At 63.5% G+C, this 55,258-nt stretch carries 60 protein-coding genes and 1 tRNA gene (1 of these 61 cut by a window edge); 38 read left to right on the top strand and 23 right to left on the bottom strand.

The features are described 5' to 3' along the window. The 13 genes from E3T39_RS03430 to E3T39_RS03370 all read left to right on the top strand — a co-directional run. Nucleotides 1-77 carry the final stretch of a thiamine pyrophosphate-dependent dehydrogenase E1 component subunit alpha gene (locus E3T39_RS03430; RefSeq protein ID WP_134513504.1) on the top strand. 1,015 nt of this gene lie to the left of the window's left edge, so the window shows 77 of its 1,092 coding nt (coding positions 1,016-1,092); the start codon falls outside the window, past its left edge; it ends in the stop codon at nucleotides 75-77. Further along, nucleotides 77-1,081, top strand: a complete 1,005-nt coding sequence (locus E3T39_RS03425; protein ID WP_134513350.1) for an alpha-ketoacid dehydrogenase subunit beta — start codon at nucleotides 77-79, stop codon at nucleotides 1,079-1,081. Before E3T39_RS03430 ends, E3T39_RS03425 begins: the two co-directional genes overlap by 1 nt. Nucleotides 1,082-1,113: 32 nt before the next feature. Further along, nucleotides 1,114-2,481: a dihydrolipoamide acetyltransferase family protein gene (locus tag E3T39_RS03420; RefSeq protein ID WP_134513349.1), complete on the top strand. Its 1,368-nt coding sequence runs from the start codon at nucleotides 1,114-1,116 to the stop codon at nucleotides 2,479-2,481. Between the two features lie 56 nt (nucleotides 2,482-2,537). Further along, the gene (locus E3T39_RS03415) at nucleotides 2,538-3,584 is read left to right on the top strand and encodes a metal ABC transporter substrate-binding protein (RefSeq protein WP_134513348.1); all 1,047 of its coding nucleotides are present in this window, start codon (nucleotides 2,538-2,540) and stop codon (nucleotides 3,582-3,584) included. Between the two features lie 28 nt (nucleotides 3,585-3,612). Then, nucleotides 3,613-4,389 carry a metal ABC transporter ATP-binding protein gene (locus tag E3T39_RS03410; protein WP_134513347.1) on the top strand — a complete coding sequence of 259 codons (777 nt, stop codon included), beginning with the start codon at nucleotides 3,613-3,615 and terminating at the stop codon, nucleotides 4,387-4,389. Further along, a complete protein-coding gene (locus E3T39_RS03405; protein ID WP_134513346.1) occupies nucleotides 4,390-5,280 on the top strand; it encodes a metal ABC transporter permease in 891 nt (296 codons plus the stop codon). It abuts the gene before it with no gap. Further along, the gene (locus tag E3T39_RS03400) at nucleotides 5,280-6,128 is read left to right on the top strand and encodes a metal ABC transporter permease (protein ID WP_134513345.1); all 849 of its coding nucleotides are present in this window, start codon (nucleotides 5,280-5,282) and stop codon (nucleotides 6,126-6,128) included. The genes E3T39_RS03405 and E3T39_RS03400 overlap by 1 nt, the downstream gene beginning before the upstream one ends. Beyond that, complete coding sequence (locus tag E3T39_RS03395; RefSeq protein WP_134513344.1) at nucleotides 6,125-6,529, top strand: Fur family transcriptional regulator; 405 nt, start codon at nucleotides 6,125-6,127, stop codon at nucleotides 6,527-6,529. The genes E3T39_RS03400 and E3T39_RS03395 overlap by 4 nt, the downstream gene beginning before the upstream one ends. Before the next feature lie 222 nt (nucleotides 6,530-6,751). Next, nucleotides 6,752-6,988: a 50S ribosomal protein L28 gene (gene rpmB, locus E3T39_RS03390; RefSeq protein WP_035835252.1), complete on the top strand. Its 237-nt coding sequence runs from the start codon at nucleotides 6,752-6,754 to the stop codon at nucleotides 6,986-6,988. Further along, a complete protein-coding gene (rpmG, locus tag E3T39_RS03385) occupies nucleotides 6,988-7,155 on the top strand; it encodes a 50S ribosomal protein L33 (RefSeq protein WP_035880539.1) in 168 nt (55 codons plus the stop codon). The genes rpmB and rpmG overlap by 1 nt, the downstream gene beginning before the upstream one ends. A 2-nt stretch (nucleotides 7,156-7,157) precedes the next feature. After that, nucleotides 7,158-7,463 (top strand): 30S ribosomal protein S14, encoded by a 306-nt coding sequence (gene rpsN, locus E3T39_RS03380; protein WP_092110538.1) that lies wholly within the window; start codon nucleotides 7,158-7,160, stop codon nucleotides 7,461-7,463. 311 nt (nucleotides 7,464-7,774) lie between these two features. Continuing rightward, entirely contained in the window at nucleotides 7,775-8,062 is a 288-nt protein-coding gene (locus E3T39_RS03375) for an HU family DNA-binding protein (protein WP_035835256.1), read from the top strand. A 131-nt stretch (nucleotides 8,063-8,193) separates the two neighbouring features. Further along, nucleotides 8,194-10,182 (top strand): bifunctional copper resistance protein CopD/cytochrome c oxidase assembly protein, encoded by a 1,989-nt coding sequence (locus tag E3T39_RS03370; RefSeq protein ID WP_134513343.1) that lies wholly within the window; start codon nucleotides 8,194-8,196, stop codon nucleotides 10,180-10,182. A gap of 6 nt (nucleotides 10,183-10,188) precedes the next feature. Here E3T39_RS03370 and E3T39_RS03365 read toward each other — a convergent pair whose 3' ends face one another. Then, nucleotides 10,189-11,271: a hypothetical protein gene (locus E3T39_RS03365; protein ID WP_134513342.1), complete on the bottom strand. Its 1,083-nt coding sequence runs from the start codon at nucleotides 11,269-11,271 to the stop codon at nucleotides 10,189-10,191. A 138-nt stretch (nucleotides 11,272-11,409) separates the two neighbouring features. On the opposite strand from E3T39_RS03365, the gene E3T39_RS03360 reads away from it, so the two are divergent. Continuing rightward, a complete protein-coding gene (locus E3T39_RS03360) occupies nucleotides 11,410-12,753 on the top strand; it encodes an ATP-dependent DNA helicase (RefSeq protein ID WP_174845086.1) in 1,344 nt (447 codons plus the stop codon). Nucleotides 12,754-12,807: 54 nt separating this feature from the next. On the opposite strand, the gene E3T39_RS03355 is transcribed toward E3T39_RS03360, so the two are convergent. From E3T39_RS03355 to E3T39_RS03340, 4 genes are all read right to left on the bottom strand, one after another. Beyond that, the gene (locus tag E3T39_RS03355) at nucleotides 12,808-13,353 is read right to left on the bottom strand and encodes a hypothetical protein (RefSeq protein WP_134513340.1); all 546 of its coding nucleotides are present in this window, start codon (nucleotides 13,351-13,353) and stop codon (nucleotides 12,808-12,810) included. Nucleotides 13,354-13,414: 61 nt separating this feature from the next. Continuing rightward, complete coding sequence (locus E3T39_RS03350; protein WP_134513339.1) at nucleotides 13,415-13,825, bottom strand: DUF4383 domain-containing protein; 411 nt, start codon at nucleotides 13,823-13,825, stop codon at nucleotides 13,415-13,417. A gap of 190 nt (nucleotides 13,826-14,015) precedes the next feature. Next, on the bottom strand, nucleotides 14,016-14,285 hold the full coding sequence (locus E3T39_RS03345; protein WP_134513503.1) for a GlsB/YeaQ/YmgE family stress response membrane protein: 270 nt from the start codon (nucleotides 14,283-14,285) through the stop codon (nucleotides 14,016-14,018). Nucleotides 14,286-14,467: 182 nt separating this feature from the next. Beyond that, on the bottom strand, nucleotides 14,468-14,755 hold the full coding sequence (locus tag E3T39_RS03340) for a hypothetical protein (RefSeq protein ID WP_134513338.1): 288 nt from the start codon (nucleotides 14,753-14,755) through the stop codon (nucleotides 14,468-14,470). 271 nt (nucleotides 14,756-15,026) lie between these two features. Here E3T39_RS03340 and E3T39_RS03335 point away from each other — a divergent pair, with 271 nt between their 5' ends. Further along, complete coding sequence (locus E3T39_RS03335; RefSeq protein ID WP_134513337.1) at nucleotides 15,027-15,500, top strand: MarR family winged helix-turn-helix transcriptional regulator; 474 nt, start codon at nucleotides 15,027-15,029, stop codon at nucleotides 15,498-15,500. Nucleotides 15,501-15,504: 4 nt separating this feature from the next. On the opposite strand, the gene E3T39_RS03330 is transcribed toward E3T39_RS03335, so the two are convergent. Then, complete coding sequence (locus tag E3T39_RS03330) at nucleotides 15,505-16,368, bottom strand: NAD-dependent epimerase/dehydratase family protein (protein ID WP_134513336.1); 864 nt, start codon at nucleotides 16,366-16,368, stop codon at nucleotides 15,505-15,507. A gap of 153 nt (nucleotides 16,369-16,521) precedes the next feature. Here E3T39_RS03330 and E3T39_RS03325 point away from each other — a divergent pair, with 153 nt between their 5' ends. Both E3T39_RS03325 and E3T39_RS03320 read left to right on the top strand, forming a co-directional pair. Further along, a complete protein-coding gene (locus tag E3T39_RS03325) occupies nucleotides 16,522-17,787 on the top strand; it encodes an alkaline phosphatase PhoX (protein ID WP_134513335.1) in 1,266 nt (421 codons plus the stop codon). Nucleotides 17,788-17,898: 111 nt separating this feature from the next. Beyond that, nucleotides 17,899-18,420 carry a DinB family protein gene (locus E3T39_RS03320; protein ID WP_134513334.1) on the top strand — a complete coding sequence of 174 codons (522 nt, stop codon included), beginning with the start codon at nucleotides 17,899-17,901 and terminating at the stop codon, nucleotides 18,418-18,420. A 40-nt stretch (nucleotides 18,421-18,460) separates the two neighbouring features. Here E3T39_RS03320 and E3T39_RS03315 read toward each other — a convergent pair. After that, a tRNA-Gly gene (locus E3T39_RS03315) sits at nucleotides 18,461-18,531 on the bottom strand. Nucleotides 18,532-18,602: 71 nt separating this feature from the next. On the opposite strand from E3T39_RS03315, the gene dcd reads away from it, so the two are divergent. Together dcd and E3T39_RS03305 are read left to right on the top strand one after the other, a co-directional pair. After that, entirely contained in the window at nucleotides 18,603-19,184 is a 582-nt protein-coding gene (dcd, locus tag E3T39_RS03310; RefSeq protein WP_134513333.1) for a dCTP deaminase, read from the top strand. Between the two features lie 76 nt (nucleotides 19,185-19,260). Continuing rightward, nucleotides 19,261-19,782 carry a hypothetical protein gene (locus E3T39_RS03305; protein ID WP_134513332.1) on the top strand — a complete coding sequence of 174 codons (522 nt, stop codon included), beginning with the start codon at nucleotides 19,261-19,263 and terminating at the stop codon, nucleotides 19,780-19,782. 35 nt (nucleotides 19,783-19,817) lie between these two features. On the opposite strand, the gene E3T39_RS03300 is transcribed toward E3T39_RS03305, so the two are convergent. Next, nucleotides 19,818-20,618, bottom strand: a complete 801-nt coding sequence (locus E3T39_RS03300) for an isocitrate lyase/PEP mutase family protein (protein ID WP_134513331.1) — start codon at nucleotides 20,616-20,618, stop codon at nucleotides 19,818-19,820. Nucleotides 20,619-20,823: 205 nt separating this feature from the next. Beyond that, on the bottom strand, nucleotides 20,824-22,134 hold the full coding sequence (locus tag E3T39_RS03295) for an MFS transporter (RefSeq protein ID WP_134513330.1): 1,311 nt from the start codon (nucleotides 22,132-22,134) through the stop codon (nucleotides 20,824-20,826). Between the two features lie 204 nt (nucleotides 22,135-22,338). Here E3T39_RS03295 and dnaK point away from each other — a divergent pair, with 204 nt between their 5' ends. The 5 genes from dnaK (at nucleotide 22,339) to E3T39_RS03270 (ending at nucleotide 27,555) form a co-directional block, all read left to right on the top strand. After that, nucleotides 22,339-24,213 carry a molecular chaperone DnaK gene (gene dnaK, locus E3T39_RS03290; protein WP_134513329.1) on the top strand — a complete coding sequence of 625 codons (1,875 nt, stop codon included), beginning with the start codon at nucleotides 22,339-22,341 and terminating at the stop codon, nucleotides 24,211-24,213. Between the two features lie 9 nt (nucleotides 24,214-24,222). Continuing rightward, entirely contained in the window at nucleotides 24,223-24,849 is a 627-nt protein-coding gene (locus tag E3T39_RS03285) for a nucleotide exchange factor GrpE (protein WP_134513328.1), read from the top strand. Next, a complete protein-coding gene (locus E3T39_RS03280; RefSeq protein WP_134513327.1) occupies nucleotides 24,842-25,843 on the top strand; it encodes a DnaJ C-terminal domain-containing protein in 1,002 nt (333 codons plus the stop codon). The genes E3T39_RS03285 and E3T39_RS03280 overlap by 8 nt, the downstream gene beginning before the upstream one ends. 2 nt (nucleotides 25,844-25,845) lie before the next feature. Further along, nucleotides 25,846-26,259, top strand: coding sequence for a heat shock protein transcriptional repressor HspR (locus E3T39_RS03275; protein WP_104191711.1), 414 nt, complete (start codon nucleotides 25,846-25,848; stop codon nucleotides 26,257-26,259). Nucleotides 26,260-26,430: 171 nt separating this feature from the next. Then, nucleotides 26,431-27,555 carry a class I SAM-dependent methyltransferase gene (locus E3T39_RS03270; protein WP_241979509.1) on the top strand — a complete coding sequence of 375 codons (1,125 nt, stop codon included), beginning with the start codon at nucleotides 26,431-26,433 and terminating at the stop codon, nucleotides 27,553-27,555. Nucleotides 27,556-27,571: 16 nt separating this feature from the next. Here the strand turns inward: E3T39_RS03270 and E3T39_RS03265 are convergent, their stop codons facing one another. The 4 genes from E3T39_RS03265 to E3T39_RS03250 all read right to left on the bottom strand — a co-directional run bounded on the left by E3T39_RS03265 (nucleotide 27,572) and on the right by E3T39_RS03250 (nucleotide 33,685). After that, nucleotides 27,572-28,165, bottom strand: coding sequence for a histidine phosphatase family protein (locus E3T39_RS03265; protein ID WP_134513325.1), 594 nt, complete (start codon nucleotides 28,163-28,165; stop codon nucleotides 27,572-27,574). Further along, entirely contained in the window at nucleotides 28,162-29,484 is a 1,323-nt protein-coding gene (locus E3T39_RS03260) for a glycosyltransferase 87 family protein (RefSeq protein ID WP_134513324.1), read from the bottom strand. The genes E3T39_RS03265 and E3T39_RS03260 overlap by 4 nt, the downstream gene beginning before the upstream one ends. Nucleotides 29,485-29,560: 76 nt before the next feature. After that, nucleotides 29,561-33,028 carry a DEAD/DEAH box helicase gene (locus E3T39_RS03255; RefSeq protein ID WP_134513323.1) on the bottom strand — a complete coding sequence of 1,156 codons (3,468 nt, stop codon included), beginning with the start codon at nucleotides 33,026-33,028 and terminating at the stop codon, nucleotides 29,561-29,563. Between the two features lie 168 nt (nucleotides 33,029-33,196). After that, nucleotides 33,197-33,685, bottom strand: a complete 489-nt coding sequence (locus E3T39_RS03250; RefSeq protein ID WP_134513322.1) for an Lrp/AsnC family transcriptional regulator — start codon at nucleotides 33,683-33,685, stop codon at nucleotides 33,197-33,199. 203 nt (nucleotides 33,686-33,888) lie between these two features. Between E3T39_RS03250 and E3T39_RS03245 the strand changes: the two genes are divergently transcribed. From E3T39_RS03245 to E3T39_RS03230, 4 genes are read left to right on the top strand one after another with little or no spacing between them, the layout of a single operon-like run. Next, nucleotides 33,889-34,962: a thiamine pyrophosphate-dependent enzyme gene (locus E3T39_RS03245; protein ID WP_134513321.1), complete on the top strand. Its 1,074-nt coding sequence runs from the start codon at nucleotides 33,889-33,891 to the stop codon at nucleotides 34,960-34,962. Beyond that, nucleotides 34,955-35,980 (top strand): alpha-ketoacid dehydrogenase subunit beta, encoded by a 1,026-nt coding sequence (locus E3T39_RS03240; protein ID WP_134513320.1) that lies wholly within the window; start codon nucleotides 34,955-34,957, stop codon nucleotides 35,978-35,980. The genes E3T39_RS03245 and E3T39_RS03240 overlap by 8 nt, the downstream gene beginning before the upstream one ends. Continuing rightward, nucleotides 35,973-36,302, top strand: coding sequence for a biotin/lipoyl-containing protein (locus tag E3T39_RS03235; RefSeq protein WP_134513319.1), 330 nt, complete (start codon nucleotides 35,973-35,975; stop codon nucleotides 36,300-36,302). Before E3T39_RS03240 ends, E3T39_RS03235 begins: the two co-directional genes overlap by 8 nt. Continuing rightward, on the top strand, nucleotides 36,292-37,071 hold the full coding sequence (locus E3T39_RS03230) for an alpha/beta fold hydrolase (RefSeq protein WP_134513318.1): 780 nt from the start codon (nucleotides 36,292-36,294) through the stop codon (nucleotides 37,069-37,071). Before E3T39_RS03235 ends, E3T39_RS03230 begins: the two co-directional genes overlap by 11 nt. Nucleotides 37,072-37,494: 423 nt before the next feature. Here the strand turns inward: E3T39_RS03230 and E3T39_RS03220 are convergent, their stop codons facing one another. Then, nucleotides 37,495-38,031: a cupin domain-containing protein gene (locus E3T39_RS03220; RefSeq protein ID WP_198416079.1), complete on the bottom strand. Its 537-nt coding sequence runs from the start codon at nucleotides 38,029-38,031 to the stop codon at nucleotides 37,495-37,497. Between the two features lie 437 nt (nucleotides 38,032-38,468). On the opposite strand from E3T39_RS03220, the gene E3T39_RS03215 reads away from it, so the two are divergent. Further along, nucleotides 38,469-38,939: a GNAT family N-acetyltransferase gene (locus tag E3T39_RS03215; RefSeq protein ID WP_134513317.1), complete on the top strand. Its 471-nt coding sequence runs from the start codon at nucleotides 38,469-38,471 to the stop codon at nucleotides 38,937-38,939. Nucleotides 38,940-39,148: 209 nt separating this feature from the next. Here E3T39_RS03215 and E3T39_RS03210 read toward each other — a convergent pair whose 3' ends face one another. Further along, a complete protein-coding gene (locus E3T39_RS03210) occupies nucleotides 39,149-39,769 on the bottom strand; it encodes a GNAT family N-acetyltransferase (RefSeq protein WP_134513316.1) in 621 nt (206 codons plus the stop codon). Continuing rightward, entirely contained in the window at nucleotides 39,766-40,242 is a 477-nt protein-coding gene (locus tag E3T39_RS03205) for a GNAT family N-acetyltransferase (RefSeq protein ID WP_241979489.1), read from the bottom strand. Before E3T39_RS03205 ends, E3T39_RS03210 begins: the two co-directional genes overlap by 4 nt. A 444-nt stretch (nucleotides 40,243-40,686) precedes the next feature. Between E3T39_RS03205 and E3T39_RS03200 the strand changes: the two genes are divergently transcribed. Both E3T39_RS03200 and E3T39_RS16355 read left to right on the top strand, forming a co-directional pair. Then, entirely contained in the window at nucleotides 40,687-41,391 is a 705-nt protein-coding gene (locus E3T39_RS03200; RefSeq protein WP_134513314.1) for an aspartate/glutamate racemase family protein, read from the top strand. Between the two features lie 278 nt (nucleotides 41,392-41,669). Next, nucleotides 41,670-41,891, top strand: coding sequence for a GNAT family N-acetyltransferase (locus tag E3T39_RS16355; protein ID WP_338145256.1), 222 nt, complete (start codon nucleotides 41,670-41,672; stop codon nucleotides 41,889-41,891). 86 nt (nucleotides 41,892-41,977) lie between these two features. Here the strand turns inward: E3T39_RS16355 and E3T39_RS03190 are convergent, their stop codons facing one another. The 3 genes from E3T39_RS03190 to murJ form a co-directional block, all read right to left on the bottom strand. After that, nucleotides 41,978-42,289 (bottom strand): winged helix-turn-helix domain-containing protein, encoded by a 312-nt coding sequence (locus E3T39_RS03190; RefSeq protein ID WP_134513313.1) that lies wholly within the window; start codon nucleotides 42,287-42,289, stop codon nucleotides 41,978-41,980. Beyond that, nucleotides 42,290-43,045, bottom strand: coding sequence for a hypothetical protein (locus E3T39_RS03185; protein WP_134513312.1), 756 nt, complete (start codon nucleotides 43,043-43,045; stop codon nucleotides 42,290-42,292). Nucleotides 43,046-43,429: 384 nt separating this feature from the next. Then, on the bottom strand, nucleotides 43,430-44,980 hold the full coding sequence (murJ, locus tag E3T39_RS03180) for a murein biosynthesis integral membrane protein MurJ (protein WP_134513311.1): 1,551 nt from the start codon (nucleotides 44,978-44,980) through the stop codon (nucleotides 43,430-43,432). Nucleotides 44,981-45,623: 643 nt separating this feature from the next. Here murJ and E3T39_RS03175 point away from each other — a divergent pair. Next, nucleotides 45,624-46,142, top strand: a complete 519-nt coding sequence (locus E3T39_RS03175) for a hypothetical protein (protein WP_134513310.1) — start codon at nucleotides 45,624-45,626, stop codon at nucleotides 46,140-46,142. Nucleotides 46,143-46,403: 261 nt separating this feature from the next. Here the strand turns inward: E3T39_RS03175 and E3T39_RS03170 are convergent, their stop codons facing one another. From E3T39_RS03170 to E3T39_RS03160, 3 genes are all read right to left on the bottom strand, one after another. After that, entirely contained in the window at nucleotides 46,404-46,667 is a 264-nt protein-coding gene (locus tag E3T39_RS03170; RefSeq protein WP_134513309.1) for a DUF1272 domain-containing protein, read from the bottom strand. A 231-nt stretch (nucleotides 46,668-46,898) separates the two neighbouring features. Further along, nucleotides 46,899-47,531, bottom strand: a complete 633-nt coding sequence (locus tag E3T39_RS03165; RefSeq protein ID WP_134513308.1) for a Type 1 glutamine amidotransferase-like domain-containing protein — start codon at nucleotides 47,529-47,531, stop codon at nucleotides 46,899-46,901. Nucleotides 47,532-47,780: 249 nt separating this feature from the next. Then, complete coding sequence (locus tag E3T39_RS03160; RefSeq protein WP_338145255.1) at nucleotides 47,781-48,161, bottom strand: GNAT family N-acetyltransferase; 381 nt, start codon at nucleotides 48,159-48,161, stop codon at nucleotides 47,781-47,783. Between the two features lie 514 nt (nucleotides 48,162-48,675). On the opposite strand from E3T39_RS03160, the gene E3T39_RS03155 reads away from it, so the two are divergent. From E3T39_RS03155 to E3T39_RS16350, 3 genes are all read left to right on the top strand, one after another. Continuing rightward, on the top strand, nucleotides 48,676-49,032 hold the full coding sequence (locus E3T39_RS03155; protein WP_134513307.1) for a YciI family protein: 357 nt from the start codon (nucleotides 48,676-48,678) through the stop codon (nucleotides 49,030-49,032). Nucleotides 49,033-49,124: 92 nt separating this feature from the next. Beyond that, nucleotides 49,125-50,345: an RNA polymerase sigma factor gene (locus E3T39_RS03150; RefSeq protein ID WP_134513306.1), complete on the top strand. Its 1,221-nt coding sequence runs from the start codon at nucleotides 49,125-49,127 to the stop codon at nucleotides 50,343-50,345. A gap of 421 nt (nucleotides 50,346-50,766) precedes the next feature. Then, nucleotides 50,767-51,384, top strand: a complete 618-nt coding sequence (locus E3T39_RS16350) for a hypothetical protein (protein ID WP_241979487.1) — start codon at nucleotides 50,767-50,769, stop codon at nucleotides 51,382-51,384. 391 nt (nucleotides 51,385-51,775) lie between these two features. On the opposite strand, the gene E3T39_RS03140 is transcribed toward E3T39_RS16350, so the two are convergent. After that, nucleotides 51,776-52,858 (bottom strand): hypothetical protein, encoded by a 1,083-nt coding sequence (locus tag E3T39_RS03140; protein ID WP_134513305.1) that lies wholly within the window; start codon nucleotides 52,856-52,858, stop codon nucleotides 51,776-51,778. A 105-nt stretch (nucleotides 52,859-52,963) separates the two neighbouring features. On the opposite strand from E3T39_RS03140, the gene E3T39_RS03135 reads away from it, so the two are divergent. The 3 genes from E3T39_RS03135 (at nucleotide 52,964) to E3T39_RS03125 (ending at nucleotide 54,701) form a co-directional block, all read left to right on the top strand. Further along, complete coding sequence (locus tag E3T39_RS03135) at nucleotides 52,964-53,269, top strand: hypothetical protein (protein WP_134513304.1); 306 nt, start codon at nucleotides 52,964-52,966, stop codon at nucleotides 53,267-53,269. Between the two features lie 366 nt (nucleotides 53,270-53,635). Further along, the gene (locus tag E3T39_RS16270; RefSeq protein ID WP_198416078.1) at nucleotides 53,636-54,079 is read left to right on the top strand and encodes a helix-turn-helix domain-containing protein; all 444 of its coding nucleotides are present in this window, start codon (nucleotides 53,636-53,638) and stop codon (nucleotides 54,077-54,079) included. A gap of 46 nt (nucleotides 54,080-54,125) precedes the next feature. Next, a complete protein-coding gene (locus E3T39_RS03125) occupies nucleotides 54,126-54,701 on the top strand; it encodes a PIN domain-containing protein (RefSeq protein ID WP_134513303.1) in 576 nt (191 codons plus the stop codon). Nucleotides 54,702-55,258 lie beyond the last annotated feature (557 nt).

The following is a 55,258-nucleotide window of genomic DNA, read 5'->3' as shown; positions in this document are numbered from 1 at the left end:
AACCGCATCCGCTCGTGGCGGAGCAAAAAGCCTGGCTGGAACGCTACGAAGCATCCTTTGACGAAGGCAAGAACTGATGACCGCTGCACTAGACACGAGCGTGGCGTCCGCTTCGCTACCGATGACCAAGGCTCTGAACGCCGGGCTGCGTCGCGCGATGCTCGACGACCCCAGAGTCCTGCTGATGGGCGAGGACATCGGCCCCCTCGGTGGAGTATTTCGGGTCACTGAGGGCCTCATCGCCGAATTCGGTGACAAGCGAGTGCTCGATACGCCGCTGGCCGAATCCGGCATCATCGGCACGGCAATCGGCCTGGCCATGCGCGGGTTTCGCCCGGTCTGCGAGATTCAGTTCGACGGATTCGTTTTTCCCGGCTTCGACCAGATCACGAGCCAGCTCGCTCGCATGCGCAACCGCCACGAGGGCGGGCTCATCATGCCGGTGGTCATCCGTATTCCTTACGGCGGACACATTGGCTCGATCGAGCACCATCAGGAGAGCCCGGAAGCCTACTTCGCGCACACCCCCGGGTTGCGTGTAGTCAGCCCCTCCAATCCGCACGATGCCTACTGGATGATGCAGGAAGCCATCGCCAGTGATGACCCGGTGATCTTCTTCGAACCCAAGAGCCGCTACTGGCCCAAGGGTGAGGTGCGCTTTGATGAAAGCGGAACACCCCTGCACGCCAGCCGTGTGGTGCGGGCCGGCACCGACGTCACCGTAGTCGGTCACGGCGCCATGGTCAGCGTGCTGCTGCAGGCCGCCGAATTGGCCGCCACCGAGGGCATCAGTCTGGAGGTGATCGACCTACGCTCGATCTCTCCGATCGACTACGGACCGATTCTGAATTCCGTGCAGAAAACCGGTCACCTCGTGGTCACCCAGGAGGCCCCCGGTTTTGTCAGTGTCGGCAGCGAGATCGCCGCCACGGTCGCCGAGCGGGCGTTCTACACGCTCGAAGCGCCCGTGCTGCGCGTCTCCGGCTTCGACACGCCCTTCCCTCCAGCGGCGGTCGAGACGCACTTTCTGCCGAGCCCCGACCGGGTGCTCGAAGCCGTGGACCGCGCTCTCGCTTACTAATTGGCACTAATACACTTCAAGAAAGGCACCTTATGAGCGTGTCGAAATTCACCCTCCCCGATGTCGGCGAAGGCCTGACCGAGGCTGAAATCGTCGAGTGGAAGGTCGCGCCCGGCGACACCGTGACGATCAACCAGGTTCTGGTCGAGATCGAAACAGCCAAGTCCCTGGTCGAGCTGCCGTCGCCGTTCGTTGGCGTGGTCGCGGAGATTCTGGTCGCGGCCGGCACGACCGTCGACGTGGGTACCCTCATCATCACGATCAATCCCGATGCCAACGCGAGTGGAGATCAGCCAGCGGCAGCTCCGACAGCGGATGCCGTCGCATCGGCCGCCGACTCTTCGGCCACAGATACGAGCAGCACGATCAGCGATGAGGCGCGGGAACCGGTGCTCGTCGGCCGCGGTGCCGCCGCCACTATGCCGACCCGTCGGCGTCGGCACACCGGCGCGAGCGTCGCCCACGAGACGCTCGCGCCGGAAGCCACGGCGCGAGCGCGCGCCCAGCCGCTGGAAACGGCCCGGCGCGCGGCATCGGTTGGACCGGTCATGGCGAAGCCGCCGATTCGGAAGCTTGCCAAGGACCTCGGCGTCGACCTCTCCCTCGTGGAGGCGACCGGGCCGGTTGGCGACGTGACCCGCGAGGACGTGCTGCGCGGTGCGACCCAGGCCAGCGTGTTCCGCAACATCCAGACGCCGGAATGGCCGGTCGATCGCGACGAACACATTCCGGTGAAGGGCGTGCGCAAGGCCATCGCGCAGGCGATGGTGAAGAGTGCTTTCACGGCCCCGCACGTGAGCCTGTTCGTTGACGTCGATGCCACCCGCACCATGGAATTCGTCAAGAGACTCAAGGCGTCCACGGACTTTGCAGGCATTCGCGTGTCGCCCCTGCTGATCATGGCCAAGGCCATGATCTGGGCCGTGCGGCGCAACCCCACGGTGAACTCGACCTTCACCGATGAGGAAATCATCGTGCGGCACTACGTGAACCTCGGCATCGCAGCAGCGACCCCGCGCGGGCTGATCGTGCCCAATATCAAGGAAGCGCAGGACATGAGCCTGCTCGAGCTCGCGGCCTCCCTCGAGAAACTCACCCTGACCGCGCGCGACGGTAAGACCAGCCCGGCCGAGATGAGCAACGGCACGATCACGATCACTAATATCGGCGTGTTCGGCATGGACACCGGCACTCCCATTCTCAACTCGCCGGAGGCCGGAATTGTGGCCCTCGGCACGATCAAGCAGAAGCCGTGGGTCGTGGACGGTGAGGTACGGGTGCGGTACGTGACCACCATCGGTGCCAGCTTCGACCACCGCGTTGTTGATGGCGATGTGGCGAGCCGTTTTCTCGCCGACGTTGCGAGTATCATCGAGGAACCCGCGCTGCTGCTCGAATAGGGAGTCTGTCCGGTAATGGTTTTGACAATCATTATCAACAGGGCTACGTTCGAGGAATGCACAAGAGATATTTCGTCGTTCCCGCACTCCTCGCGTCTGCCGCCCTTGCCCTCTCCGGATGCTCGGCCGAAACGACCGCGAACGCCGACGGCGCAGCTGCCGACCTCAAGATCGTCGCCACGACCACCCAGGTCGCCGATTTCACCCGCAACGTGGTCGGCGATGCCAGCGGTGTGAACCTGACCCAACTCATTCAGCCGAACCAGAGCGCCCACAGCTACGACCCGTCCGCGGCCGACCTGACCGCGCTCGGTGCGGCCGATGTGCTCGTCATCAACGGTGTCGGACTTGAAGAGTGGCTCGACGACGCCATTGACGCCTCCGGCTTTGACGGAGTCACGATTGATGCCGATGAGGGCATCAACATCTCCGAGGTTGGGGCTGGCGAGGATCACTCCACCGACGAAGCGGATGCCCACACTGACGACGCCGAGGACGCGCGCGCCGGGGAAGCCGAGCATACCCACGAGGGCGGCGACCCGCACATTTGGACGGACGTGCACAACGCCGAGACCATCGTGCAGACGATCACCGACGGCCTCACCGCCGCCGACGAAGGAAACGCGGTGACTTTCGTGTCGAATGCGACGGCGTACACGGCCCAACTCAATGACCTCGACGAATGGATCCGCACCAACGTCGACACGGTTCCGGAGAGCGAGCGACTCCTTGTGAGCAACCACGACTCCCTCGGCTACTTCACCGCCGCGTACCACATCGATTATGTCGGTTCGGTGATTCCAAGCTTCGACGACAACGCCGAGCCGAGCGCCGCCGAGATCGACGCCCTCGTCGCGGCCATTACGGCGACCGGCGTCACGTCCGTCTTCTCCGAGGCATCGCTCAGCCCCAAAACCGCCAAGACGATTGCGACCGAAGCTGGTGTTACCGTCTACTCCGGCGATGACGCGCTCTACGTTGACTCGCTCGGCCCGAATGGAAGCGCTGGCGATACCTACATCAAGGCGCAGCTGCACAATGCCACGCTCATGCTCGACTCTTGGGGCGTCACGCCCTCTGCACTGCCCGCCGACCTGCAATAGTTAACACGTGATCGAGAACACTTCTCAAGTGACGCCCCCAGCGGACGCTGCCGCTGCTCTTCGAGTGGCGACGGCGTCGTTTGCGTACGGCACAGACCCCGCGCTGACCGGCATCGACTTCACGGTACTGCCCGGCCAGGCCGTTGCCCTGATCGGCCCGAACGGATCGGGTAAATCCACACTGCTCAAGGGTATCCTCGGGCTCATCACCCGCACGTCCGGTACCGTCGAGGTGCTTGGACAGTGGCCGGCGCCGGCCGGCTACATCGGCTACGTGCCCCAGACCGACCAGCTTGACCCCCACTTTCCGATTTCACTCGAGCAGGTCGTCATGATGGGCCGTTACCGCTCCCTCGGCTGGTGGCGCATGCCAACCAAGGCCGATCGCCGAGCCGTGGCCGAGGCGCTGGAGACCGTCAGCCTGGGCAATCGCGCGAAGACACGCTTTGGTGAGCTCTCGGGCGGGCAGCAGCAACGTGGTCTGCTTGCACGCGCCGTCGCATCCGCCCCGCGGTTGCTTCTGCTCGATGAGCCCTTCAACGGCCTCGATCAGGTCAACCGGGACGCACTCATCGAGACCGTGAAACGGCTCAAAACGCAGGGCGTCGCCGTGCTCGTGTCGACCCACGACCTTGACCTCGCGCGCGCTGTCTGCGAGTGTGTGCTGCTGCTCAACGGCGCTCAGGTAGCGTTCGGGCCGCGCGATGAGGTCTTGACGCTCGCCAACGTACAGCAAGCATTTGGCTCCGTCGGTGTGGAAATGGACGAGCACACCATCGTGGTTCCCGGCCACGGAGGTCACTGAGTGGATGTCTTCACGCCACTGATCACCGCCTTCGACCTGCCCTTCATGGCCAGGGCGCTGCTCGTGCTCGTCGTTCTCAGCCTCGTGGCGGGACTCGTCGGTGTGCTCGTGAACCTGCGTGGGCTGGAGTTCATCAGTGACGGACTCACCCACGCGGTCTTTCCCGGTGTGGCCATCGGATTTGTCTGGGGCGGCCGCGACGGGCTGTTCGTTGGAGCCATGGTGGCGGCGCTCATCGCCGCCGTCGTACTCACTGTGATCGTCAAGCGTGCGGTCACGTCGGACGCCGCGATCGCCATTGTCTTCACGGCCATGTTCAGCGTGGGGATCATCGTAGTTTCACGGGAAACAAATTATGTCGGTCAGTTGGACGCCCTGCTGTTCGGGCGCTTGCTGACCGTCAGCCCGGCCGAGGTGAACCAAACCGTTGTGGTCTGCCTGATCGCCCTGATCATCGTGGGGTTCACCTTGAAGGAGCAGGTCTTTCGGGCTTTCGATCGTGAAGGCGCGGCGGCGGCCGGCTACCGGCCGCTCCTGCTCGACATCCTCCTCAACGTCGCCATTGCCCTCGTCGTAGTGGCCGCAAGCAGCGCTGTGGGCAACCTGCTCATCCTGGCCGTGCTGATCGTGCCGGGCGCAGTCGCCCGCCTCGTGACCAATCGGTTATGGCTGCTCTTTCCGGTAGCCGCCGGCTTCGCCATCCTGGCCGCCTGGGTGGGGCTGACGCTCGGCTACGAAGCATCGGTCAACGGTGGCGTCGACCTGCCGAGCGGAGCCACCGTCGTGCTCGTGCTCGTCGCGGGCTACGTGCTGGCCCTGGTCGTGCGGCTCGCACTGGAGCGAATCGGCGGCCCGCGTCGACAGCGCAGTGTCGTATCGGTGGCCCACTGATGGGCTACTTCGAACAGGCCCTCCTGGCCGCACTGCTGATCGGGGCGCTCAGTGGCCTTGTCGGCACCCTGGTGGTGCTGCGCCAGCGCACCTTCTTTGCCCAGGCACTCACCCACGCGACCTTTCCGGGAGCGGTCGGCGCGGCGATTCTCGGAGTGAGTATTCCGCTCGGCGCCGCCGTGGCGAGTGTCTTCATCGTGGGCGTCATGACGATGATCGGGCGGGTCAAACGTCAGGGAAACCAGGTGGCATCTGGCATTCTGCTCACCGCCGGATTTGCCCTTGGCGTGCTGCTGCAGGGGCTCAATCCGTCCCTGCCGGTCAAGGTCGACTCGTACCTGGTGGGTTCCATTCTCACGGTGACCGGCAATGATGTGGCGCTCGTGGCCAGCGTGCTGGCGTTCGCCGTGCTGGCCATTGTCTTTCTGGGCAAGCAGATCATGTTCTCGACTTTCGACGTGAACGGTTTCCGCGCGGCTGGCTATCGAGAGTGGCCGATCGAAGTGCTGACCCTGGTACTCATCACGGCCACCGTTGTCACCGCGATGCCCGCAGTGGGGGCCATCCTCGCCATCGCCCTGATCGCTGCCCCCGCTGCCGCCGCCCGGCTCGTTTCGCGCACGACCACCCAGATGTTCATTATCGCCCCCCTGCTCGGCGCCCTCGCCGGACTGGTCGGCGTGCTGCTGTCGCGCTCACTCGACGTCGCGGCCGGCCCGGCAATTGCCCTCACTGCCGTCGCGCTGTTCCTGCTCGCCCTGCTGCTGCGGCGGCTGGTTAGCGCACGGCTACCCCGCGAAGCGGATGCGCGCCGGCCACCGCGAATATCGCTACGGTTGATGTCATGAAGCGAAACACCTGGCAGCGTGAGGCCGTTCGGGGTGCTCTCGGCGCCAACGACGGCTTCATCAGCGCGCAGGCGCTGCACTCCGCCCTCCACTCGACCGGATCCCCAATCGGTTTGGCGACGGTCTACCGCGCCCTGGCCGATCTGGCCGTCAAGGGCGATGCCGACTCACTCCAGTCGCCGGAAGGCGAGAGCCTGTATCGCGCGTGCAGCACCAACGACCACCACCACCACCTGATCTGCCGCAATTGCGGTCTCACGGTCGAGATCGAAGCGGATGCCGTCGAAACCTGGGCCAAGGACGTCGCCGCCCAAAACGGGTTCACCCAGGCCGCCCATGTCGTTGACGTGTTCGGGCTGTGCACCGCCTGCACTGCCCAAGCCGCAGCATCCGCTCGGTGACGCGAAGCGTCTCGACGGCCCGCCGGAGTGCTGGCCGGTAACAGCATTGTGGTCCCGCACTTTCGACGGAGATTCGGGGACGAATTTGCACTGCGTCCCGGGAGCCCGTATCGTAGAGGGTTGCTGCGCCTCTGCGCGCGCATTGCGAGTTGTTCATTTATGTTCAGCCCGCCGACAAGGGATCTTGGGAAGGGCATTCGCCCTTCGGTAATGGAGGAAACCATGGCATCTGTTTGCCAGGTGACCGGAGCTGTTCCCGGCTTCGGACACAACATTTCGCACTCGCACCGACGCACCAAGCGTCGTTTCGACCCGAACGTTCAGAAGAAGACGTACTACGTGCCGTCGCTTCGTCGCAAGGTCACACTGACCTTGTCCGCAAAGGGCATCAAGGTTATTGATGCTCGTGGCATTGAGAGCGTCGTCAAGGACGTTCTCGCTCGTGGGGTGAAGATCTAATGGCTAAGGCTCATGACGTACGTCCGATCATCAAACTTCGTTCCACGGCTGGAACCGGTTACACCTATGTGACCAAAAAGAACCGCCGCAACGACCCCGACCGTCTCGTGCTCAAGAAGTACGACCCGGTTATCCGCAAGCACGTTGATTTCCGTGAGGAGCGCTAAACATGGCGAAGAAGAGCATGATTGCCAAGAACAACCAGCGCAAGGTCATCGTCGAGCGTTACGCCGTCAAGCGCCTTGAGCTCAAGAAGGCCCTGGTTGACCCTGCCGGCACCGACGAGTCGCGTGAAGCCGCTCGCAAGGGCCTGCAGAAGCTGCCGCGTAACGCGAGCCCGGTGCGCCTGCGCAACCGTGACGCCGTTGACGGTCGTCCCCGTGGCCACCTCTCCAAGTTCGGCATCTCGCGCGTTCGTTTTCGCGACATGGCGCACCGCGGCGAGCTGCCCGGCATCACCAAGTCCAGCTGGTAACTCCTTCTGGCAGCCGCTGAAGCTTGTCTTCAACGGCTTCTGAAACATCCAAACGGGATGTCGACTCTTGGTCGGCATCCCGTTTCGTTTGTCCCGCTCGGCGGCCCCTCGTTTCGCGGAGAGCGAAAATCGGGAGCCTAAGAGGCAGAAATAGCCCTGAAATGGTTGAAAATCGCCGTAAATCCGCGGATTTTGGCGGATCGATGCTAGATTTCAACTCGGTCGATCCGACCAGCGGGGCTTCTCTTCGAGGAGCATCCGTATTACGAATATCGCTGTTTATACAGACGAAGGTCCGAGGAGGACACTCAATGGCTGACAAGTCGCTGAACAAGACCGAGCTCGTTGCCAAGGTTGCCGCTGACTCCGGACAGAGCCAGGCCGCCGTTGACGGCGTTCTGAACGCATTCTTTGCAACCCTGGCCGAGACCGTTGCCGCTGATGGCAAGGTCACCATCCCGGGATGGCTGGGCGTCGAGCGCACCGCCACCGCAGCTCGCACCGGCCGCAACCCGCAGACCGGCGAAGAAATCGCCATCGCTGCCGGCCACCGCGTCAAGCTGACCGCTGGAAGCAAGCTCAAGGCTGCCGCCAAGTAGCTTTTGCTCTAAAAAAAAGGGGCGTCGACCATGGTCGGCGTCCCTTTTTGGTGCCCCAGGGCATCCCTTTGGGAACCGCCAGGAATTGCGCGCGCGACGGATGCTCAGGGCCGGGCGAATAAGCTGGGTGGGTGCCTCGTATAGTCCGCGTTCTCGGACCGGCAGCCCTGCTGCTGGTCGCTGTGCTGTCCACCCTTGTCGCCCTGGCCTATGGCGGTGGCGCTTCAGCCCAGCTCCTCGCCGATCCGGGACCGGTGGTGCGCTGGGGACTGCCCATCGCCAAGCTCGTGGTCAACCTCGCGGCAGCCGGAACGATCGGTGCCCTCGTGCTCACCCTGTTCGCGCTCAGTCCCAAGGAACGCGAGTTCGGCACCGCCCTGGACTTCGCCGCGGCGTCCGCGGCACTGTTTGCCGTCGCATCCGCTGTCACGGGCTTTCTGACCTTTCTGCAGGTCACCAATGTGCCAATCGGTATCAGTGATCAGTTCAGTGCCACGGTCGGGCAGTTTTTCAGCCAGATTGAACTGGGGCAGGCCTGGCTCGCGACGACCTTGATCGCCGCCGGCGTCACCGTATTGTGCTTCGCCGTGCGCAATCACACCGCGCTGGTTTTTGTGACCGTGCTGGCGCTAACCTCCCTGCTGCCCATGGCTCAGCAGGGTCACTCAGCGGGCGCGTCCGGACACAATGCCGCGATCACGGCCCTCGGGCTGCACCTCGTCTTCGCGGCGATCTGGCTGGGTGGCCTGCTCACCATTGTCGTGCTGCGTACCCAGTTGGACGGCGAACGCATCCGCCAGGTGATCGGGCGGTATTCCTCGCTCGCCCTGGTCTCTTTCATCGTGGTTGCCGCGTCCGGCTATGCCAGCGCCGAACTGCGCATCGGCAGCTGGGACAACCTTCTCAGCCCCTACGGCCTGCTGGTGCTCGTGAAGGTCGCCGCCCTCGTCGTCCTCGGCGGGTTCGGCATTCTGCAACGCCGGTTTTTCATCAAGCGGATGCAGCGGAGCGGACCATCGAACGGCCGCTGGTTCTGGTGGCTCGTCGTGACCGAGCTCGGCTTCATGGGCCTCGCGTCGGGTGTGGCTGCCGCGCTTGCCCGCACGGCGACGCCCGTCGCCCAGGTGGTCGCAACGGAGATTCCCCAGTCAACGCCGGCGCAGATTCTCACCGGTGAACTCTTGCCGCCCGAACTCACCTTCTCGCGCTACTTCACCGAGTGGAACTTCGACCTCGCCTGGATTCTGTTCTGTGCCTTCGGCATTTTCTTCTACCTCGCCGGCGTCTGGCGGTTGCACCGCCGCGGCGACGCCTGGCCGATCTACCGCAGCGTGCTCTGGGTTCTGGGCATGCTCACCCTGTTCTACATCACCAACGGTGGAGTGAATGTGTACGAGAAGTACCTGTTCTCCACCCACATGCTCGTGCACATGGTGCTGACCATGCTCGTGCCCTTGATGCTCGTGCCTGGCGCCCCGGTAACCCTCGCCGCGCGAGCGATTGCCAAGCGGCAAGACGGCAGTCGGGGCGCGCGCGAGTGGATCCTCACCGCGGTGCATTCGCGCTTTGCCGGCATCGTCGCCAACCCGATTGTCGCGGCCGTGCTGTTCGGCGTCTCACTGTGGGTGTTCTACTACACCTCCATCTTCAGCTGGGCCACCACCGACCACATCGGCCACCTGTGGATGATCGTGCACTTTCTGATCACTGGCTACCTGTTCGTGCAGTCCCTGATCGGCATCGACCCGGTGCCGTACCGCCTGCCGTACGCCTTCCGACTGCTCTTGCTGCTGGTGACGATGGCCTTCCACGCGTTTTTCGGCCTCGCCCTGATGAGCGGCACTGGGCTGCTCCTGGCCGACTGGTACGGAGCGATGGGCCGTACCTGGGGAGTGTCACCAATCGCCGATCAGCAGATGGGTGGCGGCGTCGCCTGGGGAATCGGCGAACTGCCGACCTTTGTGCTGGCCGTCGTTGTCGCGATTATGTGGAGCCGTGACGACACCAAAGTCACGAAACGGCTGGATCGCACGGCGGACCGCACCGAGGACGCGGAGCTCATCGAGTACAACGCGAACCTGGCCCGCATTGCCGAGCGCGACGCCCAGACCCTTAGCTAGCCGTGCCTAGTGCAGTTGGATGGCGAGGGCGCCGCTAGGCTGAACGACTGCGCTGAGCCCCATCGTGAACGGTACGTCTTCGTCGCGGGTGCTGATGTCGCCGTCGAACAGTGACTGTACCTTCACCACGATGTGGGCCTGCCCGGGAGTAGCGACCATCTCAAAGGACAGCTCGCCGGCTGTGAGTGTGACAGTGGGGTACGCGGTGATCGACCAGGCCGGAGTGCTCTCGATGCGGTCGTCGATCTGGATGCCCCACGGGCAGCTGGTCGGTTGCAGCACCGTCTGCGTGGCGCACTCGTCGAGGAACTTGTTCAGCTCGGACTGTACCTGGCTCACCATGGCCTCGTTCGGTAAAGCGTTGACCTCCACTGCGGTGGGACCGTCTTCCGTCACTCGCACAGTGTTCTTCTCAGCGGTCAGCATGGCCGACTCGTGTTCGAGCGTGTAGCGATTCGGGGCGAACGCGAGATACGCGGCGGACGTGGAGAAGGTGGCGGGGGCATCCGCTGCACTGTGGGCGCGCGTGTCAAGGCTGAGGCCGTTGACCGTAAACGATCGTTCGTGCAGTACCGAGACCTGCAGCACGGCAAGGGGGCTGGTGCTGAACGTCCAGGCGTTGAAAACGCCGGCGAATGAGCCCGCCCGCTCAACAGTGAACGCCATGCTCGACGCGGTTCCGTTCAGATCGAAATCAAATATCACGGTCTGGGCGGTTCCATCGTCGGCGGCGGGCGTAGCCGTCGCGCTCGCGAGTTCGATATTGTCGAGGCCGCTCAGAACAGATGCCCGCAGCAGCGTCTCGGGCAGACCTTTCGCGACCTCGTCGGTGAGCCCCCAGACGGCCAGGTCGGTTTTGCTGGGCATGACGCCATCGAACGCGAGGGCGCCGACCGTGTCGCCGCGGGCCAGGGCGTCGAGGTATTGTTCGACAAAGCCGCCGGCGTTGTAGACCGTGCGATTGAGGGCGCTGATGGTGCCCGCGAGGCCGACGGCGAGCAGCCCGGCGACCACCACAATGGCGAGAACGGCCCGGAGCAAACTGCCGCGGCGCCCGCTCGCCCGATGCTGTTCGGCCGGAATGGTCACTTTAATATTGTATGGGGAGGTGGGTCGGCCGGACGGCCAAGCGCCGGCTCGTGCCCGTGCGCGCTGCTGGCGGCTACAGTGGAATATTGCCTGTGCCGATTACCCCGTGCAGCGCTCGCCTGCCAAAGAAAGTGTGCCGTGTCCGAGATTCCGCTCAGTCGTGAACAGGCGCTGGTCTTCGCGGCGATCGAGGGCACCAAGCAGAACGTGTTCGTTACCGGTCGGGCCGGCACCGGTAAGTCGACCCTGCTGAACCACCTGTCGTGGAACACGAGCAAGCAGATCGTGATCGCAGCGCCCACCGGTGTCGCCGCATTGAACGTGGGCGGCCAGACCATTCACTCGCTCTTTCGCCTGCCGATCGGTGTGATTGCCGACAGCCCGATTGATCAGAACGACCAGGTGCGCAAGCTTCTCAACACCATCGACACCCTCGTCATCGACGAGGTCTCGATGGTCAATGCCGATCTCATGGACGCGATCGACCGCAGCCTGCGCCAGGCCAGGCAACGACCGTTTGATGTATTCGGCGGAGTGCAGATCGTGCTGTTCGGCGACCCGTACCAGCTAGCCCCTGTACCGGGCGGCCCGGACGAGCGCGCCTATTTCGCCGACCACTACCGGTCGATGTGGTTCTTCGATGCCAAGGTGTGGCGCGACGCCGAACTGCGCATCTTCGAGCTCACCGAAATTCACCGGCAGCGCGACAACGACTTCAAGCTCATGCTCAATGCCGTTCGGCACGGGCAGGTCACTCCGGAGATCGGCGGAGCCCTCAACGGCGCGGGGGCGCGAACGCCGCCGAGCGAGGGCGTGATCACCCTCGCGACCCGCAACGACGCGGTGAACCGCATCAACGCATCCGCTTTGAAGAAGCTGTCAGGTAAATCGCTCACCGCGAAGGCCGACATCACCGGGGATTTCGGCGGTAAGCAGTTTCCGGCCGACGAGGTGCTCGAACTCAAGGTGGGCGCGCAGGTGATGTTCCTGCGCAATGACTCGCCGCTGGATGGCGGCCCGCGCTGGGTGAACGGCAGCATCGGCACGGTGACCAAGGTCACCTCGACCGTGTTCGTGGACATCGACGGCGACGTGCACGAGGTCGAGCCGACTGTGTGGGAAAAGTACAAGTACACCTACAACGCCGCGACCAAGAAACTGAGCCGGGATGTCGTGGCGGAATTCACGCAGTTTCCGCTGCGGTTGGCTTGGGCGGTCACCATTCACAAATCGCAGGGTGCCACTTACGCGCGGGCCATTGTCGATCTCGGTGCGCGAGTGTTCAGCCCCGGCCAGACCTACGTGGCCCTGAGCCGGCTGACCAGTCTGGACGGGCTGTACCTCACCCGCCCGCTGCGGCCGAGCGATATCATCGTCGATGAGAACGTCAAGCGGTTCATGAACATCGAGGTTGTGCCGCCGGTGGCTGACTTGGCCGGGCTGGACGCGTCGAGTTCGCACCCAGACGACCCCGAAGTCTGAACTGGTGCCCGGCCGGTGTGAATACGGCCGGGGCAGCCGTACGGCACGGATCTATTAGTGGGACGAGTGGACGCCGCTCGGAGCTCCGTGCGGAACGGCATAGAGACCGGCATTCGTTGCAGCCAACGCGGGCGTCGTGAGGCCGGAAACGACCAGCCCGGCCACGACCAAGGCGGTGAGAAAACGCCAGCCCCCTGGCTGGGCCACTGTCCTGGTGCGCTCGGAGACGGCTGCCGGTGACGCGTGGGCTTTTTTACGGATGATGACGGCGAGCGAGCCTGCGAGATAGAGATTGAACAGTGAGGCGATCACCATCGGGTACATCGGCAGGCCGGTTTCCGCGGCGGAGACGCCCAGGCCGCTGCCCAGGGTTGCCGTTGTCGCAAAGACCAGGACGGGAATCAAGGTTGCGCCGAAGGCCACCCGGATCGCGACCGGTCTGCTTTGGGAGAGGGTGACGACCGCCCAGCCGAGTTCGGTGAGACCGAACCCGACCAGGAGGATCGACAGCGGAAGAGGAGCTCCCGCCCCGACGGCGAGGTGAATCAAGGCTGCGCCGATAGCGGCGAAGCCGAGCCACATGCGGATGACGGGGGTCATGACAGCTCCTTTCAGTGGGACAAATCGAAGTGATGGAATGACGTGGCTGAGGACAAGCCGACTAGGCGTTTACGGAGTTATGGACGTGCTTGTCGGCGGTCAGTCCGACGCCGAGCAGCACGATCGCGCTGGCGAGGTGAAGGAAGTGGTCAGCCGTGTTCAGGGCCAATATGTTCAGCGCCGTATTCACCAGGAAGAACCCGACAATACCGAGCAGCAGGTAGACCGCACCGATTGTGGTGTTCGTCGCCTTGGCCGCCGCAACGTTTGACAAGCCGGCGATCAACAGTGCAGCACCGATGAGGAGGTGGACGACGTTGGCAAATGGATTGACCATGAAGAGTCCAAGAACCAGTCCGCCTTCAGTTGCGAGGAAATCGACTCCGCCGGTGACGGCGAAACCAATCAATCCGACGAGGAGATAAACCACGCCGAAGATAGTAGCGAGCAGACGATTAGGTGATGTGCGCATTTCAGGTGCCTCCTGTTTGTTTCACGGCTTACCCGTGGTTGCTATGAGTTCGGAGCTCCATCAACTTCGGATTGGTACCAATTGTGCCCCTAATCTCCCCTTTTGGGTGTCGGTGCATCAACGAATCGCATCGCCAATAGCGTGGCACCCAATTTGGATGCCACGCTATGGAAACGGTCTGGCGGTTGTATTACGACTTGGCGTGGCGGCGGTTCGTGATTGCCCCGTAGATCAGGAGCACGATGAGCGATCCGACGATCGCGAGGACCCACGTTGTCAGGGAGAAGAACTCGCCCAGGTTGACGTTGAACAGGAGCCCGCCCAGCCACCCACCGAGGAAGGCTCCGATGACTCCGAGCAGCAGGGTGATGAACCAGCCTCCGCCCTGCCGGCCGGGCAGGATTGCCTTTGCGATGGCGCCAGCGATGAGACCGAGTAAGAGGAATCCGAGGAAACTCATGAGAACTGCCTTTCCGTTGGTCATGCTGTTAGTGGGTCGGCGTTGCGATACGGGCACATCCCCGTTCGCGTGAACGTACCCGTGTGCGTGCGTGTCGTCAATGGTGCACGCGTATCGATTCGAACGGACTCACCGAACGGCTGCCCCCAGTGTTCGAGCGGGGGAAACCCGCGTAATGCGATTCAATCCAGCCAGTAGTCATCATCGATGTACGAGTGGCCAAGGGTGGGAGTTGACTCGATGGGGTCAGGGAGATCCTCGGCAAAGATGGCTTCCAGCTTTACGATCGAATGTGCCGTGATCAGAAGTGAGGTCTGCGAACGCAGGGAACTGAATATGTCGACGAAGCCGCCGCCGCTGTGCACTGCTGCCGTCATCGCTGCTTTGAGAGCCGATACGTTGTAATCGCCGGAAAGGTAGAACCAGTCGTCGTTGATCGTCAGGCGGTAGCTCTGCATTGCATGGTCCATTTCGTTAGTGCAGGGTAATGGCAGCGTCCGAGGCGACCTGTCGGCGGCTCAACACCAGCCGGTTATTAGAACCTGGCTGACCCTAGGAGCACGTCGAACCGCAAGCGCGTCTTTCAATATACGGGAAATAATTCAAAGAATATACTACTCATTCGTTAAGAAACTCTGAAATTGATCCACCCGCTACACTGGCAGGACAGAGCGGCTGGGACGGGCCGATTTGCGGGCCTGCAGCGCGGGCGAAACAAACAGACCAGAGGTCGGAGAACGTATGGAACTCGATATTTCGACACGCATCGGGGATGGCCTGTCAGCATCCGCTGTCGCGTTTCTTCGTGGAATGGACCGCAACCGCAACCGCGTCGCTGCGGAAACCAACCTGACGGGGAGTGAGCTGCGAGCCCTGGCCCGAGTCGCTGAAGCCGGGAGCATCACGCCTAAGTTGCTCGCGGAATCAATGGAGATGACGACGGGTGCCGTGACCGCGATTTCAAATCGCCTGGTGGCATTGCAACTGGTCACTCGGGTGGCCCACCCGCACGATCGGAGAAGCCTGCTCTTGCAACTGACCCCCGCCGCAGAACAGATCGCCCAGAAGGTTTACAGCGACTTCCAAGCATTGATCGCTCGTGCCGCGCGTGACGTCAGCCCGGATGATCAAGTGCGTCTGGGAGCGCTGCTGACAGCGATGGCTCTCGTGGTCGAGTCGGATGCGGATCTGATCCAGGCGGGGCCGGCCAGGTAGCTGCCTACGGGTGGCGTGTTCCGGCTCCGGCCAGAAGTGCGCGGTAGCCCTCTCGATAGGTGGGGTAGGTGAAGGTGAAGTCGGTATCCCGCAGCAAGCGGTTGCTGAGGATCTTGTCCCCGCCGCGCTGACCTTCCCGCGTGGATGCTGGCACTGCGGACGTGTCCAGAGCTAGTTCGGGCAGGCCGAGCTCAGCGGCCAGAAAGGTCAGCACCTCGTTACCGGGGACCGAGGCATTGTCGACGCCGAGGTATAGGAGAGCCGGCTGTTCCGGGCGCAGCAAGAGGTGCACGATCGCGGCTGCTGCGTCGTCCCGGTGGATGCGGTTGGTGTGGCGTGACTTCGCGGAGAGTTTAGCGCCAGCTCGTACCTGGTTGATCAGTCGTTCGCGACCGGGGCCGTAGATGCCGGCCAGGCGCAGAACGGTGGCGGTGGGTATGCGCGAGTGCAGCATCCGCTCGGCGTCGAACACGATGGAATCGGTGCCCGGCCTGGGGTTCGCGGGGGTCTGCTCGTCGACCCGGCTGCCGTCGTTAATGTCGTAGACGGCCGTTGATGAGACCAGCAGCACGCGGCGGGGCGTGACGCGGGCGTCATCGAGTGCGTCGAGCAGGTTGCGCAGGCCGTCCAGGTACGCGGCTCGGTAGGCCTCGATCGTTGGGCTTCCAGCGGAGATGGCCACGACTACGAACTCGGTGACTGGTGGAATGACGGGCTTTTTGATGCTCAGGTCGATGGATTGGCCGGTGATTTCTGCAGGGAGCACGCTCGCCTCGCGACGCAGCCCGACCACAGCGTGCCCCAGCCGGGCAAATCGCAGGCCAACCTCGGTGCCGAGGTCGCCGCATCCGGCAATGAGTACCGTCATCTGTCTCCTTGTGTTCGGTGACAACGCTAGCTGGCTTCGGCGCCGAATGGACACTCCGCCATTGTCACCCAAACGTGGGATGGGCGTTGCCGGCTGTTCACTCCCGACAAATACGCTCAATGCGTTCTCATCCATCGACTCAGAAGGATTGACATGATCAAGAAGATTGCAACTGGCGCTGTATTCGTCTCTTTGCTGCTCAGCCTCGGAAGTGCTGCCCACGCAGATCCGGCTGGCCCTCAGGCGGGTCCCGGCGACCACGAGAAGGGTGCGTTCGCATTTGAGCCCCTCGCCGCATCCGCCTACGGTCAGGCCAGCAGCGACTGGACCGTGCCGTACCTTGTGCCGGCCGGTTTCACCCAGACCCTGGTGAAGGACGAGACCGTGCTCGACGTTTACCCCGGCGTCGATGACCTGCACGATATGAATACCCAGAATGAGACCGGCCGCGAAGCCGGACGCTATCTGTACAACACCTACGAGGTTGGCGAGAACGGCGCTGTTGCCGTCACCGATTTGAAGACGGGCAAAGCCTCGGTCATCGCCCAGCGGGCCGACTGGAATCGTCTGGACGGCATCCGTTGGACGACGTGGGGCTCCCTACTGATTACCGAGGAAACGGCCGGTGGCAAGGTCTACGAGCTCTTCTTCGATGAGAAGGACCTCACCAAGGTCGTCAGGATCGAGGAGCGGACCGCGCTCGGCGTGTTGCGCCACGAGGGCATCGATGTGGACAAGGACGGCAACGTCTACGTCATCGACGAGCTCAACGGTGGCTCCATCTACAAGTTCGTACCCACCAGCACGGGCGACCTGGCGGCGGGCCAGCTCTACGCTCTCAAGCTGACCGGGCTGGCCGATGCCGACCAGCTCTGGAACTCGGGCACCTTCGCGAACAAGGTCGGTGCCTTCACCTGGGTTGCCCTCGACCAGAACCAGGTTCAAACGGATGCCGATGTCGCGTCGAACGCCGTCATCGCGACCGAGTTCGGTCGCCCCGAAGACGTCGAGATCATCGACCACACACTGTACGTGGCCAATACTTCGGAAGACCGCGTCATCGCCATCGACCTGAAGAAGGCCGTGCTCAGCACCTTCGTGCAGTCCGGGGTCAATGTTCCGGTCGAGAATAAGGCCGCAGCGGTCACGGGATTCAACAACCCCGACAACCTGGCCGAGGGCCCCGATGGCGCACTGTGGATCGTTGAGGACAACAACTTCAGCGATGTCTATCGGGCCAGCGCGCGCACCAACACGGTCGGTAACTCCACAAGCGTTGAGCTCTTCGCTTCGTTGACGGACCAAGGCGCCGAGACGACCGGCATCTACTTCGGTAAGAACCCGAGGGAGCTCTTCGTGAGCGTGCAGCACCCCGACAAGGTGCTCGCCGACGGCATCTGGAAGATCAGCAAGCGCTAGGTTCAGCTTGGTAGTGACGCGCCGCCCGGCAGCCGCTTCGGCGCCTGGCGGCGCGTTCGTCTACGCCGGCCCGGCCAGCCGCCGGGAAATTGTGGCCGCTACCATGAAGCCATGGCTATTGTTCCTGACATGTCTGACTGGACCTGGGTGCTCGAACGCCCCTGCCCCGACTGTGGATTTCGAGCGAGCGCGGTGGACGTTGAGAACTTGCCGGGCCTGATTCGTGAGAACGCCGCAGTGTGGCCTGCCGTGCTGGCGCGAGCGGATGTCGCGGTGCGGCCAAATGATCACACCTGGTCGCCGCTGGAATACGCGGCCCATGTGCGCGATGTCTGTCGCCTGTTCGATGAGCGCTTGCGCGTTGTTCTCGACCAGGACGACCCCCTACTCGCCAACTGGGATCAGGACGCCACCGCGATAGAGGAGCGGTACGACCTGCAAGATCCGGCAACCGTTGGCGTTGAGCTCGAGGCCGCAGCCCAACGCGTTGCCGATAGCTTTGCGGCTGTGCCAGAGGATTCCCGCCAGCGCACCGTCCGCCGCAGCGACGGTCCGTCGTTCACCGTGGTGACGCTGGGAGCATATTTTCTACACGACATCGTGCACCACCGGCACGACGTTGGCGCTGACTAGACAACTTTGTAGGGTCAGGCAGCCGGCCCGGCTTTTTCGGAGCGGATGACGGGAATCGAACCCGCGCTATCAGCTTGGGAAGCTGAAGTTCTACCATTGAACTACATCCGCGTGCCCGACCGTGGATGAACAACAATCGGAACGGTGCCAGCATATCAACCCCGCGCGGCTAGGCTGGCACCGTGCTGCTCTCCGATCGCGATATCAAGGCTGAACTCGACGCTGGACGAATCGGTTTGGAGCCGCTGGACCCCGCCATGATCCAGCCGTCGAGCGTTGATGTGCGTCTCGACCGTCTGTTTCGGCTGTTTGACAACCACAAGTACGCCTACATCGATCCGGCCGAGGATCAGCCCGAGCTGACCCACCTCATCGAGACCAAGCCCGATGAGCCGTTTATCCTGCACCCGGGCGAGTTCGTGCTCGGCGCCACCTACGAGCAGGTCACCCTTCCGGACAATGTGGCGGCTCGCCTCGAGGGTAAGAGTTCCCTTGGTCGTCTCGGGCTGCTCACCCACTCGACGGCCGGGTTCATCGACCCGGGCTTCTCTGGCCACGTCACGCTCGAGCTCAGCAACGTGGCGACGCTGCCGATCAAACTCTGGCCCGGAATGAAGATCGGCCAGCTGTGTTTCTTCCAACTCAGCTCTCCGGCTGAAAAACCCTACGGCTCCAGTGAATACGGCTCCCGGTACCAGGGCCAGCGCGGCCCGACTGCTTCGCGCTCGTTTCAAAACTTTCACCGCACCTCCATCGATCGCTGAGGGATCGGATCGGACGCCTGCGGGCCGAGCAAACGTAGTACGTCGAACGTGACCTAACGTCGGGTAAAATCCGGGTATGACCTCCATGCCGACCCGATTCGACGAGGCGCTCATCGCGCACGGCCCAACACCGGAATACCCCGGACGCATGCGCCGCTTCGGCCAGATGGTCGGTTCCTGGGCCGCGAAGGGCTCCCGACTCGACGAAACCACCAATGAATGGATCACACGCGACTTCATCTGGATGGTTGAATTCATCCTCGACGGCCGGGCCGTGCAAGACGTCGAGATCGTCGCGAGCACGACGCATCCGTCTGGGTTTGAAACCGTCGCCACGACGGTGCGCGTCTATGACCCGTTCGCCGGAGCCTGGCGCGTGAGCTACTTCGCCCCGGCACTGGGCGAATACTGTCAGCTGGTCGCCACGCCGTACCGGCACGGCGTGCGGCAGGAAGGCACCCGCACCGACGGCCGCCCAATCCGGTGGAACTTCACCGCCATCACCCCAGACAGCTACAAATGGGAAGGTTGGGTCTCCGGCGACGAGGGCGCCACCTGGCAACTCACCGAACACAACGAGGCCACCCGCATCCGCTGAGAGACGGATGCTGATGGCCTCGTTGTGCAGGCGGCCTACAGGGCGAACTTGAACCCGAGATCGTCGGGGTAGTCGCCGAGTGCGGTGAGATTCGTGGCTGCGGCTTGCAGGGCGGCAAGGGTCAGGGCGAGGGTGCCAGGGCCGAAGCTGACTCGGCTGATGCCGAGCTCGGCGAGGCGCTTGAGGGGAACGAGTCCGGGCGCGCCGATGACGGAGATTTTACCGTTGACCTGCTCGATCGCGCGCGACACCTTGTCTTCGTCTGTGAGGCCGAGGAAGAAGATGAGGTCGGCTCCGGCTCCGAGGTAGGCGTTGGCGCGGGCGACGGCTTCATCCCAATCGCCGCCGCCGGCGAGGGTGTCGACGCGGGCGTTGATCACCAGCGGAATGCCGCTCTGGTCGGCTCCGGCACGGGCCGCGGCCACGCGGGCGGCGGCGGTCTCGATGTCGAACTGCGGGGCCTTTGAAGCGCCGACAGAGTCTTCGAGGTTGATGCCGACGATGCCGGATTCTTCGATCAGGCGACGCACGTTGCGGGTCACGCCGAGGGCATCCGGTGCGTAGCCCTTCTCGAAGTCGGCTGAGACCGGAAGGTCGACGGCGCCGGCGATGATCGTGGCGGCGATGATGGCCTCGTCGAGCGAGAGTCCCTCGCCGTCTTGCAGACCACGCACGTTCGAGATGGAGTGGCTCGCCGTGGCGAGGGCCTTGACCCCGGGGGCATCAGCCACGATCTTGGCGGTGATGGCATCCCACACGTTGGTCACGATGAGGGGCTCGCCCGGTACGTGCAGCGAGAGCAGGAGTTCGGCTTTCTGGAGCTGGGTAAGAGTCATGCGTTTGAGTCTGTCCGGCTTCCGCTCACTAAGCGAGGGGACAGCCTTATTTCAGCGGATACTCAGGCAAAGGCCGGTTGTCGCCCAGCCGACGGCGCGTCGTCGTTCGGCGCGCCAGCTGCGGGTGAGCGCGCCAGCTGTAAGTGGCGCGCTCACCGATTACGGGCGCGCCGATACTTTCCGGCGCAGGGGTGAGGGGCCCTCGCTAGCGGATCTGCTGCTGCCGTGCAGTGACCGGGATCAGCAGCAGCAGGCCCAGAAGCAGCACGAGCATGATGCCAAGAATGCCCCAATAGGTGGCGCCGAAGATCGACACGAAAACCGCGAAGGCAGTCGGGGCCAGAAAGCTGACCGCGCGACCGGTCGTCGCGTAGAGCCCGAAGACTTCGCCCTCGCGGCCGAGGGGAATAAGCCGTGCCAGAAAGGTGCGGCTGGCCGATTGGGCCGGGCCCACGAACAGGCAGAGCGCGAGGCCGGCCGTCCAAAAGACGATCTGGCCGCCATCGTGCAGCAGAAACACGAGCATCCCGCTCACCAACAGGCCGATGAGTGCGGTCACGATCACCGGTTTCGCACCGAGACGGTCATCGAGCACCCCCACCGCCATGGTGGCGATGCCGGCGACCACATTGGCGGCGATTGCGAAAATGATCACCTCTCCCGGAGAGAATCCGAAAACGGATGCCGCGAGCACTCCTCCGAAGGTGAAGACGCCGGCCAGGCCGTCCCGAAAAACGGCACTCGCCAACAGAAAGTAGACGGTAGGGCGGCTGGTGCTCCAGAGGTGCTTGATGTCGCGGGTGAGAACGACATAGCTCTGCAAAAAGCCGATCTTCTCGCGGCGCATGGCCGCGGGAGCCCGATATTCGGGCACCCGCAGCAGCACCGGCAACGCGAAGAGTGCGAACCAGACGGCGGCAACGAGCATGGTGACGCGCACTGCCAGGCCGTTCTCGCTGGTCACACCGAATAATCCCACCTCGGGAGCGATGAAACCGAAGTAGACGATGAGTAGCAGCACGATCCCGCCGAGGTAGCCCATGCCCCACCCAAACCCGCTGACCTTGCCGATGCTGCGAGGGGTGGATACCTGGCTGAGCATCGCGTTGTAATTGACGCCCGCGAATTCGAAGAAGACGTTGCCCGCAGCGAGCAGAACCAGCCCAAGCATCAGATAGCTGGGGCTGGCCTCGACGAAGAACATGGCCGTGGTGAGGCCGACGACCACGAAGGTATTGGTACCCAGCCAGAATTTACGCCGCCCCGAGGTGTCGGATCGTTGCCCGGTGATCGGGGCGAGCACGGCCACCAGAAGTCCGGCAATGGCGAGTGCCCAGCCCAATTGCGCGGAGATGACGTCTTCGTCGCCGAACGACGAGCCGGTGATGTACACGCTAAAGACGAACGTTGTGACGACCGCGTTGAACGCTGCCGATCCCCAGTCCCAGAACGCCCAGGCCACCACCCGACCACGCGTTGGAGGGGCACCCGCGTCTACGGCGACAGTCTCGGTCATGTGCACAATCTACTGCCCGGCGGTAAACATCGGGATTCGCCGCTTTGCAGCATCCGTTTCTTGAAGTTGAGTCACTCACACTCAACTTTCAGCCGCAGAAATTGACAGGGATGCGACGGCGCTGGAATACTTGAGCCATCGAGGCTCAAGTCTTGAGATTACTTAGTAGTTCGTTTCGCACCTGATTGAAGGAGAACAACCCACATGGCTCGTGCAGTAGGTATTGACCTCGGAACCACCAACTCTGTGGTGGCCGTGCTCGAAGGTGGAGAACCCACCGTCATCGCCAACGCTGAAGGCTTGCGCACCACCCCCTCGGTGGTCGCGTTCACCAAGGACGGCGAGGTTCTCGTCGGAGAAACCGCCAAGCGTCAGAACGTCACCAACGTCGACCGCACCATCTCCAGCGTCAAGCGCCACATGGGCACCGACTGGAACGTCGCCATCGACGACAAGAAGTACACCCCGCAGGAGATTTCCGCGCGCATTCTTGCCAAGCTCAAGCGTGACGCCGAACAGTACCTGGGCGAGAAGGTCACCGACGCCGTCGTGACCGTGCCCGCGTACTTCAACGACGCCGAGCGCCAGGCCACCAAGGAGGCCGGTGAGATCGCCGGACTTAACGTGCTGCGCATCATCAACGAGCCCACCGCCGCCGCGCTGGCCTACGGCCTCGACAAGGGCAAGGAAGACGAGCTCATCCTGGTCTTCGACCTCGGAGGCGGAACCTTTGACGTGTCGCTGCTCGAGGTGGGCAAGGACGACGACTTCTCCACCATCCAGGTGCGCTCGACCGCCGGCGATAACCGCCTCGGCGGAGACGACTGGGACCAGCGCATCGTTGATCACCTGATCAAGCGCTTCAAGGAAACCACCGGCGTTGACGTGTCCAAGGATAAGATCGCCAAGCAGCGCCTTAAGGAAGCCGCTGAGCAGGCCAAGAAGGAACTCTCCTCGAGCATGTCGACGAGCATCCAGCTGCCCTACCTGTCGCTGACCGAAAACGGCCCGGCCAACCTCGACGAGACGCTCACCCGCGCCCAGTTCGAGAAGATGACCGAAGACCTGCTCGACCGCACCAAGAAGCCTTTCCAGGACGTCATCCGTGAGGCCGGCGTCAAGGTCGGCGACATCGCCCACGTCGTTCTCGTTGGTGGTTCCACCCGCATGCCCGCCGTGTACGAGCTCGTCAAGAGCGAGACCGGCGGCAAGGACCCGAACAAGGGCGTCAACCCGGACGAGGTCGTCGCCGTCGGTGCCGCGCTGCAGGCCGGCGTGCTGAAGGGCGAGCGCAAGGACGTTCTGCTCATCGACGTCACCCCGCTGAGCCTCGGCATCGAAACCAAGGGCGGCATCATGACGCGCCTGATCGAGCGCAACACGGCCATCCCGACCAAGCGCAGCGAAACCTTCACCACGGCCGACGACAACCAGCCGTCCGTGGCGATTCAGGTCTTCCAGGGAGAGCGTGAGTTCACCCGCGACAACAAGAACCTCGGAACCTTCGAGCTGACCGGCATCGCGCCGGCACCGCGCGGCATCCCGCAGGTCGAGGTCACCTTCGACATCGACGCCAACGGCATCGTGCATGTGTCCGCCAAGGACAAGGGCACCGGCACCGAGCAGTCGATGACCATCACGGGCGGATCCTCGCTCGCGAAGGAAGACATCGAGCGCATGGTGCGCGAGGGTGAAGAGCACGCCGCTGAAGACAAGCGCCTGCGCGAAGTCGCCGAGACCCGCAACACGGCCGAGCAGCTCGCCTACTCGATCGAGAAGCTGATCAAGGACAACGTCGACAAGCTGCCCGAAGACGTGAAGAATGAGGTGCAGGCCGACGTCGACGCCCTCAAGTCCGCTCTCGCCGGCGACGACGACGACGCGGTGAAGACCGCGTTCGACAAGCTCAACGAAAGCCAGGGCAAGCTCGGCGAAGCCATCTACAAGTCCAGCCAGGCGGATGCCGCAGCCGGCTCCGACGAGGCCGGTACCGACGAGACTCCCGCCGAGGAGAACAAGGACGAAGACGTTGTCGACGCCGAGGTTGTCGACGACGACGAAGACGACAAGAAGAAGTAGGCCGCAACTATGGCTGACAAGAAGCATCCAGACAACGACGCGTCCGCTGCGGGGGTGCCGGATGACGGCACCGCAGCAGCGGGCGCGCCCGCGCCCGATGACGCAACGCCCGACGCAGCATCCGCTGCCGACGCTGATGCCTCGGCCGACGGGATCGAAGAAGACGAACTGACCGTTCAGGACATTCTGGACGCGGCGGAACGCGAAGTTGCGGAGCCGACGAGCGAACACCTCGCCGACCTCAAGCGCGTCACGGCCGAGTACGCCAACTACCGTCGGCGTACCGAAGCCAACCGCGCCATCGAGAAAGAGCGCGTGACCGGGGATATCGTCAAGATTCTTATCCCGGTCCTCGATGACATCTATCGGGCGGAGAAGCACGGCGACCTTGTGCCCGACTCGGCCTTCGCCACGATCGCGGCCAAGCTGCGTTCGAGCGTTGAGCGTCTCGGACTCACCTCGTTCGGTGCGGTCGGCGACCCGTTCGACCCGACCATGCACGAGGCGATCTTCCAACAGCCCAGTGCGGCCGTCGACACCGAGACCGTCGGCGACGTCGCGGAGACGGGGTACTACCTCGGCTCTACGCTGCTGCGCGCGGCCAAGGTCGTCGTTCAGGTACCGAGCGATGGCTAGCCAGGACTGGTTCGACAAAGACTTCTACAAGGTTCTCGGGGTATCGAAAGATGTCACGCCGGCCGAATTGAAGAAGGCGTACCGCAAGCTCGCTCGCAAGTACCACCCGGACTCCAACCCCGGCAACCCCGCCGCTGAGGCGAAGTTCAAGGAACTGAGCGAGGCGCATTCAGTGCTGAACGATGCCGCCCAGCGCAAGGAATATGACGCCGTCCGGGCCATGGGCAGCGGGGCGCGGTTCGCCGCGCCCGGCGGCCGGGCTCAGAGTGGCGGCTTCGAGGATGCTTTCGGAGGCATGTTCGGCGGCGGAAGCCGCCAACAGAGTTATACCTTCGAGCAGGGCGGTTTCGACGATATCCTCGGGGGTATGTTCGGCAGAGGTGGCGGCGGCGGGGGCGGTTTCGGCAACCCCACCGGCGGCTACCGCGGGTCGGGCGCACCGACGCGCGGGCGCGACGTGATCGCTTCGACGACCATCGACTTCATCACCGCCACGCAGGGTGACCAGATCAGCCTGCAAACCCAGGATGGTCGACCGATCAAGGTCAAGGTTCCGGCCGGAGTCGCCGACGGGCAGAAGATTCGTCTGCGCGGTAAAGGCCAGTCCAGCCCCGACGGCGGAGAATCGGGCGATATCGTGCTGACGATCACCGTGCGCAAGCATCCGGTGTTCGACCGGGACGGCCTCAACCTGCGGGTGACCGTACCGGTCACTTTCGTCGAGGCGAGCCTCGGTGCGACGATCGAGGTGCCCACACTCGGCGGCAGCCCCGTCAAACTGCGCGTTGCCCCCGGTACTCCCAGTGGCCGCGTGCTGCGGGTCAAGGGTCGCGGCGTCGCCACGGCCAAGGGCACGGGCGACCTGCTCGCCGTCGTGCAGGTCGCTGTGCCGTCACACCTGTCGAAGGATGCGGAAGAGAAACTCGCAGCCTTCGCCGCATCACTGCCTAAGGAAAACCCGCGCGATGAACTGATCGCTCGGGCCAAGGGCTGATTATGGACGAGACCACCCGGGTTTTCGTGATTTCCACGGCCGCTGAGCTTGCGGGCATGCACCCGCAAACCCTGCGCCAATACGATCGCCTGGGCCTCGTCAGCCCGGAACGCACCCCCGGCAAGAGCCGTCGTTACTCCATGCTCGACGTGGCAAAGCTCCGTGAAATTGCGGAACTGGGGTCTGAAGGTGTGAGTTTGGAAGGCATCCGTCGTATCCTCGAACTCGAGGATCACGTGCGCGGGCTCGAAAATCGCCTGCGCGAGTTGGAATCGACGCTCGCCGACGAACTACTGAACCGACCGGGCCGCCGCGTTTTCGCGGCTGGCTCGGCCGGCGATGTTATTTCGATGAAGGCGGGCACCCGCACCAGGCGCAGCAACCAGATTGTCATCTGGCGGCAGCCCAGACCATAGTCAGTTATAGGTAACAAGCTTCACGTTTCTGTTTCACAGCACGAACTGGTTGCACCAGCACCACTTTCAGGGGGAACCATGTCCGAATCGGGCACGCACGACCAGTCCGCGCCGCGGAACACCATCGCCGGCACCACAGCGAAGACGCAGTCGAAGGGCGCCGACGACAACGTGAACGAATTTGATTTCGACCGCTTGCGCCGTCGCCCCGACATCGAGGCGGAGAACCTGTTCGCCGTCGACGCGAGTGATCGTCTCATTCTCGATGAGGCCGCTGGCGCGCTTGCCGCGTACCGTTCCGGTGGCGTCGTCGTGCTCGAGGATCGCTACGGCGCCCTGACCCTCGGCGCCGCTGCCCTGCACAATGCCCGCGGTATCCGGGTCTATCAGGACGCGCTCTCGGGCGAATACGCGCTCGACAGCAATGCCTCCGGCGTCAACCTGACGGATGCCTACCGGTCACTGCCGCTCGGCGAAGAACTGCTGAAAGACGCCCATGTCGTGCTGCTTCAGCTGCCGAAGAGCCTCGACGCGCTCGACGAGATCGCCGGCGCGATCGCCAAGTACGCCGCCCCGGACGTAATCGTCTTTGCCGGCGGCCGCATCAAGCACATGACCGTGAGCATGAATGAGGTGCTGCGGCGCCACTTCGGTGCACTCAACGTGCGCCCGGCCCGCCAGAAGTCCCGCGTGCTCATTGCCTCGTCGCCACTGGCCGTATCTACGACCGACTGGCCGCACAGCGAACGGCACGACGACTTCGACCTCACCGTGCGCGGCCACGGTGGCGTCTTCGCCGGCACCAGCATCGACATCGGCACCCGGGCGCTGCTCGAGGTGCTCGACCGGATGAAGCCCGACGCCGAGCGTGCCATTGACCTGGGCTGCGGCACCGGAGTGCTCGCTGCGGCATTGGCTGCCCAGCGCCCGCTGCTGCAGGTACTCGCGACGGATCAGTCGGCCGTGGCCGTCGCATCCGCTCGCGCGACCGTCGACGCCAACGCCCTCGCCAATCGCGTCACCGTGGTGCGCGCCGATGGCCTGTCTGGCCAGGCGGATGACTCCGCCGACCTAATTCTGCTCAACCCGCCGTTTCATATTGGAGCGTCGGTGCATGCGGGCCTCGCTGAGAAGCTCTTCATCGACGCGGCGCGCGTGCTCGCACCGGGCGGCGAACTGTGGACCGTGTGGAACACCCACCTCGGCTACCGACCGATGCTCACCCGCATCGTCGGTTCGACCCGTCAGGTTGGCCGCAACACCAAATTCACCGTGACGGTGTCGACCGGCCGCTAGGGCCGACCGCCCTGAGTCAAGCGCGCACGAGCGGAGCGCCGTTCAGCACGTCGAGCTGCCACGCGGCCCCGCCATCGGCGTGAGCGTGGTGGTGCTGCACGAGGTTGAGTGAAGCGTTATTGATGCTGCCGATGGGATGGTCGAGCGCGTGCTCGAGGCTCAGTCGAATGAGTGTGCCGTGTGCCACGACGATGATGCGGGCACCGGGATGCTGCTCGGCCAACTGCCGCAACGCAGCGGTCCCGCGCGCCGCGACGGCCGCCTCGGTCTCAGCGCCGTGGAAGCCGCCCGGAAAACGCAGGGCGTCGAGCTCGGCTCCCGCGCTGAGACCCTCGGCGGGCCCGTAGTCGCGCTCGATCAGCTCCGGAACACGCCGGGCGGTGTCGAGTCCCAGTTGCGCACCGATCAGGTCGGCGGTTTCGGCCGCGCGGGACAGCGGGGACGAGACGATGAAATCCCAGTCGTAGCGTTTCAGGGGGGCGACGGCATCCGCTGCTTGGCCGCGCCCCACGTCGTTGAGCGGAATGTCGGTGGCGCCCTGGATGCGCGCGGCGGCGTTCCAATCGGTCTGGCCGTGGCGGATGAGGGCGAAGGTCGTCGTCGTGGTCACTCGTCTATTCTGCCTTGGCCGACTGGGAGTGCGCGGCGGGCCGAAATGTGGACTTTCCGTTCCGGCGCAGCCCAAGCCATCCGGGCCAGGTCTGTGATTGCCCAGCCCATCAGCGCGACGAGCAGCGCATTGCGCGCCGTCAGCAGCACCAGGGAGAACAGGTCGCCGTCGATGAGCGGCAGGTAGAAAATGGGAAAGATTAGGGTCGTCAGGCCGGAGATAACCAGCGTCAGCACGGCGGGCACTCGCCACTCAGCCCAGCTTCGGCCGACACCGACCGCGACCACCGGCACGAGCCACAACATGTATTGCGGTGAACCGACCTTGTTGAAGACGATGAACGCGCTGACCAGGGCGAGGGCTCCGAGCAGCAGCAGTCGGGCGGCATCCGCTCGCCGATGCTGGGCAATGAGCATCAGCACGAAAATCGACGCGATGGCGCCAAACATGACCGGTGTCATCAGGGAAGCGACCAGGTCGGTGCCGGGTCCGCTCACCTCACGGGTGGCGATGGCAAAATTCTCGTAGATGACCGTGCCGTGGTGACCGAGCGTGGCCAGCCACACCCACGGAGTGGTGATGGGCGCCTCGAGTTGCAGGGCACGGTCAGACTGTTCGGTGACGAAACCGGTGAGAAATTGCAGGCCCCCCACAAGCCAGACGAATGCCGCCACCCCCGCCGAGACGGCCGCCCCGGTGAGTACCACCGTGCGGCGGCGAGGCGATACGGTGACCACCGCGAGGAACACGGCGGCTGGCCAGACCTTGATCCAGGTGGCGAGGGTCAGCACGACCGCGGCGACGACCGGCCGGCGCGCGAGCAGCACGAGTGCGACGATGACGAGCGGTGCCGTGAGTCCTTCCAGTCGCAGCAACCCGACCGGGCTCAGCAGAAACGACGCGAACAGCCAGTACCAGGCCGATTTGAAGCCGCTGCGGCGGCGTCCCCAATCGGTGAGCGCTCCGACCGCGACGGCATTTAACGCGGTGGTCAGTAGAAACCAGAGGAGTTGGTAGAGCAGCGGACCGGCGATACCAGCGAATGCGATCGGCAGCATGGCGCCGATTGGGTACACCCACTCGGTATCGATACCCTGCCAGACGCCGTGCTCCAGGCCGAGGTCAGCCCAGGCGCGGTACAGCGGAAGGTCGCCGAGTACTCCGCCGGTCAGGATGGTGGGCAGCAGGGCGAACAGGAACACCGCGTGCAGACCGAGAAAACCGAGCGCGAGGGTGCGTGGGCGTTGCAGCGTGAGGCGGCGAGCCGGGGTGAGCGTGCGAGCCAGACGGGCGTCGACCCGATCGAAAATGGTGGACATGGGACCGTTTCTGCAGTGTGCGACGTGGTGCAGTCGCGTGCAGTCTAGGGGTGCCGGATGAACTGTTGGTGTCGCCTCAGGCCAGCAGTTCGCGAATGTCGGCGGCGGTCAGGGCGGTGCCCTGCGGTGCACCGTCGGTCATGACGCTTTCGAACAGTCGGGCCTTGGTGGCTTTGAGGGCCATGACCTTTTCTTCGATGGTGTCTTTGGACACCAGCCGGTACACCATGACGTTCTTGGTCTGGCCGATGCGGTGCACGCGGTCGACGGCCTGGGCTTCGGTGGCCGGGTTCCACCACGGGTCGAGCAGAATGACGTAGTCAGCTTCGGTGAGGTTGAGGCCGAATCCACCGGCCTTGAGGCTGATCAGAAAGACGGAGCTCGAGCCCTCTTTGAAGTCGCTGATGGCCTTGGCCCGGTTGCGGGTCTTGCCGTCGAGGTAGGAATAGCTGATTCCGGCGGCGTCGAGCCGATCCCGCGCCTTGCCAAGGTACTGGGTGAACTGGCTGAAGATGAGGGTTCGGTGACCCTCGGCAACGGTGTCTTCCAGCAGCTCCAGCAGGGCGTCGAGCTTGGTCGAGGGAACACTGTCGTACTTTTTGTCGTACAGGCTTGCGTCCAGGCTGAGCTGGCGCAGCATGGTGAGTGAGCGAAAAATCTCGAACCGGTTCGCGTTCATGTCCTCGATCAGGCCGAGCACCTTCTGCCGTTCCCGCGCAAGGTGCATGTCGTAGACCTTGCGGTGTCTCGGGTGCAGGTCGAGTTCGAGCACCTGCTCCTGCTTCTCGGGCAGGTCGCTGGCCACTTCGGCCTTCGTGCGTCGCAGCATGAAGGGACGGATGCGGCGGCGCAGCTGCGCGAGCCGGTCGGCGTCGGCATCCGTTTCAATGGGCTTGCGGTAGTAGTCGGCGAAGCGGCTCGGGCTCGGGAACAGGCCGGGCGCCGTGATGGACAGCAGCGACCACAGCTCCATCAGGTTGTTTTCCATCGGGGTGCCGGTGATGGCGAGCTTGAACGGGGTGCGCAGACGGCGGGCGCAGACGTGCGCCTTGCTCTGGTGGTTCTTCACGAACTGGGCCTCGTCGAGCAGCAGCCCGGCCCAGTCGTGCGCGTTGTACTCCTCGAAGTCGAGGCGGAAGAGCGTGTAGGAGGTGATCACAACATCCGCTTCACCCATCACGTCAGCCAGGCTGGAGCCGCGCTTGCCGGCGGTCTGGGTGATGGCGACCGTCTTCAGGTCGGGCGCGAACCGGGCACACTCCGTGGCCCAGTTGGAGACGACGCTCGTGGGAGCGACCACGAGAAAGGGCTTGCGGGCCGCTGCCGGCTCGGCGCGTTGGCTGTCCCGGGCGTGGGCGATCAGTGCGATCGCCTGGAGTGTCTTGCCGAGGCCCATATCGTCGGCGAGCACGCCGCCGAGCTGGTGGTCGTAGAGAAAACTGAGCCAGTCGAATCCGGTCTGCTGGTAAGCACGCAGGGTGGCGTGCACGGCCGGCGGTAGCGGGCGTTCGGCGATGGGGGTGGCCTCGGCCGAGCCTTGCAGTGCGGCGAGACCCTCGACGGCGCTGCGCCAGGACGCGGCCTGCTCGGCGACGACTCCGAGCAATTGCAGTTCGTCCCACAGGTCGGCCTGAAAGCGACTGAGGCCGAGCGTACCGGCGTTGCTCTCTTGCAGGCCGCGCGCCTCTTCGATCAGGCGCCGAAGCTGCTGGAGCTCGGGTCGGTCGAGGCTGAAGTACGTGCCGCTGTCGAGGATCATTAGGTCCTGGTCGGTGGCCAGCGCCCGAAAGAGGTCGTCGAAGGGGATGTCTTCGCCCTCGATCGTCACGGTGACGGCGAGGTCGAACCAGTCGCGATTGGAGGTGCTTTCGGTGGTGGCGAGGCTGATCACGGGCGCTTCGTCGGCTTCGCGGTAGCTGGGGGCGTCGGCCGAGACCTGCACGACAATGCCGGCCGCCTCGAGTTTCGGCACGGCCTCGCCGAGAAACGTGATCATGACGGCGCTGCGAAGCTCCGACTGTTCGAGCAGCCGGGCCGGGCTGATCGGCGTGGCGGGTTGCCAGAGCCCCGTGAACGAGGCGATCTCGCGGTCGACCGCTTGCAGCGTGTCGTGTTCGCGGGTCAGGTCGCGAAAGCGGGTGTCGCCGGGCGTCGGGCGCAGCGGGTGGCGGTACAGCACGGGGGCCGGTTCGACGGCGTCCATACTGATCGCGTCCGGCCCTGGGGCGGTGCCCGATTCGGTGGGGGCGACGTAGTGCCATTCCCAGGCGACGGTGATGCGGGCATCCGTTTGGTGGGTGATCGTCAACGCCAGCTGGGGTCGGGCCGTTCTGGGCAGCTCGAACGAGGCGTCGTGGCTGGTCAGGGTCAATTTTTGCTGCAGAAACGGGTAGTAATCGGAGAGGAAGGCCGGCTCGTCGTCGGCCGGAATGTCAAAGCCCCCGGTGACAGCGAGCGCGCGGATCTCAGAGCTGACCTGCACATTCAGCGGTGCGAGAACGAGCTGCTGGCCGGTCGCGAGCGGGTCAGCGGGGCTGGTGAACGTGTAGGCGCCGTGCGCTGGGTCGCCAATGAAGCCGAATTCGGCGCCGCGGTGTAGCTGTTCGCCCAGCATGAGCAGCGGGGTCAGTTGCAGGCCCTCGTCGTCGCGGCGAATATTCAACTCGAGCGCGGCCGGCGTGGGCGAGAGCAGAACGGGATTCTGGGCATCCGTTGCGTAGACCATCGGTAGCCCGCTCAATTGTGCTTCGTGCAGCAGGTCCCAGAGGGCCTTATTTTCGAAGTTGTCGAGGTAGAGCCAGTGGTCGGTGTAGCTGTAATAACGCTGGCCGGTGGCCGAGAGTGCGTAGAGGGCGTTGAGAATTTTGCGGTGGCCGCGGTTGTAGGTGCCGGGGGTCCAGGACAGGTTGTCCCAGGTGAGGGAGCCTCGAATCCACTTGCCCTTCTTGCCCATCACCATGGGGCGTGCGCCGAGACGGCGGGGTCCTGTGCGTCGGTTGGGGCTGTAGGCGGGGTCGAGCAGGTCGAACTGTAGCGCGAGCGCCGTACTCGTGACGGTGTCGCCGGCAGTCGCCTTGGCGATCGGCGCCAGGGCGGCGCGCCAGGCAGGAACCGGCGGGCGAATGGGAACGACCGGTGCCGGGGTGGACGGCTGATACGCCCCCGGCACGAAAGTCGATTCGAACACCGGGGTGCGGCGGTCGCCGATGGCCCGCACGTTCGAGGCGGCGCGCTCGGCGTTCAACTCGGTGGGCGTGCCGCGGCTGGCCAGAAGCAAGGCGGCGACGTGCTTGCAGTTGCTGCCCATGGGGCAGGTGCAGGTTCCGCTGGCCCTCACCGCCTGGCCGGCGGCATTGAGTGTGAACGAAACAAGCACGGTGTACGGCTGTGGGCTGGTGCCACTCACTCGACCGGTGAGGTGTGTTCCCGACGGGGCCCAGGACTGTTCGATGACGTGCCCGTTTCGGGCGTACCGTTCACCGCGCGAGAACGACTGGCTGCCGACGATGCGGGCGATCTCGTGAGTGCTGAGGGAATGGGCCATAGGTGAGGGAGCTCCGTAAGAAAAAGGGACCAACCTCTATTGTCTCACGGGCGGCTGCCCGGCCCGGCGCTGATGCCGCCGCTCTGGCGGCACTCGTCGGAGACGGTGGCACTCCTAACCAGGGGTGCCCCGAACTCTAACGAGTGCCGAGACAATGGCGGATGCCGGTTAGCCAGCGGGTGAGGGAGTGGCAGCGGCGGTGGCCTGCAGCAGCGCGAGGGCCTGCGCTTCAATATGGGTCTGCAGCACGATCACGCTCGACGAGCGCACGACCGTCTGCGTTGCGACGATCAGGTCGAGAACGCGCTGCACGTCGGCGTTCGACCGGGCGACGACCCGGGCCAGCATGTCGCTGTCGCCGGAGACCGTGTGCAGTTCGAGGATCTCGGGAATCTTTGCGAGGGCCGCTACGACAACGGCGTGGCCGGAATCCTGCCGCACGGTGAGTGAGCAGTAGGCGGTAACCGGATAACCGAACTCACTCGGGTTGAGCATGGGCGCCCACGATTTGATCACCCCGCGGCTCATCAGGCGGTCGAGGCGGGCCTGCACCGTGGCCCGCGCGACCTTCAGCCGCCGCGAGGCCTCGAGTACCGAGAGCTTGGGCCGTTCGCAAAACAGGGTGACGAGGCGGGAATCCAATGGATCGACATCCATGGGCGGGACCTTTCGTGTGCCGGCGGAGCTGCGTTGCTGCGCCGCTTTGCCGAACAGCGTTGTGTACCAATTGTATGGTGCCTGGTGCAAAGATCACACAAATTTTCGCAAACTGTGCACTCTAATTAGTCACTGTGGCAGACGCTCGGCAAAGTCACTAACTTTGCTGGAGACCGCCCACACACCTACTAGAAGGAGCCAGCATGGCGCCTCGCGCCCTTGACACCCTTCCTCCGCGAATAGCGGATGCTGCAGTTCCCGGCCCGGATCAGCTCCGTGACCTGTACCGGATGCTGACAAACGTGCGGCAGCTCGACACGTCGGCGGTCGCCTGGCAGCGGCAGGGCCTCATTCCCGGCTACGCGCCGATGCTCGGACAAGAGGCCGCCCAGGTCGGTGCCGGATTCGGCGTCGACAAGGCCCGGGACTTCGCCTTTCCGACCTACCGCGAGATGGGCGTCGCCTACACTCTCGGCGTGAACATGGTCGAGTACATGTCGACGCACAAGGCGATCTGGCATGGCGGACTCTACGATCCGGTCGCCACCCACTTCGCACCCTTTCAGGCGGTTGTCGGCGGATCCGTGCTGCACGCGGTCGGCTGGGCGCACGGTCAGACCCTGAACGGCCAGACCCTGAACAGTTCATCCACTGCCGGGCTCGGCGTCGCCCTGGCCTTTCTCGGCGATGGCGCAAGCTCGCAGGGTGACGTGCACGAGGCCATGAACTTCGCCGCCATTTTGACGGCGCCGGTGGTGTTCTTCGTGCAGAACAACGGTTGGGCCATATCGGTGCCGACCGAGCAGCAGGTGGCTGGCGGTTCGGTCGCCGCACGCGGTGCGGGCTACGGAATGCCGGCCGTGCGGGTTGACGGCAACGACGTGCTCGCCGTACTCGATGCCACCCGGCGTGCCGCAGCCCACGCCCGAGCCGGCCTCGGCCCGGTCGTGGTTGAGGCCATGACCTATCGGCGCGGTCCGCACTCCACGAGCGACGACCCTGGCCGCTATCGCACCCTCGATGACGAGAAAATCGACGGCGGAGAAGACCCGCTGAGCCGGTTCCGTGCGGCGCTGCTCGAGCGCGGCATGGCCGACGCGGCCTTCTTCGCCGAGGCCGACGCGCAGGCGCAGGCTCGGGCCGATGAGATTCGCGACGGTGTCGTGGACCTCACCAGCCGACCCGGCAGCGAAATGTTCGACTTTGTTTTTCAAGAATCAACGCCGACGCTCGGCGCCCAGGCGCGCCAGTGGAGAGAGGAATCCGAGCATGTCTGAGACTCTCGAACTTGTACGCGAGACCCCGCTTCTGCAGCTCTCGATGCAGCAGGCCATCAACCGGGCACTCGGTGAGATTCTCGAACACGACGACCGCGCCCTCATCTTCGGTGAAGACGTCGGCGTGCTCGGCGGAGTCTTTCGGGTCACCGACGGTCTGCAGCAGCGCTTCGGCGCGAACCGGGTGTTCGACACCCCGCTGGCAGAGTCGGGTATTCTCGGCACCGCGATCGGGCTGGCCATGGCCGGGTTCCATCCCATTCCCGAGGTGCAGTTCGACGGTTTCGCCTACCCCGCGGTGAACCAGATCATCACGCAGCTCGCCCGCATGAACTATCGCAGCCGCGGACGCCTGCCCATGCCGGTCACGCTGCGGGTGCCGAGCTTCGGCGGTATTCGCGCTCCGGAACACCACGGTGAAAGCCTCGAATCGCTGTTCGCACACGTACCCGGGCTCAAGGTTGTGTCGCCGTCCAACCCACAGCAGGCCTATCACCTGCTCAAGCACGCCGCCTCGATGCCAGACCCGGTCATTTTCATGGAGCCGAAGGCGCGTTACTGGAACAAGGCAGCGGTCGACCTGGCTGATGACCAGGACAGCATTTCTCTCGAGGGGTCGGTGATTGCCCGCCCCGGCAAGCACGCCACCCTTGTCGCCTGGGGCGCCATGGTTTCCCGCTGCCTGCAGGTCGCGGAGCTGGCCGCGGAAGATGGCATCGAACTCGAGGTGCTCGACCTGCGCTGGCTGAAGCCGATCGACGAGGCGGGGCTGGCGGCATCCGTTTCGCGCACGCGTCGCGCCATCGTCGTGCACGAGGGGCCGCACACCGCTGGCCTCGGCGCCGAGGTCGCGGCGCTGGTTTCGCAGAGCTGTTTCGACACGCTGCGGGCGCCGGTTGAGCGCGTGACCGGCTTCGACGTGCCGTACCCCTCTGGCGATCTCGAAGACGAGTACATCCCGAACATTGATCGAATCCTCTTCGGAGTTCAGCGAGTATTGGAGTACCGCCGTGGCTGAAATCTCATTTCCACTGCCCGACCTCGGAGAGGGACTGCTCGAGGCGACCGTACTCGAATGGCTGGTCAAGGTGGGCGACCAGGTCGAACGCAACCAGCCCTTCGTCGAGGTGGAAACGACCAAGTCGTCGGTGGAGCTGCCCTCGCCGATCGCAGGCATTGTGCTCACGCTGCACGGCGAGCCCGGCGATGTCGTGCTCGTCGACAGGCCGCTGATCACCTTCGCGGTCGCCGACGATTCCGCCGGCATCGTGGGCACGGTGCCGCAGGAGGCCGCCCCGAAACGCCGCGTGCGCCTCTCGGTCGTGCTCGATGAGGACTGACATCGCCAGCACCCTGCACTGGCAGCAGCACGAGCCCGCTCTCGACGCTGGCCGCGCCCCGGTGCTGCTGGTGCACGGCTTCGCCTCGTCGACCGCACTCAACTGGGAGGCGACCGGCTGGGTGCGTGACCTGACCGCTGCCGGCCGGCGCGTGCTAACCGTCGACCTGCTCGGTCACGGCGAGAGCTCGGCTCCGCTCGAAACGGATGTCTACGCCCCCAGCCGCCTGCGCGCGGCCGTTCTCGAGGTGCTCGCCCTCGCCGGCATCCGCGTGCGTGAGGCTGGCAACCCCGCCACCGGTGTCGACCTGGTCGGCTACTCACTCGGCTCACGCCTGGCCTGGGAACTCGCCGCCGAACGGCCCGACCTGATCAATCGCGCGGTGCTCGGCGGGATGAGCGCCGAGGATCCACTCGCCGACTTCGACCTCGACGCGGCCGACCGGTTTCTCGCCGACGCCAGTGCGATCGCGCACGCGTCGACCGCCTCGCTGATGACGCTGATGCAGCTCGCTCCGGGCGCCAACGCCCCCGCCCTGTTGCGGCTGGTCGCTGCGATCAAGGCGGAACGGTTCGAGCCGGGCGCATCCGTTCCGGCGCGGCCGCTACTATTCGTGACAGGTGACCGCGACGTGCTCGCAACCGGAACCACCCAACTCGCGGCGCTCGCCGGCGGCTCCGAGGTGCTGTGGCTGCCCGCCCGCACCCACACCAACGCCGTGAGCTCTCGGGCGTTCAAGCAGGCCGCGATCGAATTTCTCGGTCGCTGACCGTGGGGCCGACCCTAGTACGAGTCGGATGCCCGAGCCGATCTCGGCGAGCAGGTACGCAGGGACATGCCCGGCGGGACAGGCGTCGAGGTACTCGCGGTTGACCGGGCCGACCTGAGAGACAACGGCAACGGAGTCCTTCTCGAGCCCGGCGGCCTCAGCGGAAATGAGGACGTTGCCGGGGAACGTCTCCAAGCCCATAGTCGACGTCAGCGGGACCACCTGTACGGTGGCGATGTTCGTTGCGAGCAACCAGTCCTCTTGAACGACGACCGGTTGAATTCGCCGAACGCTCAGCGGACACTTTCTCGGGTTTCGAACGACGTAGCGCCACCGCTGTGCCCGTCCATGTTTCGTATCACGTCAGAGTGCCAGCTTCATCCGGCCTCAGGAGATCTTGCCACTGCCTAGGCTCGTCGGTGTTTACGCCGGGGCCGGGGGCGTCCCGTCCATTTCCAAAGGGCGCACCAACCCGAATCGTTCGATCAGTTCAGGCAACGACTCAAAGTTCATCTGCAGCCCATACCTCTCGGACACCGCAGCCATTCCCTCAAGGTCCGGTTCGGCGCCGTCCGAGAAGAACTGCCCAATTTCTTCGAAGTACTTCTCGAATCCCGCCGGAGAAATAACTTCCAAAACCCGCGCCGGCTCGTCTCCTGCGTTCCAGAAGGTGTGCCACTGATCCCTCGGCTTCCGGACCAGCTCGCCCGGACCAGCATGGAAGACTTTCTCACCGAGAAGAAATCCGATCTTTCCCATGATGACAATCGTGAACTCATCCTCGCGGCTGTGCATGTGCAGAGGCGCCGCCAGCTCGCGCGGTGCGAGCAGATGCTCGACGATGGAAAACCTTCCGGTCGTCGCTGCTGCGCCGAGCATCGTTTGGGCGGTCATCGCATCGCCGAACCGGACAAGGCTGCCAACGTCTTCGCCGACTGGTCCGAACTCTCTAGCGCTCATGTGACTATTGTCCGCGCGCTCCGCACTGGGGGCAATGGGCCGAAAAGCAGATGTTCTACAGCTGCCCAGCTGCGATTGTCCCGGCAGGCACTCTTAGGAAGCATCAGCTATTCGCTGCCAGGAAGGAAAGGGACTCGGCCACGATGTGGCTTGAACTTGGATTAGCAGCGGTCAACGCGGCGAGCTTCGCCTTTCACGTTGTCAAAAGGAGGCAGGCCCTCGACAGGTGAGCCACAAGTTGAGGTGACCTCCGACTCGGCTAGTCCTCACAGGCGCCCCTAGGAACACCGCCAGAGTTATTTCGAAGCGCCCGTAAGCCGGACCCTGCGACGATGAATGCTATTTCGGACGGTTCGAGCGCCGGTTGCGCCGTGGTACACAAACGCCACTGACTGGCTCGTCTGCGCTCGTCTGCGCTCTTCTGGAAGAATCATGAAATGACCGTCACCCTTCAGCGAATCCTCACCAGCGAATTCCCATCATGGCTGGACCGCAGCTGCACCGAGTACATCGACGACTTGGTTGTCCAGGGCGCATCGCCAGAACAAGCTCGGCTCATGGCGGTCGAGAGCACGCTTCGCTCATTTCCGGACGGTGCTGTGAGCCCTGGCAATGAGATCTTTCACGTCATGAGTGAGGCGGGTGAGCCTGTCGGGTATCTCTGGATCGGCCAGGATGTCAGCGCCGACCCGGGTGCGTGGTGGGTCTGGGACATTGTCATCAATGCGAACCAACGTGGTCAGGGTTTCGGGAGGGCCGCGATGCTCCTCGGCCAAGAGTATGCCCGCACACAAGGCGCGCAGACTCTTGGCCTGAGCGTCTTCGCATTCAACACCGGCGCCCGCGGTCTCTACGAATCACTCGGCTACGAAACAACTTCGTTGAAGATGCTCAAGAAGCTCGGCTGAGCCTTCCGAAAGCGCAACCGTCTACGGACATATGCCTACCTGCACGGATGGCGCGGGAGCCCGCACGCTACAGGGCACTTGCACGCTTCGGACGGATCTCCTGCTTGCGATGAAGGCAGACTCACCTTATCCGCGGCTCACCTCAAGACAGACTCACCGCGTATGTGCCCAGTGCGGCCATCCCGACGACTTCGGCTACACCAATTGCGCTACCGATCAGCCAGGGTCTGCGCCTGACGATCTCGATGGTGACCGACACTATGATCGCCGCGCCAAGAACGAACGGAGTCATCACGAGGACGCCATAGAGCGCATATCCGCTGCTGTCGTAAGTCTTCTTTGCTCCCGAGTCCAATCTCTCTCATGCCGACGCGGCGAAGTACTTTGACTGAAGCGATGTTTGCTTCGACCGCCTCGGCCCAAATTCGGCTGAGCCCAAGGCCATCGAAACCATGTGCAACTCCGGCACGCGCAGCAGCTGTCCCCAGACCACGACCCCACGATGTGGACGGGCCAACCACATATCCAAGCTCGCGTTGCAGTTGACCACTCCCATGCAGGTCTACGTAGCCAACCGGGTACTGGGCATCGAGCGCGAGCAATCGGATGAGGTGCGGGTCAGGATGAGATATCTGTTCTTGCCACCATTCGACCGCCCGCTGTTGGGACTTCTTTGCTTGCCAGCCCGCGTGCGCACAGAAGAGCGCGTCGGTTTGCCATCCGGCAAGCGCCTCGGCGTCTGCCTGCGTCAGTTCACGAAGAGTGAGGTCCACTTCGCCATTATCAACCATGCCCGCAAGAGGGAAGAGGTTAGGGACGATTTCGCTCAAACACTCGGCGAGCCCGACGACCACACGCCAAACCACGGCTCGGCGCCGTACTCTTCGAATCGCTCCGTCTCGGTGAACCCCAGCTTCGCCGCGACACGCACCGAGGCATCGCTGGCGGACTGCGTGCAAAGCACCACAAGCTCGCCGGGGAGCGCGCCGGCGAACCAGCGAAGTGCCGCTGCGCATGCCTCGGTGGCGTACCGAATCCCCACATTATAGCTGAGCTCGGCCTCGCCGCCATCCGGGTGAATGTGCCCCGGACGCTCCGCGTCGCGCCGATCGAAAGTGACTATACCGATCGTCGCTCCATCGCGATCGACGACGAAGTAGCCGGGGCGATGACCCGGGATTTCAGGCACCGCCCGTTCGAGTTCGTCGCGCGGCTGAGGGCCGCCAAGGTGAGCGCACATTTCCGGCGACCCGAGCAGATCGATGACAGCCGAACGGTCCCCAGGCTCAGACTCACGGAGCACCAGGCGCTCGGTCCTGAGTGGGCCTGGTGGCCAGGTTACGGGTCCCAGATGTGCCATGCGCTCATAATCACCACGGGTCCACCGAGACTGCCCAAGCAGATTGTAGTGGATGCCCGGAAGCCGAAGGGTTAGCGGGATTTACGCGATCGAAGAGCCTCCCGACCGACAGGCACAACGACCAAACCTCCGGCGCAGAGGAGCACAAGCCAGTTGCCAGTACCAAGGCCCACCCACAGACCGACCCCGAGAATCACCACACTGTAAACGATCCCGAAAATCCACATTCTGCGTCGCGATGAGCTGATCTGAGCCGATGACATGCCTTCAGGCTATCTAAATGAAAGCAACAAGCGAATACCCGCATGCCGAACCCCCTGCGGGACACTTGTTGCGATAGGAGCGGTATAGACACCCCCGTTTTTTCGCGACCGATATTCTGAAACGATGAAACAAATAGGCATTGTTGGCGGGCTGAGTTGGATTTCAACGGCCGAGTACTACCGCTTGATTAACGTGATGGTGCGGAAGGAACTGGGAGGTCATCGGTCCGCGAGAATGCTCGTCGACAGTTTGGATGAGCAGACATTCTTGGACGCCCAAGCAGCAGACCCTTCTGAAATTGTTTCTGAGGCGCAGATCGTTGACTCGGTTGCTCGACTTTCGGGGGCGGGTGCTGAGATCGTTGCACTGAGTGCCAACGGCTTGCATCGATTCGTTCCCGCTATCACTAATCGCACGGGCGTGAATGTCGTTGATATCGCCGAAGCCACTGCTAGCGCAGTAAGCCAAGCAAGGCTAACTAGCGTCGGGCTCCTCGGCGTAAGAAGGACGATGGAGGGCGAATTTTACCGGCGACGTTTCGAGGAGCTCGGCATAACCGTCATCGTGCCTGACGACAGAACGCGTGGCTACGTCCACGATGCCATCATCGAGGAGTTGACACTGGGACACTTCACAGACGAAACCAGAACCAAGTTCCTAGAAATCTGCAAAGGATTGGTCAATCGCGGTGCCGAAGGGGTTGTTCTGGGTTGCACTGAGATCCCTCTACTCCTCGACAACTCGGCCGACTTAGAGTTCCCGCTGTTCTCGACTACCGAGATCCACTGTCAAGCAATTGTTCAGGCGGCTCTCGGCGTTAGCATGTGATCGTCTAAGCATTTGATCACGGCTCTCGGCCTGGCAGTCTTCTGCTGCTGTGCAGCCGCATACGTGTGGCCGGTATTGTGTGATCGATTCGTGGTGGGGTCGATGCCGCGCAAGGGGAACCCCCTGCGGGACGCCCGTGAATGCCCGTGTTTGCGCGTGAGACCATGGCAGCATATCTCCCTTCGCATTTTCCGAGTTGAAGCACCTAGCCCGAACCGACCTCGTCGGTCTCTACGAAAGCGTCGGGTGGTCAGTGTACGCGAGCGCCCCCGAGGCCCTTGTCCGCGCGGTGGAGCAGTCGTCCTACGTCGTATCAGCGAAACGGACTCGGCAGGGCTTTGGTCGATAACGTCATCGAGCACTACGTTCACGTTCGACAAAAGGTGCTACTGACCGATGACGAACCGGGCCGACGAGCATTCTACAAATCCATGGGTTTCATCGAAGGGCACGACTTCAGCCCAACGCCCTTGCGTGCTTTCGTCCAAATCGGGAGCTAAGAGCAGCAAAGTGAGTCCCGATCCAGGAACCCCTTACGGGAATCCAGATCCGATTCGCCAGGGTATCTGCGGACCGCGGCTTTGATCTACGCCGTCGGAGGTACGCCCGCCGCGATGGCCTGCAGGGCGGCGATGTGAATTTCCATGGCCGCTGACCCCGCCGGTGTCGCCGTCAGCCAGGTTCGTGGCCGGTTGCCCACGTAACCCTTACGCACCATGAGATAGCCTGCGGTTTTTAGCGTGCTGATCGCTTTGCTCAAGGCTGAGTCGTCGGTTTCGAGTAGATCGCGTAGGGAAGAGAAGTCAATTTCGACATCTGATCGCAGAGCGGCCATCACTGAGAAGCGTAGCGGTGTGAGCAGGGCATCGTCGAGATCGTGCCGAGGGTGGCCAGCCATTCATGCCTCGCAGATTGGGGCCGGCCTGAACGAAGCAATTGCCAACGGAGCTGCAACGCAGATGCCACCAACCAAGCCCACGATGGTCAGATCCCAGTCCGTGCGGGCCAGCACTGCGGCGAGGCCATTCATGAGGAGGAAAGAACAACCGAAAGCGATCCGCTGAGTGCGGCCCCACTCCTGGGCGAGTCGAGATAAACCCCACCGGCTATCTCGCGTGGCCAAGATCGCAAGGATCAGTGCTGCGCTGGTTATCGACCAAGGAATAGACGAGGACAATCCTGCTGCTACGCCGAGCGCTCCTAGCCAAGTACCGAGCACAAGTGTCACTACTCGGACGTTCAGGCTCAATGGCGCCAGCGTTGTGGCGGCCGAGCGGCGAACACCCGCCGCCCGGGCCAGCAGCGCCGAGCGGAGCGCGAGGGTACTGAGCGGCACAGCGGCGAGTACGACAATCCCGACCAGAAGAGGCAACGCGATCGGACCGGCAAATAGGGAGAGACAGAGAAGCACGACCAGCGCGAATGCCGAGGCAGTCGAGACCAGCCGTCCGTGACGGCGGGTCTCTGGAGTGTGCTCTGCGGGCAGCTGATCGCGAAGTCCCAATTCGAGCATGGACGCGACAAAAAAGGGCACTAAGAGTAGATGAAGAATGTTAAGCCCGGATATTTCAAAACCGGGACTCACCGCCCAGCCATCGGCCGACACGCTTGCACTACTCACGACAAACGTCAGGGCAAGGGTGAGGGTTGCCACAGCCATCCAAGTTTCAGCCACTGCTCGAGTGCGGGCATCGATGGCTTCCCCAACCCGGACCCCGACGTCATCCCCAGTTTTCAACAATGATCGAGCATGAGCTGTTGCTCCAGAATCTGCCATCCCATCGAGTGTGCCTTCAAATCGGTCGCTCATTTTGTATCCCCCAGTTGGTGAAGCCTCGGTGCAATACTGTCAAGATAGCATCTAGTTGCCATCTGGCAAGCAGAAGAACAAATTTAGGATCATCAGGCAATCAGATTCGGACGATTGCCCTGTTGGCGCGCAGAAGCCGAACCCGTTGGGGAACCCTCAACGGGATTCTCGATGGAAGCTTGCGCATCCGAGAATGGCTGTGGGATCGCGGAACCGTTCTTGCTGCGGCTACCGCCGGAGATCGTTGATTGTGCGGTCGCCCAAGAGCCAACTGATCCCAACAAACACCCCGCTGACGATGGAGGCGGCGAGAAGGAAAATCAGGGCCCTTCCGAGGAAGCTGGCTGGCGTGCTGATGATAGTCGTCGCGGCCAGCCCGGCTGTGGCGCTGATCATTGCCGTCGCCAAGAGCCGGGTCAGGGCCCACACCGCGCCCGGCTCGGAGTCGGGTTCGTGTCCGCGTTTTCGGAAAGTTCGTCGGAGTAGGACGTGAGCTGTCGACCATCCGGCGATGTTCGCGATCGAGATGCCGGCTGCGATTCCGATCACGGTCAGCTGCGGGGGCAGCAGGATCGCCGCTGCAAGCGCACCGGCTGCAGAGAGCACGGCGATGGTGAGTTGTGTGATGAACGGGCCTCGGGCGTCTTGCAGAGTGAAGGATGTCCGGTTGAGGACGTAGGCCTGGCTGAAGCCGACGAGGCCGACCGCCAGCACCTGCAAGACGTGGCCGATGAGGGGCGTGCCAAAGATCGCCTCAGTCAGAATCGGCCCGACAGCAACGAAAACTGCCGCGGCAGCGAGTGACACATACGCGACAGGTCGAAGCGCGAGATTGGACAAGGACTCGACTTCAGCGAAGTTGATGCGTGCGGCCGCCCCGCTCATGCGTGTGTAGAGGGCCGTAGTCAATGACACAGTCACGATTCCATGGGGCAGAAGCATCAGCAGGTATGCGATCGAGAGGGAGTTCAGGCTTGCCCCGTCGATGCCCAATTGATTGAGTGACTCTCCGGCACTGCTGGCTACGTTCGCCGTCACCAGGTAGGCAACTTGACTGGCAAACACCCCGCCCAGAGTCCAGCCGGCCAGCGAGGACATGTGGCCGAGACCGGCAACGCCCCATCGGAAGCGCAGACGGAAACCGATGCGACGCAGCGGAATCAGCAACAAAAGGGACTGGACGGCGATGGCCAAGGTCGCGGCACCGCTGAGGACCGCGACCATCAGTGGGTTCCACGAGCCAGCGTCACCCAGTCCGGAAGGCAGAGCGACGAGGAACACCACGATGCCGCCGATGCCAACGACGTTCGAGATTGCAGGCGCCCAGGCTGGGGCACCGAACACACCGCGCGCGTTCAACACCTGCGACAAGACGGCGAAGGCGATGAGAAAGAAAATTTGCGGCAGGCACCAGTACGCCATCGACGCGGCAAGCCCTAGCCACGGCGCGGACCACGTCGTGGCGTAGATCCAGACGATTCCCGGCGCACACAAGGTAAGAACGACCGTGGCGCCGGCCCCGCCGATAAGAATGATCGTCAGAAGGCGATCAGTGTCTTCCTGACCCGCGGGGCCAGCGTGCAGGTTCCGAACGATCTGGGGAACAAGTACGGCGCCGAGGACGCCGCCGGCGATCAGGGCAAACAGGTAGGTCGGAGCCGAGTTCGCGATTTCAAACGTTTGACCAGCGACGGCCGTGCTGGTTCCGCCGATGGCAGCGACCAGCAGAATGGCCTTCGCAAAACCCAGCGCCCTGGAAACCAGAGTCGCCGCCATCATCGAGCCGACTGCTCCTCGGGCGCTCACCGTGAACGACCTGAACCAGTGCTTCGCCGTCGACACCCAACACTAGATTCCCCCATTCGTCAACATTCCCACAACTCGGGCCCGGTGCCACACTGCCGCACTTGCCCGAACTCCGTTTTGAACTGCTTCTCGGGGGAGCCCCTTACGGGACGCGAGGTTCGAGTCCAGATCGGTTTGTGACTGTTAGCGCTTTGTGGCGCTAGTTTCCGATGACGGGGATGCTCGCGGCGGCTTCGGCGACATCGTCGGTGCTGGATTACCAGCAAACGCGAAGACATCGACTTTGAGGAAGCCATCCGCGTCCTCCGCGCCATTTGGTCGGACTGATGCCCGTATGCCTGTCCACCTAGGGATACGAAATGCCACGAATTCGGCCCCTGAGTGACCAAGGCAATCATTTGGATCAAAACCCATGTGGTTTAAGGCACTTGCGTTACGAGACACTTGCCCTCAAATTCACCGGGAGCGTTCTAAAGGGTTGCGGCCGGTGCTCGATTAGGTGAATCCTAAGCTTCGACACGTCCCGCGGCGCGGCCCACCATGCGATTCGATCGGCCCTAGGCCGGGACCCATCGCGGCCCAGGTCATAGCGTGTTACCCAACGAAGGCGGACAGAATGATCCTCTTGAGCCCCGCTGATCCGTCCGTTCCGATTGCCTGGGACGCTGGTTCCACGTCCGGTTCGGACATATCAGTCCGTGTGGGAGTCGGCGTCGGTCCATCCGCTTTCATCGTCCGCACAATGGAACGTACCGGTCAGCTGATGAACGATGCGGGACGCGTGACTGGAGTCGTTGACGACGCTCGAACGATTGCCGGGTTAGCGGTTGAGGAGTCTTTACTCGTGATGCTCGGGGAGACCTATCCGCGAGAGTTGCTGGCCACAAGGATGCAGGAGATTGCCGATCAAGCCAGGGCCGTGGACTGGGCGGAATGGGAGTTCACTCAGATCGTCGTCGACGGGATTGGCTTTGCTCTTCGAGTTCGGCACATGCACCCACCAGGATTTGTGGCAATCGCTGACCTGGGTGCGGCAGTGGTCACCATGCGCGGGAAAAAGCTGCCCGATGACCGGCGGTTCACTCTGCATCGCCGCCTAGAGAGCTTTGCAAACCTTGGGGACACGAGCGACTGAGACGTCGCATGCCCCGTGTCGGGGTGCCCTGCATTGCCGTAAATGTCTCGAACCCATGCGATGCAAGACGCTGAAGCCTGCCCGGGAGCGCCGAGGGCAACAAGTTCGATGTGCCAAATAGCGATCATGAACGCCCCACAAAGCGTCAACAGTCACAGCACTGGCCATCGCACGTGCGCTCGAGCACTGCCGCAAGGGGAACCCCGAATGGGACACGGCTGGCCCAAACACCATCTAGTACGTTCGCGGTGAGAGGGCGACTCAGAGAGAGGCGTGGGCTGTCATGCGTTCCACGCAGTTTGTTGCTGTGACCTTGGTCGTCGAAGCAGGATTCTTAATGAGAGCTTGTGGCGGACGCACGGGTCGACGTGCAAGGTTTCCACCACAATTAGGGCAAGCCCGGCCAGGAAACATATTCACGCAATCGGCACACCAGGTGCATTCAAAGGTGCAGATCCATACGTCTTCCGCGTCGACAGCGAGATCTCGATCACAACATTCGCAGTTAGGGCGTATTTGAAGCATGACAGATTATGACAGGTCGCAATGGCCCGGCTGCGACGGTTTGTTGCGGCGTCCGCTTGGACCCCCACGATTCCCAAAAGATCTGCGATGGTCGCACTGTGGACGCGGATCAAATGGGAAGATAGCGTCCTTGTCCTGTTCGCGGAACCCCTGCGAGACCTAGAACTGCGCCGCCCGATAACGCGTGCTGACATGCCCCGAAAACGTGTCGAAGCGTCCGTCCCCCTCCCCTCAAAGGAGCGCAACGCGGCTGCCGTCGACCACTAGCGCATCACCGTCGCGAAGCGCCCAGTAGGGCCTGTCCTCCAGCGCGTAACCCTTGGCCACCCGGGTTAATGTCGCGCTTTCCGGGTGTTTCGGAGATCTAAGGTGGGGCACGAAGGGCCGATCCAGGATGCCGAGGCCATCAACCCCCACCGTTCCGTACAGGGACACGGCGTCCTCTGTCGAGTCGCATGCTTCGAGGCCCGCCAGGCTTGGGGCGAGGACGCACGCCCCGGCACTGAAACCGGCGTAGACGAATGCGTCCAGTCCGAGCTGTTCCACGATGAGCGCGTCGGCCCCCGATCGCGCCATAGCTGCGCGAAGGGTGAAGACGTTGCCACCCCGAACCCACAAAAAGTCCGGGTGGGCAAACGTCGCAGAAAGGCTCTCCGCGTCGTGCACCCGAAGATCGAGCTCACTCGCTGCGAGCCCAAGGCCCGCGAGGGCAGAAACCTGACGGGCAGTCTCGCGGTGCCGCATGTCAGGGTCAGCCCCGTCGAGAGCGTTCATGATGAGCCAGCCGTGTCCATTCCCGCGGACCAGTGCCGTGAACGCCGACGGTTGATCGCCAAGTTCGTACGACGAGAGGTAAAGGCGCATGCATTCATTGTCCCGCGTTCGGCAGGGACGATGATCGGGCCATCGATTGTGCACACGATGCCGCTCGTACCAGTCTCCGCTGCTCTGACGTCATCGCCGACCTGATTGGCGCCGTCAAGTTTGGCGTCCCGTAAGCCGCACGGAGAACGGGTCGACCAGATCGTCGCCGACTCTTGCTACTTGCCCGCAAGCCGAACCCTCAACGAGCTGCTTGTTGCGCAACTCTTTGCATCCACTTTGACGGGATATCTAAAGGCTCGAACCCGAACTTGGCGTAGAGGCCGTGGGCATCCCCGTTGATAGAAGCATTCGCTTCAGATTCAGCGGCTCGAATACATCAATGATTCCCTCGATGAGGGCGACGCCGAGGCCCTGCCCACGCACTTCAGGGGTTACAAAGACGTCGCAAAGCCAAGCAAACGTGACTTCATCCGTGACGACGCGTGCATAGGCAACTTGTTGACCTGAGATCGTCTCGTAGACGCCGAAGTTGCGGGATACATCGATGGCTTGGTCCTGCGTTGCTCGAGACCTTCCCTTTGCCCAATAGCTCTCCTCGCTGAGCCAGCGGTGAACCTTTGCGCGATCGATATCGGAATTGTCGGAAGAGAAACGGTAGGTCGAATCCATCCCACTATCCAACTACAAGTCCTCACAGCAATAGGACACTCTGTCGTCGACCTCCTGGAGCCACCTATTGAGGCGTCAGAGACTGGTTCGCAGACTCAGGAGCTGAGCCTGCGAGTCGGCGGTGGATGCCTGTCCCGTAAGCCGGACGGCGACCGGGACACCCGAGCAGGCGATCGTGGACTCTCGCTCCGATCCGGATGGGGAACCCCCTGCGGAACAGCTGAGACAGCAGTCCCATAAATGCGCGGTGCGCTCGAGCTGACAACGCTCGCGGGCTGCGGGCGCGGGCGGCATCCCGTCGCGCCGCTCCGCGGCGAGACGGAGCGTCAGGTGGGGCCGCTAGAGTGCACTTCAGCACGCAAAGCGGACCCCGGCACGCACGGCGGCAGCGGCGGCGCCGGAAAAAACTTGAAGAAAATCCTGGCCTAACTGTCGATCCGGCGGCAGGATGTTCGTCGTAGTTAATGACGGAGCCGGACAGGCCGGCCCGCGACCTAATGCAGGAGGCAGCTCCATGTCCCAGTACGCAATCCTCATCTACGAAGACCCGGCGTTCTACGCGAACATGTCGCCCGAGGCGTGGGGCGCGGTGGTCGACGCGCACACCACGTTCACCCAGCAGGTCTTCGAGCTCGGTGGGTCCCTCACGGGCGGCGGGGCGCTCGCGCCCACGACGACGGCCACCACGATCAAGGGTGCCGGCACGGTGACGGACGGCCCGTTCGTCGAGACCAAGGAGGCCTTCGGCGGCTACTACGTCGTCGAGGCGCGCGACCTCGACCACGCCGTCGAGATCGCCAAGCTGTGCCCGGCCCCCGGCGGCGGCGTCGAGGTTCGCCCGGTCGTGGACCCGACGACGAACCCGTTCTGATCGCTCCCAGCGACGAGCCGACCGCGTCCGCCATTCAGGCGGACGCGGTCGCTGCCGCGCTGGCGCAGGCCCACCGCTCCGAGTGGGCCTTCGTGCTGTCCGCCACGGTGCGCGTCGCGGGCGACCTGGACGTCGCGGAGGAGTGCGCGCAGGAGGCGTACGTCAGCGCGCTGCGGGCCTGGACCCGGGACGGCGTCCCGGAGCGGCCCGGCGCGTGGCTGACCACGGCGGCGCGGAACCACGCGATGGACCGGTTGCGTCGCGAGGTCACCCTCCGGCGCAAGCTTCCGCTGCTCGTGGAGCCGGCGACCGTCGATCCGCACGACCCGGCCGACCTGGACTGGCCCGACGCCGCGGTGCCGGACGACCGGCTCCGGCTGGTGTTCACCTGCTGCCACCCCACCCTCGCCCCCGAAGCCCGCGTCGCCCTCACCCTGCGCCTGGTCTGCGGCGTTCCCACGCCCGACGTCGCCCGGGCCTTCCTGGTGTCCGAGCCGACGATGGCGGCACGGATCACCCGGGCCAAGAAGAAGATCTCCGAAGCGCGGATCCCCTACCGGGTTCCGGGCCGGGCGGAGCTGCCCGAGCGCCTGGACAGCGTGCTCACCGCCGTCCACCTGCTCTTCAGCACCGGCCACACGGCCGGCGAGGGGGACGCACTCGTCCGTGAGGAGCTCTGCGACCGGGCTCTGCACCTCGCGCGCACCCTCGCGGCGCTGCTCCCCGAGCAGGCCGAGACCCGCGGCCTGCTGGGCCTGCTGCTCCTCACCGACGCGCGCCGGGCCACCCGGACCGACGAGCAGGGCCGGCTGCTCCTGCTCGCCGACCAGGACCGGACTCGCTGGGACCAGCGCGCGATTCTGGAGGGGCTCACGGTGACGGCCGGGGCGCTGGCGTCCGGCCCACCGGGGCGGTTCACCCTGCAGGCGGCGATTGCCGGCGTGCACGCGATGGCGCCGTCCCTGGAGCAGACCGACTGGCCGCGCGTCGTGCACCTCTACGACCGGCTGCTGGCGGTGTGGAACACCCCGGTGGTCGCGCTCAACCGGGCCGCCGCCGTGGCGTTCGCCGACGGTCCGGCCGCCGCCCTGCCGCTCCTCGACGAGCTGGCGACCGATCCCCGGCTCGCCGCCTACCCCTACCTTCCCGCCACCCGCGCCGACCTGCTGCGCCGCCTCGGCGACGCCGCCGGCGCGGCTCAGTCGTACCGGCGCGCGATGGAGCTCACGGCGAACGCCGCGGAGCGCGCCTTCCTGGAGCAGCGCCTGGCCGAGGTCAGCCGCGCCGCCGGCGCCGAGCCCGCGCCCGGCTGAGGACGGCGACTCGGCGGCCACCGCTCCGAGGCCTCGCCCGCACTATGACCGGCTGATGGATCAACGCAATCTGGAACGCATCGCCCGGCAGGACGGGCCTCTGCAGTCGCTTACGCGCGATGAGCTGGAGCGTGAGCCCTTCACGCGCGATCCACAGCCCAACCCTCACCGGGACGAATGTTGGTGACCACTGTGCGACGATGATCGTGTCGGCGTACTGCTCAATCGCACCGCCCTAGAGCGGGTGCCCTCTTCTCGCCACGCATTAGTAAGTTGGCATAAGTTAGCTGATCGATCTCGGCTCTGCCGCGGTCCCTGCGGTTGATCAGTTGCGGGCATTGGCAGCGCAACCAAGCACAGCGCGGCAGAGGTGCTCCCTGCCGGAAGGGGGGTTACCTGCGCGCCCCGTATGCTTGCATCCATGATCGCCGCCATCGCCTTGGTCACACTGATTGGCCTGCTGGTTCTCTTCCAGCTTTCCCTCGCCTTCGGCGCGCCGTGGGGACGACTCGCGTGGGGCGGGCAGCATCCCGGCGTGCTGCCGTTCGGGCATCGGATCGCCTCCGGCGTCTCCATCCTGATCTACGGGTTCATCGCCCTGCTCGCCCTCGACCGGGCGGGTGTCACTGACGTGTTTCCGAACGCGTTCTCGACAGTGGGGATCTGGGTGGTCTTTGGATACCTCACCCTCGGCGTGGTGATGAATGCGATCTCACGGTCCAAACCGGAGCGGTATGCGATGACGCCGGTCGCCCTCGCGCTCTCGTTGCTCGCGCTGCTGATCGCGTTGAGCGGCCCCGCTGAGGAATCGTTCGCTGGCATGGTGCTCGATGACGGGGACGGACCGGTGTTCTGCACGACGATCATGGAGTCCTACCCGCCCCAATGCGGCGCCGACTCTCCTTCTATTACCGGGTGGGATTGGCCCGCGGTCGAGCACGAGCAGTCGCAAACCATCCGCTGGGGCGAGTACCGGTTCAGGGGCGAGCGCGAGGGCAACACCATTTCCATCAGCGGTTCGCCATCGCCGCTGCACTGACCGGGCGGATGGAAGGAGGGAACGCACCCATGAGGTGTAGCCGTCTTCGGTACGAACTCTGCGTCGGCCGTGATCAGCTACGCGCGCTGAAGCCCGCAAGCCGGACGGCGACCGGGACACCCGAGCGGCGATCGACGATTTTCGCTCCGTTCCCGTAAGGGGAACCCTCATCGGCACGGCACGCATGACCCGGCTCGTTGACCGTGACGATTCGATCGCGAATATCGTTCCGCGCACGACGCTTGCCGTCCGAGCGACCGACCGACTGACTGACTGGCTGTAACGAGAACAACGAGGAACCAGACACAAGACGGATTTACCCCCTCCCGGGCGAAGCGTTGTCCCGTGGGACGTGGTGAAACGTCACACGACGCGGGAAAGAGCTCGGGAGTTAAGCGATCCTCGCGCGGCCGGCGCAGGCGTTGAGCACCTCGTTAGCGTCTTCAGCTTGAGCGAATCCAATTCCACGCCGCCCGAAGATCGGAATCGGAAGATCCAGTGGACGCTCATCAATGATCTGAAAAATGTGAAGGGTCAGAACTGCGAAGCTCCGCTGTCCATTGGAAACCTTCAGCCGGCCGGGGTGGACGTAATCGATGTCAGGCCAATTCAGCGCCACAGGAGGGACATCGGTTCGCCCACGACCCCACAGTTCAACTCCTTCCGGTCCGATGGTGACAACAAACTGAAGGCCCAGCCGCGGACGGTCGATCCCGATGACCTTCAGCGCGTCGAGAAGTTCGGGGGTGCGTTGGGTAATGAAGACGACAGCCGAGGGTCGAGCTGAGATCGCCTTACGCACCTTGGCCCGCTGGGATGTGACGACGATCCCAAAAATGAGGCCGCCGAGGGCTCCGGCGCCCGCAACCGTCGCGAACATGATTCCGAGGAACATCATCTGATCGGCGCTGTTCCCGCTTAAGTGCGCAAGCGGAATGCCGAAGGCAACGGCAAGCATGACGATGAGGAAGATCCCCAAGCCCCAGAACGTCAATGTTCGATTTCGCTGGGCATTGGGCAGGTCTTCAAATCGCAGCGAGTTGTTGAGCGACGAGGCATTGGATACCGCTCTGGACACTGTGGCGGGAACGTCAAGGCCCTTCGACGGTGTCGCGTAGACGGCCGACCCGGCGCGGCGGATAACCAAACCGGAATGGGGCTCAACTTGATCAAGAGTCTGGTGGCCGCTCGTCATGGTCGTGTACCCGGCTGCGGCCTCAGCACGCCCCCGACGACCCAGCGCAAAGCTGAAACAGATGATAGTCAGGACCGGGATCCCGAATAACGCAATAAGGGTGGGGATGTTTTGCCCGCTCAGGTCGGAATCGCCCTCGCCTTGAAGAAAGAAGAAAGCAAGAACGCCCACAGTGACTGCCATCACACCCACCACCACGCTCATCACGCGCGATAAGCGGTACGCCGAGACCCCCGTGACCAGTAGGTGCCTGTCAAGATCTGCATCGGCGGAAGTCATCCGACGAGCCTAGCCGTGGTGTGGGCCCGCTGTGGGCACCATCTGCCCGCAGAGCGAAGGGCCAATGAATGGTGTCGTGTCAGTGGGCTGTGCCAATCTAAAATCATGACTGATTTTCCTGAAGGCGGCCGTCAGGCCTCGTACATTCTTCTCGACGCTGTATCTACTTGGGATACAACTGCAACCGATGACACGAATAGTTCGGCTATGAATTTGGCTCTGACCCGAATGAACGAGGTCGATGCGGTCACAGCAACCTTGGACGACAACGATCAGCTTTCGCTGGACGCCAGCAACCTCTTGGGTGGCACGATCGTCTCGATGAACTGGCTTATCGAACAACTCGCTCAGGAGCGCCATCAGTCCAGGCACAGCGTCATCATGAACCTGCGAGAATTTCTGGCGGCGTAGCGCCGCAAAATTGCCGGTACTCCTCCGCATTCGCGCCAATTGCCGGAAGCCGTACCGCCACCGAGACAGGTCTAGGGTGGAACCACCCGGCGGCCGAGTGCGCCGAGGCTGTGTCGCAGGGGAACCCCTTACGGGACGCTTGCGTTCGCAGAGACCGACGGAGAAGTTCGCTAGTTCGCTGCGCAATCAGCGACCCAACGAAGGCTGTTAAGTCCTGGTGGCGGCAGACACCAGCGGGCCATCTTGGCCTTGCAGTTATATCTGCAAGGATCTAGGCTGAAGAACGAGGCCGCGCAACGCGCCGCCTCCACGGGCCAGATCCATAAGTCGGATCTGCGGCCACGTCGAGAAGAGAGAAGTGTTGTCATGGCGCCCAATGTGCTTGTAAACGGATCCCTTCTCGTGGATGAAACAGTCCGCCGCTCTGCCGAACTCTTCATCGCGCAAGCTCATGATCGCAACATCACCACGGCCTCGTTGACCCTGGATGACGGCACGACTGTTCAGTTGGACCGCACCTTGGCCGAACTGATGCAGTTCGTCATTCGAACGTTGCCTTCGGGCGCAGTGAACGTGCAGTCGGTTCCTTCTGAGATGACGTCAACGACCGCCGCAAGCGTTCTTGGGATATCCCGACCTACGCTCATGAAGTTGGTGCAGGACGGCCTGCTCCCCTCGCACAAAGTAGGAGCACATCATCGCTTCAAGCACGCGGACGTCGCCATCCTCGCGGAGGCTCGCCGTGCTGCTCGACTGGATGCCTTCACCAAGCTTCGTGAACTCGATGACAGCCTCGAGGGGGCAGAGTAGAACAAGGGTGAAACCCAAGTCCACGCTGGACCGATAGCGTGGACGCGTGCACCATGTATTCGTCGACTCCAACGTACTGGGAAGCCGCACCCTCTACGACTGGCTATTCCTGCTGCGCAGCCAATCCAAGATGTTCAGTCTGAGCGCGACTCCGGACGTGCTTGACGAAACGCATCGCGTGTGGCGACGGAAGCATCCTTCGGCGGGCGGAGAGCTGCGCAGAAACCGCGAAAAAGTCTTTCGTGAGAACTTCGACGAAATCCTCGAGGACTGGACCGGTGGCGAGGCATCAAACCTGAGGGACAAAGACGATCAGCACGTTCACAATGCGGCCGTTTACAGCCAGGCAGACATTCTGCTCACAATGAACAGCAAGGACTTTGGCGAGCCGGACCTGCTGCCGTATGACCTGTATACGCCCGACGAGTTCTTCTGCCTGGTAGAGAGCAGCCACTTGTTTGTTGTCCGCGAAGTCACTCGGACGCAGAACACCTATTGGCAGAGCCGACGCGCCAAAGGCGACTCGGTGACGAGCCTGGCCGAAGCGCTCGAAAAAGCTGGCTGTCCAAAATTCGCGGCAATCGTTGCTGAACACCTTCGGGTGCTGTCGGGGCCGATCTAGCCAACGCTGTCGTTGGGATCCCGCAGATGGTGGCGCGGTTCACGTCCATGCGGTGTATGCCCATGCCGCCTCACAAGAGCTCTACGGTGCGTCGATCACGTCTGGCGCAGGTTGCCGGCGTCGGTGGCAGCACCACACGCGACTTCTGACTCCGACCACCCGTTTGTGACCCTGATATTGAGGCAGTTCGACCAAGCTGCCGACTGCTGGTCTTTGAGCACGAACTCCATGGGTCAACTTTGACCGGCATCGACGCTGAACTCTTGTTGCGCTGGAACGCACCTGATCTGACATGACCACGTCAACGAAGTGACGACAGTCTCAGACGATCTCGGAACACATTCTGCGGGCCGCTGACACGCTTGGCAGACGCCCGCTCCCTAAGGGACGTCCATCCGGACACCGAACCATTCGATCGCTAGCTCTGGGTCCGTTCCCGATAAGGGAACGGCGGATTCAACCGGTCGTCGCAACACTCCCATTTGTGAGGTGTTGTACGTGTGGTCGAAGTATGAGTTGGTGGAGAAGCAGGCGCGGTTCTGGGTGTTGATGACCCA

It is taken from the genome of Cryobacterium suzukii (assembly GCF_004403185.1).
GTDB lineage: Bacteria > Actinomycetota > Actinomycetes > Actinomycetales > Microbacteriaceae > Cryobacterium > Cryobacterium suzukii.
This window is presented reverse-complemented; position numbering and strand designations above follow the sequence as displayed.

Coding starts and splice junctions, on each gene's coding strand:
- E3T39_RS03345 (WP_134513503.1), bottom strand. CDS start 14,285: ATGAGTTTCCTCGGATTCCTCTTACTCGGTCTCATCGCTGGCGCCATC.
- E3T39_RS03325 (WP_134513335.1), top strand. CDS start 16,522: ATGATCAAGAAGATTGCAACTGGCGCTGTATTCGTCTCTTTGCTGCTC.
- E3T39_RS03350 (WP_134513339.1), bottom strand. CDS start 13,825: ATGCGCACATCACCTAATCGTCTGCTCGCTACTATCTTCGGCGTGGTT.
- rpmB (WP_035835252.1), top strand. CDS start 6,752: ATGGCATCTGTTTGCCAGGTGACCGGAGCTGTTCCCGGCTTCGGACAC.
- E3T39_RS03220 (WP_198416079.1), bottom strand. CDS start 38,031: ATGAGCGCTAGAGAGTTCGGACCAGTCGGCGAAGACGTTGGCAGCCTT.
- E3T39_RS03245 (WP_134513321.1), top strand. CDS start 33,889: ATGGCGCCTCGCGCCCTTGACACCCTTCCTCCGCGAATAGCGGATGCT.
- E3T39_RS03215 (WP_134513317.1), top strand. CDS start 38,469: ATGACCGTCACCCTTCAGCGAATCCTCACCAGCGAATTCCCATCATGG.
- E3T39_RS03160 (WP_338145255.1), bottom strand. CDS start 48,161: ATGGATTCGACCTACCGTTTCTCTTCCGACAATTCCGATATCGATCGC.
- dnaK (WP_134513329.1), top strand. CDS start 22,339: ATGGCTCGTGCAGTAGGTATTGACCTCGGAACCACCAACTCTGTGGTG.
- E3T39_RS03330 (WP_134513336.1), bottom strand. CDS start 16,368: ATGACGGTACTCATTGCCGGATGCGGCGACCTCGGCACCGAGGTTGGC.
- E3T39_RS03275 (WP_104191711.1), top strand. CDS start 25,846: ATGGACGAGACCACCCGGGTTTTCGTGATTTCCACGGCCGCTGAGCTT.
- E3T39_RS03400 (WP_134513345.1), top strand. CDS start 5,280: ATGGGCTACTTCGAACAGGCCCTCCTGGCCGCACTGCTGATCGGGGCG.
- E3T39_RS03165 (WP_134513308.1), bottom strand. CDS start 47,531: ATGCGCCTTTACCTCTCGTCGTACGAACTTGGCGATCAACCGTCGGCG.
- E3T39_RS03240 (WP_134513320.1), top strand. CDS start 34,955: ATGTCTGAGACTCTCGAACTTGTACGCGAGACCCCGCTTCTGCAGCTC.
- E3T39_RS03340 (WP_134513338.1), bottom strand. CDS start 14,755: ATGGACCATGCAATGCAGAGCTACCGCCTGACGATCAACGACGACTGG.
- E3T39_RS03280 (WP_134513327.1), top strand. CDS start 24,842: ATGGCTAGCCAGGACTGGTTCGACAAAGACTTCTACAAGGTTCTCGGG.
- E3T39_RS03250 (WP_134513322.1), bottom strand. CDS start 33,685: ATGGATGTCGATCCATTGGATTCCCGCCTCGTCACCCTGTTTTGCGAA.
- E3T39_RS16270 (WP_198416078.1), top strand. CDS start 53,636: ATGGCGCCCAATGTGCTTGTAAACGGATCCCTTCTCGTGGATGAAACA.
- rpmG (WP_035880539.1), top strand. CDS start 6,988: ATGGCTAAGGCTCATGACGTACGTCCGATCATCAAACTTCGTTCCACG.
- E3T39_RS03170 (WP_134513309.1), bottom strand. CDS start 46,667: ATGCTTCAAATACGCCCTAACTGCGAATGTTGTGATCGAGATCTCGCT.
- E3T39_RS03135 (WP_134513304.1), top strand. CDS start 52,964: ATGACTGATTTTCCTGAAGGCGGCCGTCAGGCCTCGTACATTCTTCTC.
- E3T39_RS03335 (WP_134513337.1), top strand. CDS start 15,027: ATGGAACTCGATATTTCGACACGCATCGGGGATGGCCTGTCAGCATCC.
- E3T39_RS03320 (WP_134513334.1), top strand. CDS start 17,899: ATGGCTATTGTTCCTGACATGTCTGACTGGACCTGGGTGCTCGAACGC.
- E3T39_RS03190 (WP_134513313.1), bottom strand. CDS start 42,289: ATGGCTGGCCACCCTCGGCACGATCTCGACGATGCCCTGCTCACACCG.
- E3T39_RS03295 (WP_134513330.1), bottom strand. CDS start 22,134: ATGACCGAGACTGTCGCCGTAGACGCGGGTGCCCCTCCAACGCGTGGT.
- E3T39_RS03425 (WP_134513350.1), top strand. CDS start 77: ATGACCGCTGCACTAGACACGAGCGTGGCGTCCGCTTCGCTACCGATG.
- E3T39_RS03200 (WP_134513314.1), top strand. CDS start 40,687: ATGAAACAAATAGGCATTGTTGGCGGGCTGAGTTGGATTTCAACGGCC.
- E3T39_RS03155 (WP_134513307.1), top strand. CDS start 48,676: ATGTCCCAGTACGCAATCCTCATCTACGAAGACCCGGCGTTCTACGCG.
- E3T39_RS03175 (WP_134513310.1), top strand. CDS start 45,624: ATGATCCTCTTGAGCCCCGCTGATCCGTCCGTTCCGATTGCCTGGGAC.
- E3T39_RS03305 (WP_134513332.1), top strand. CDS start 19,261: ATGACCTCCATGCCGACCCGATTCGACGAGGCGCTCATCGCGCACGGC.
- E3T39_RS03415 (WP_134513348.1), top strand. CDS start 2,538: ATGCACAAGAGATATTTCGTCGTTCCCGCACTCCTCGCGTCTGCCGCC.
- E3T39_RS03300 (WP_134513331.1), bottom strand. CDS start 20,618: ATGACTCTTACCCAGCTCCAGAAAGCCGAACTCCTGCTCTCGCTGCAC.
- E3T39_RS03260 (WP_134513324.1), bottom strand. CDS start 29,484: ATGTCCACCATTTTCGATCGGGTCGACGCCCGTCTGGCTCGCACGCTC.
- E3T39_RS03285 (WP_134513328.1), top strand. CDS start 24,223: ATGGCTGACAAGAAGCATCCAGACAACGACGCGTCCGCTGCGGGGGTG.
- E3T39_RS16350 (WP_241979487.1), top strand. CDS start 50,767: ATGATCGCCGCCATCGCCTTGGTCACACTGATTGGCCTGCTGGTTCTC.
- murJ (WP_134513311.1), bottom strand. CDS start 44,980: ATGATGGCGGCGACTCTGGTTTCCAGGGCGCTGGGTTTTGCGAAGGCC.
- E3T39_RS03395 (WP_134513344.1), top strand. CDS start 6,125: ATGAAGCGAAACACCTGGCAGCGTGAGGCCGTTCGGGGTGCTCTCGGC.
- rpsN (WP_092110538.1), top strand. CDS start 7,158: ATGGCGAAGAAGAGCATGATTGCCAAGAACAACCAGCGCAAGGTCATC.
- E3T39_RS03230 (WP_134513318.1), top strand. CDS start 36,292: ATGAGGACTGACATCGCCAGCACCCTGCACTGGCAGCAGCACGAGCCC.
- E3T39_RS03140 (WP_134513305.1), bottom strand. CDS start 52,858: ATGACTTCCGCCGATGCAGATCTTGACAGGCACCTACTGGTCACGGGG.
- E3T39_RS03355 (WP_134513340.1), bottom strand. CDS start 13,353: ATGACCCCCGTCATCCGCATGTGGCTCGGCTTCGCCGCTATCGGCGCA.
- E3T39_RS03420 (WP_134513349.1), top strand. CDS start 1,114: ATGAGCGTGTCGAAATTCACCCTCCCCGATGTCGGCGAAGGCCTGACC.
- E3T39_RS03375 (WP_035835256.1), top strand. CDS start 7,775: ATGGCTGACAAGTCGCTGAACAAGACCGAGCTCGTTGCCAAGGTTGCC.
- E3T39_RS03255 (WP_134513323.1), bottom strand. CDS start 33,028: ATGGCCCATTCCCTCAGCACTCACGAGATCGCCCGCATCGTCGGCAGC.